The sequence below is a fragment of the Arthrobacter arnarulunnguaqae genome, from assembly GCF_051262515.1.
Classification (GTDB): Bacteria; Actinomycetota; Actinomycetes; order Actinomycetales; family Micrococcaceae; genus Arthrobacter_N.
In genome coordinates this window covers 1-57,033 of record NZ_JBIMER010000015.1, presented here as the reverse complement: position 1 = coordinate 57,033, position 57,033 = coordinate 1, and the positions used below count along the sequence as shown (strand labels likewise).

General features: G+C 70.2%; 50 protein-coding genes, 1 pseudogene and 1 riboswitch (1 of these 52 only partly in view). Of the genes and pseudogenes, 30 read left to right on the top strand and 21 right to left on the bottom strand.

What is annotated here, in order from left to right:
* The 5 genes and pseudogenes from ACHAAJ_RS12630 to ACHAAJ_RS12610 all read left to right on the top strand — a co-directional run.
* On the top strand, positions 1-989 hold the end of the coding sequence (locus ACHAAJ_RS12630; protein WP_435728548.1) for a glycoside hydrolase family 2 TIM barrel-domain containing protein. It extends 2,236 nt beyond the left edge of the window; 989 of the gene's 3,225 nt are visible here — the last part of the coding sequence; its start codon lies beyond the left edge, outside the window; it ends in the stop codon at positions 987-989.
* A complete protein-coding gene (locus ACHAAJ_RS12625) occupies positions 986-3,121 on the top strand; it encodes an alpha-galactosidase (RefSeq protein ID WP_435728547.1) in 2,136 nt (711 codons plus the stop codon). The genes ACHAAJ_RS12630 and ACHAAJ_RS12625 overlap by 4 nt, the downstream gene beginning before the upstream one ends.
* 59 nt (positions 3,122-3,180) lie before the next feature.
* On the top strand, positions 3,181-4,299 hold the full coding sequence (galT, locus tag ACHAAJ_RS12620) for a galactose-1-phosphate uridylyltransferase (RefSeq protein WP_435728555.1): 1,119 nt from the start codon (positions 3,181-3,183) through the stop codon (positions 4,297-4,299).
* Positions 4,296-5,537 (top strand): galactokinase, encoded by a 1,242-nt coding sequence (galK, locus tag ACHAAJ_RS12615; RefSeq protein WP_435728546.1) that lies wholly within the window; start codon positions 4,296-4,298, stop codon positions 5,535-5,537. Before galT ends, galK begins: the two co-directional genes overlap by 4 nt.
* Positions 5,538-5,626: 89 nt before the next feature.
* Positions 5,627-6,413 (top strand): annotated as a pseudogene (locus tag ACHAAJ_RS12610) (TIGR00366 family protein); the annotation flags it as partial.
* 67 nt (positions 6,414-6,480) lie between these two features.
* Here ACHAAJ_RS12610 and ACHAAJ_RS12605 read toward each other — a convergent pair.
* A complete protein-coding gene (locus ACHAAJ_RS12605) occupies positions 6,481-7,434 on the bottom strand; it encodes an aldo/keto reductase (protein WP_435728545.1) in 954 nt (317 codons plus the stop codon).
* Positions 7,435-7,653: 219 nt separating this feature from the next.
* Between ACHAAJ_RS12605 and ACHAAJ_RS12600 the strand changes: the two genes are divergently transcribed.
* Both ACHAAJ_RS12600 and ykgO read left to right on the top strand, forming a co-directional pair.
* Positions 7,654-8,727: a GTP-binding protein gene (locus ACHAAJ_RS12600; RefSeq protein ID WP_435728544.1), complete on the top strand. Its 1,074-nt coding sequence runs from the start codon at positions 7,654-7,656 to the stop codon at positions 8,725-8,727.
* A complete protein-coding gene (gene ykgO / locus ACHAAJ_RS12595; protein ID WP_133409460.1) occupies positions 8,724-8,846 on the top strand; it encodes a type B 50S ribosomal protein L36 in 123 nt (40 codons plus the stop codon). The genes ACHAAJ_RS12600 and ykgO overlap by 4 nt, the downstream gene beginning before the upstream one ends.
* A gap of 45 nt (positions 8,847-8,891) precedes the next feature.
* On the opposite strand, the gene ACHAAJ_RS12590 is transcribed toward ykgO, so the two are convergent.
* Positions 8,892-10,193 carry a cation:proton antiporter gene (locus ACHAAJ_RS12590; RefSeq protein ID WP_435728543.1) on the bottom strand — a complete coding sequence of 434 codons (1,302 nt, stop codon included), beginning with the start codon at positions 10,191-10,193 and terminating at the stop codon, positions 8,892-8,894.
* Positions 10,194-10,484: 291 nt separating this feature from the next.
* On the opposite strand from ACHAAJ_RS12590, the gene ACHAAJ_RS12585 reads away from it, so the two are divergent.
* The gene (locus ACHAAJ_RS12585) at positions 10,485-11,252 is read left to right on the top strand and encodes a SurA N-terminal domain-containing protein (RefSeq protein ID WP_435728542.1); all 768 of its coding nucleotides are present in this window, start codon (positions 10,485-10,487) and stop codon (positions 11,250-11,252) included.
* 15 nt (positions 11,253-11,267) lie between these two features.
* On the opposite strand, the gene ACHAAJ_RS12580 is transcribed toward ACHAAJ_RS12585, so the two are convergent.
* Positions 11,268-12,260 carry a 2-hydroxyacid dehydrogenase gene (locus ACHAAJ_RS12580; RefSeq protein WP_435728541.1) on the bottom strand — a complete coding sequence of 331 codons (993 nt, stop codon included), beginning with the start codon at positions 12,258-12,260 and terminating at the stop codon, positions 11,268-11,270.
* Positions 12,257-13,369, bottom strand: a complete 1,113-nt coding sequence (locus tag ACHAAJ_RS12575) for an AI-2E family transporter (protein WP_435728540.1) — start codon at positions 13,367-13,369, stop codon at positions 12,257-12,259. The genes ACHAAJ_RS12580 and ACHAAJ_RS12575 overlap by 4 nt, the downstream gene beginning before the upstream one ends.
* A 75-nt stretch (positions 13,370-13,444) precedes the next feature.
* Between ACHAAJ_RS12575 and ACHAAJ_RS12570 the strand changes: the two genes are divergently transcribed.
* The gene (locus tag ACHAAJ_RS12570; protein ID WP_435728539.1) at positions 13,445-13,609 is read left to right on the top strand and encodes a hypothetical protein; all 165 of its coding nucleotides are present in this window, start codon (positions 13,445-13,447) and stop codon (positions 13,607-13,609) included.
* 38 nt (positions 13,610-13,647) lie between these two features.
* Positions 13,648-13,968 carry an META domain-containing protein gene (locus ACHAAJ_RS12565; RefSeq protein ID WP_435728538.1) on the top strand — a complete coding sequence of 107 codons (321 nt, stop codon included), beginning with the start codon at positions 13,648-13,650 and terminating at the stop codon, positions 13,966-13,968.
* Between the two features lie 68 nt (positions 13,969-14,036).
* Here ACHAAJ_RS12565 and ACHAAJ_RS12560 read toward each other — a convergent pair whose 3' ends face one another.
* The 5 genes from ACHAAJ_RS12560 to ACHAAJ_RS12540 form a co-directional block, all read right to left on the bottom strand.
* Complete coding sequence (locus ACHAAJ_RS12560) at positions 14,037-15,440, bottom strand: NAD-dependent succinate-semialdehyde dehydrogenase (RefSeq protein WP_435728537.1); 1,404 nt, start codon at positions 15,438-15,440, stop codon at positions 14,037-14,039.
* A 230-nt stretch (positions 15,441-15,670) separates the two neighbouring features.
* Positions 15,671-16,732, bottom strand: coding sequence for an aldo/keto reductase (locus tag ACHAAJ_RS12555; protein WP_435728536.1), 1,062 nt, complete (start codon positions 16,730-16,732; stop codon positions 15,671-15,673).
* A gap of 68 nt (positions 16,733-16,800) precedes the next feature.
* The gene (locus ACHAAJ_RS12550; RefSeq protein WP_435728535.1) at positions 16,801-18,000 is read right to left on the bottom strand and encodes a thermonuclease family protein; all 1,200 of its coding nucleotides are present in this window, start codon (positions 17,998-18,000) and stop codon (positions 16,801-16,803) included.
* A 270-nt stretch (positions 18,001-18,270) separates the two neighbouring features.
* Complete coding sequence (locus ACHAAJ_RS12545; RefSeq protein ID WP_435728534.1) at positions 18,271-18,480, bottom strand: hypothetical protein; 210 nt, start codon at positions 18,478-18,480, stop codon at positions 18,271-18,273.
* A gap of 312 nt (positions 18,481-18,792) precedes the next feature.
* On the bottom strand, positions 18,793-19,977 hold the full coding sequence (locus tag ACHAAJ_RS12540) for an acetyl-CoA C-acyltransferase (RefSeq protein WP_435728533.1): 1,185 nt from the start codon (positions 19,975-19,977) through the stop codon (positions 18,793-18,795).
* An 80-nt stretch (positions 19,978-20,057) separates the two neighbouring features.
* Between ACHAAJ_RS12540 and ACHAAJ_RS12535 the strand changes: the two genes are divergently transcribed.
* On the top strand, positions 20,058-20,843 hold the full coding sequence (locus tag ACHAAJ_RS12535; RefSeq protein WP_435728532.1) for an alpha/beta fold hydrolase: 786 nt from the start codon (positions 20,058-20,060) through the stop codon (positions 20,841-20,843).
* Positions 20,844-20,997: 154 nt separating this feature from the next.
* Here ACHAAJ_RS12535 and ACHAAJ_RS12530 read toward each other — a convergent pair whose 3' ends face one another.
* The 6 genes from ACHAAJ_RS12530 to ACHAAJ_RS12505 form a co-directional block, all read right to left on the bottom strand.
* Complete coding sequence (locus ACHAAJ_RS12530) at positions 20,998-22,293, bottom strand: acyl-CoA dehydrogenase family protein (RefSeq protein WP_435728531.1); 1,296 nt, start codon at positions 22,291-22,293, stop codon at positions 20,998-21,000.
* Positions 22,294-22,382: 89 nt separating this feature from the next.
* Positions 22,383-23,186: a TetR/AcrR family transcriptional regulator gene (locus tag ACHAAJ_RS12525; RefSeq protein WP_435728530.1), complete on the bottom strand. Its 804-nt coding sequence runs from the start codon at positions 23,184-23,186 to the stop codon at positions 22,383-22,385.
* Entirely contained in the window at positions 23,183-24,004 is an 822-nt protein-coding gene (locus ACHAAJ_RS12520; protein WP_435728529.1) for an ACT domain-containing protein, read from the bottom strand. The genes ACHAAJ_RS12525 and ACHAAJ_RS12520 overlap by 4 nt, the downstream gene beginning before the upstream one ends.
* Positions 24,005-24,178: 174 nt before the next feature.
* Positions 24,179-25,738 carry a DHA2 family efflux MFS transporter permease subunit gene (locus ACHAAJ_RS12515; RefSeq protein WP_435728528.1) on the bottom strand — a complete coding sequence of 520 codons (1,560 nt, stop codon included), beginning with the start codon at positions 25,736-25,738 and terminating at the stop codon, positions 24,179-24,181.
* Positions 25,739-25,783: 45 nt separating this feature from the next.
* On the bottom strand, positions 25,784-26,767 hold the full coding sequence (locus tag ACHAAJ_RS12510) for a PhzF family phenazine biosynthesis protein (RefSeq protein WP_435728527.1): 984 nt from the start codon (positions 26,765-26,767) through the stop codon (positions 25,784-25,786).
* Positions 26,768-26,887: 120 nt separating this feature from the next.
* Positions 26,888-27,433: an AMIN-like domain-containing (lipo)protein gene (locus ACHAAJ_RS12505; protein WP_435728526.1), complete on the bottom strand. Its 546-nt coding sequence runs from the start codon at positions 27,431-27,433 to the stop codon at positions 26,888-26,890.
* 320 nt (positions 27,434-27,753) lie between these two features.
* Between ACHAAJ_RS12505 and ACHAAJ_RS12500 the strand changes: the two genes are divergently transcribed.
* Positions 27,754-28,860 (top strand): mechanosensitive ion channel family protein, encoded by a 1,107-nt coding sequence (locus ACHAAJ_RS12500; RefSeq protein ID WP_435728525.1) that lies wholly within the window; start codon positions 27,754-27,756, stop codon positions 28,858-28,860.
* A gap of 186 nt (positions 28,861-29,046) precedes the next feature.
* Here ACHAAJ_RS12500 and ACHAAJ_RS12495 read toward each other — a convergent pair whose 3' ends face one another.
* The gene (locus ACHAAJ_RS12495; protein WP_435728524.1) at positions 29,047-29,850 is read right to left on the bottom strand and encodes an SDR family NAD(P)-dependent oxidoreductase; all 804 of its coding nucleotides are present in this window, start codon (positions 29,848-29,850) and stop codon (positions 29,047-29,049) included.
* A 198-nt stretch (positions 29,851-30,048) separates the two neighbouring features.
* Between ACHAAJ_RS12495 and ACHAAJ_RS12490 the strand changes: the two genes are divergently transcribed.
* Positions 30,049-31,101 carry an iron-siderophore ABC transporter substrate-binding protein gene (locus tag ACHAAJ_RS12490; RefSeq protein WP_435728523.1) on the top strand — a complete coding sequence of 351 codons (1,053 nt, stop codon included), beginning with the start codon at positions 30,049-30,051 and terminating at the stop codon, positions 31,099-31,101.
* A gap of 32 nt (positions 31,102-31,133) precedes the next feature.
* Here the strand turns inward: ACHAAJ_RS12490 and ACHAAJ_RS12485 are convergent, their stop codons facing one another.
* Positions 31,134-31,979, bottom strand: a complete 846-nt coding sequence (locus tag ACHAAJ_RS12485) for an MBL fold metallo-hydrolase (RefSeq protein WP_435728522.1) — start codon at positions 31,977-31,979, stop codon at positions 31,134-31,136.
* 56 nt (positions 31,980-32,035) lie between these two features.
* Here ACHAAJ_RS12485 and ACHAAJ_RS12480 point away from each other — a divergent pair, with 56 nt between their 5' ends.
* The 7 genes from ACHAAJ_RS12480 to ACHAAJ_RS12450 all read left to right on the top strand — a co-directional run bounded on the left by ACHAAJ_RS12480 (position 32,036) and on the right by ACHAAJ_RS12450 (position 40,085).
* The gene (locus ACHAAJ_RS12480) at positions 32,036-33,100 is read left to right on the top strand and encodes a FecCD family ABC transporter permease (RefSeq protein ID WP_435728521.1); all 1,065 of its coding nucleotides are present in this window, start codon (positions 32,036-32,038) and stop codon (positions 33,098-33,100) included.
* Positions 33,097-34,125 (top strand): FecCD family ABC transporter permease, encoded by a 1,029-nt coding sequence (locus ACHAAJ_RS12475; protein ID WP_435728520.1) that lies wholly within the window; start codon positions 33,097-33,099, stop codon positions 34,123-34,125. The genes ACHAAJ_RS12480 and ACHAAJ_RS12475 overlap by 4 nt, the downstream gene beginning before the upstream one ends.
* Before the next feature lies 1 nt (position 34,126).
* Entirely contained in the window at positions 34,127-36,118 is a 1,992-nt protein-coding gene (locus tag ACHAAJ_RS12470) for an SIP domain-containing protein (RefSeq protein WP_435728519.1), read from the top strand.
* 79 nt (positions 36,119-36,197) lie between these two features.
* Positions 36,198-37,157, top strand: coding sequence for an Lrp/AsnC family transcriptional regulator (locus ACHAAJ_RS12465; RefSeq protein ID WP_435728518.1), 960 nt, complete (start codon positions 36,198-36,200; stop codon positions 37,155-37,157).
* Between the two features lie 189 nt (positions 37,158-37,346).
* The gene (locus tag ACHAAJ_RS12460; protein ID WP_435728517.1) at positions 37,347-38,093 is read left to right on the top strand and encodes a DUF5058 family protein; all 747 of its coding nucleotides are present in this window, start codon (positions 37,347-37,349) and stop codon (positions 38,091-38,093) included.
* Between the two features lie 25 nt (positions 38,094-38,118).
* Positions 38,119-38,853 carry a hypothetical protein gene (locus tag ACHAAJ_RS12455; protein WP_435728516.1) on the top strand — a complete coding sequence of 245 codons (735 nt, stop codon included), beginning with the start codon at positions 38,119-38,121 and terminating at the stop codon, positions 38,851-38,853.
* 14 nt (positions 38,854-38,867) lie between these two features.
* On the top strand, positions 38,868-40,085 hold the full coding sequence (locus ACHAAJ_RS12450; protein WP_435728515.1) for an amidohydrolase: 1,218 nt from the start codon (positions 38,868-38,870) through the stop codon (positions 40,083-40,085).
* A 19-nt stretch (positions 40,086-40,104) separates the two neighbouring features.
* On the opposite strand, the gene ACHAAJ_RS12445 is transcribed toward ACHAAJ_RS12450, so the two are convergent.
* Together ACHAAJ_RS12445 and ACHAAJ_RS12440 are read right to left on the bottom strand one after the other, a co-directional pair.
* Positions 40,105-40,569 (bottom strand): universal stress protein, encoded by a 465-nt coding sequence (locus ACHAAJ_RS12445; RefSeq protein ID WP_435728514.1) that lies wholly within the window; start codon positions 40,567-40,569, stop codon positions 40,105-40,107.
* Between the two features lie 97 nt (positions 40,570-40,666).
* Positions 40,667-41,839 carry an MFS transporter gene (locus tag ACHAAJ_RS12440; protein WP_435728513.1) on the bottom strand — a complete coding sequence of 391 codons (1,173 nt, stop codon included), beginning with the start codon at positions 41,837-41,839 and terminating at the stop codon, positions 40,667-40,669.
* A 124-nt stretch (positions 41,840-41,963) separates the two neighbouring features.
* On the opposite strand from ACHAAJ_RS12440, the gene ACHAAJ_RS12435 reads away from it, so the two are divergent.
* A complete protein-coding gene (locus tag ACHAAJ_RS12435) occupies positions 41,964-42,731 on the top strand; it encodes a phosphatase PAP2 family protein (RefSeq protein ID WP_435728512.1) in 768 nt (255 codons plus the stop codon).
* On the opposite strand, the gene ACHAAJ_RS12430 is transcribed toward ACHAAJ_RS12435, so the two are convergent.
* On the bottom strand, positions 42,728-43,273 hold the full coding sequence (locus ACHAAJ_RS12430) for a MarR family winged helix-turn-helix transcriptional regulator (protein WP_435728511.1): 546 nt from the start codon (positions 43,271-43,273) through the stop codon (positions 42,728-42,730). The genes ACHAAJ_RS12435 and ACHAAJ_RS12430 overlap by 4 nt on opposite strands.
* Positions 43,274-43,367: 94 nt before the next feature.
* Between ACHAAJ_RS12430 and ACHAAJ_RS12425 the strand changes: the two genes are divergently transcribed.
* The gene (locus tag ACHAAJ_RS12425) at positions 43,368-45,245 is read left to right on the top strand and encodes an ABC transporter ATP-binding protein (RefSeq protein WP_435728510.1); all 1,878 of its coding nucleotides are present in this window, start codon (positions 43,368-43,370) and stop codon (positions 45,243-45,245) included.
* A gap of 113 nt (positions 45,246-45,358) precedes the next feature.
* Positions 45,359-46,471 (top strand): glutathione S-transferase family protein, encoded by a 1,113-nt coding sequence (locus tag ACHAAJ_RS12420; protein ID WP_435728509.1) that lies wholly within the window; start codon positions 45,359-45,361, stop codon positions 46,469-46,471.
* Between the two features lie 109 nt (positions 46,472-46,580).
* Here ACHAAJ_RS12420 and ACHAAJ_RS12415 read toward each other — a convergent pair whose 3' ends face one another.
* Positions 46,581-48,122, bottom strand: a complete 1,542-nt coding sequence (locus ACHAAJ_RS12415; RefSeq protein ID WP_435728508.1) for an alanine/glycine:cation symporter family protein — start codon at positions 48,120-48,122, stop codon at positions 46,581-46,583.
* Positions 48,123-48,342: 220 nt separating this feature from the next.
* Here ACHAAJ_RS12415 and ACHAAJ_RS12410 point away from each other — a divergent pair, with 220 nt between their 5' ends.
* The 7 genes from ACHAAJ_RS12410 to gcvH all read left to right on the top strand — a co-directional run bounded on the left by ACHAAJ_RS12410 (position 48,343) and on the right by gcvH (position 57,019).
* Positions 48,343-49,311 (top strand): RNase H family protein, encoded by a 969-nt coding sequence (locus tag ACHAAJ_RS12410; protein ID WP_435728507.1) that lies wholly within the window; start codon positions 48,343-48,345, stop codon positions 49,309-49,311.
* Between the two features lie 44 nt (positions 49,312-49,355).
* Entirely contained in the window at positions 49,356-50,528 is a 1,173-nt protein-coding gene (locus ACHAAJ_RS12405; RefSeq protein ID WP_435728506.1) for a serine hydrolase domain-containing protein, read from the top strand.
* A 161-nt stretch (positions 50,529-50,689) separates the two neighbouring features.
* Complete coding sequence (locus ACHAAJ_RS12400) at positions 50,690-51,460, top strand: SGNH/GDSL hydrolase family protein (protein ID WP_435728505.1); 771 nt, start codon at positions 50,690-50,692, stop codon at positions 51,458-51,460.
* Positions 51,457-52,185, top strand: coding sequence for a VIT1/CCC1 transporter family protein (locus ACHAAJ_RS12395; RefSeq protein WP_435728504.1), 729 nt, complete (start codon positions 51,457-51,459; stop codon positions 52,183-52,185). The genes ACHAAJ_RS12400 and ACHAAJ_RS12395 overlap by 4 nt, the downstream gene beginning before the upstream one ends.
* 68 nt (positions 52,186-52,253) lie before the next feature.
* Positions 52,254-52,352, top strand: a riboswitch (glycine riboswitch).
* A 188-nt stretch (positions 52,353-52,540) separates the two neighbouring features.
* Complete coding sequence (gcvP, locus tag ACHAAJ_RS12390; RefSeq protein WP_435728503.1) at positions 52,541-55,429, top strand: aminomethyl-transferring glycine dehydrogenase; 2,889 nt, start codon at positions 52,541-52,543, stop codon at positions 55,427-55,429.
* Between the two features lie 34 nt (positions 55,430-55,463).
* Positions 55,464-56,600 (top strand): glycine cleavage system aminomethyltransferase GcvT, encoded by a 1,137-nt coding sequence (gene gcvT, locus ACHAAJ_RS12385; protein WP_435728502.1) that lies wholly within the window; start codon positions 55,464-55,466, stop codon positions 56,598-56,600.
* Positions 56,601-56,638: 38 nt separating this feature from the next.
* Positions 56,639-57,019: a glycine cleavage system protein GcvH gene (gene gcvH / locus ACHAAJ_RS12380; protein WP_435728501.1), complete on the top strand. Its 381-nt coding sequence runs from the start codon at positions 56,639-56,641 to the stop codon at positions 57,017-57,019.
* Positions 57,020-57,033 lie beyond the last annotated feature (14 nt).

The window sequence follows — 57,033 nt, the reverse complement described above, 5'->3', positions numbered from 1 at the left end:
CCGGTGCCCCGTCACCCGGCGTACTGCCGCCCGGTGCCGATATCGGACCCGACGGGCTGCTTCGCTCGTTCGACGGAATCGCCCTTGGGGGCCCGGCTTTCGGCGCCTTCCGCGCCCCCACGGACAACGACGCCGGGACCATCGAACCCACGAGGGACATGCGCCACGTGTCCGCCACCGATCCGTCCGTTCACGCCGATTTCGACTGGGACGCCCACGCCGGGACCGAACCGGGGCCGGTCGTGGCCATCGCCCAGCGGTGGAGGGACGCCGGCCTGCACGTGCTGCAGCGGCGTACCGTGGCCCTGGAGCGAGGGCGGGGCATCGTCCGGGCGGAGCACCGCTACGCGCCTCCCGCACGCGCCACCGGCTTCCGGGTCATGACGAGCTGGACCGCGGCGGCCGGCCCCTCCGCGACCTCCGGACCCGCCGGCACCCTCAGGCTGAGCGCCCGCATGGACGCGCTGCAGGAATACGGGTTCCCGCTGGCCCGGCTGGGCCTCGATTTCGTCGTGCCCCTTGACGCGCTCGCGGAGGGGCCGGACACCGTGCGCTGGTTGGGGCTCGGCCCCGGCGAGGGCTACGCCGACTCGCTCCGGGCACAACGGTTCGGCCGGCACGCGGCGGCGCCCGCGGAACTCCACATGGCGTACCCGATGCCGCAGGCCAACGGTCGGAGGGCCGGACTGCGCCGCCTGGAGCTGGGGCTCTCCGACGGCCGGCGGCTGCGCATCGACGTCGTTTCCGGCCCCGAGGACACCGGCTTCACCCTGAGTCCCTGGAGCCAGAGCGAGCTGGACGCGGCCGGGCACCCGTGCGAGCTGCCGCCGCCGACCGCGTGGCACCTGGGCATCGACGCCGGACAACACGGTCTGGGCAGCAGGTCCTGCGGCGTCGACGTTCCGGCCCGCGATGCACTCCTCGCCACCGGGGCCGAACTGGTCCTGGACATTTCCATCACCGCCACCTCGAGTTTGGAAACCACGTGAGTCTCGTCAGTCTGGCCGGAAGCGGCGTCGCACTGGTCCTGGAAACGTCCGGGGCACCCGCCGTCGTGCATTTCGGCGCCGATCCGGGACCGCTCCCGGACTCCCTCGTGACAGGCCCGGCCGTCCACTCGGGCTACGACGTCCCGGTTGCGCCGCCGCTGTGGCCGCTACCGGCCGGCGGCTTCGCCGGCACCCCACTGCTCACCGGGCACCGCAACGGTCGGGACACGTCGCCGCGCTTCACCGACCCGACGGTTGCCCTGGACTCCAACATGCTGACGCTGCGGTCCGCCGATGCGGAGACCGGCCTGTCGCTGACCACCAGGTTCGAGCTGCTCGACGGCGGGCTGCTGCGCATGGCCCACACGCTAGCGAACGACGGTGGCGCGCCCTACGAGGTGCAGTCACTGACTATGGCCCTCCCCGTGGGACAGCAGGCCGGCGAGCTGCTCGACGTCGCCGGGCGCTGGACCCGGGAACGCCACCCGCAGCGCGCACCCTTCAACGTCGGGACCTGGTCGCGGACCGGGAGGCGTGGACGCACCGGACACGACGCCCCGCTCTTGCTCGCGGCCGGGACCGAAGGCTTCGGCAACCGGAGCGGCGAAGTCTGGGCCGCGCACTTCGGATGGAGCGGCAACTCCACCGTCTTCGCCGAACGCGACGCGGCGCCGTCGCGCGTGATCGGCGCCGGCGAACTGTTCGGGACGCGCGAATTGGTGCTGGATCCGGGCACGAGGCACACGACGCCGTGGCTTTACCTTGCGTACTCGGACACCGGACTCGACGGGGTGGCGGAGCGTTTCCACCGCCACTTGCGCTCCCGGCCGAGCCATCCGGCACGCCCCCGCCCCGTGGTGCTGAACACGTGGGAGGCCGTCTACTTCGACCACGACCTCGGCGAGTTGAAGGAACTGGCCGGCTCTGCGGCGGAACTGGGTGTGGAGCGGTTCGTGCTCGACGACGGGTGGTTCGGATCGCGCCGCGACGACACCTCCGGACTCGGCGACTGGCGGGTGTCCCCGGACGCATGGCCCGGGGGGCTGCTTCCGCTGGTCTCCCACGTGCGTTCGCTGGGCATGGAGTTCGGCCTCTGGGTGGAACCGGAGATGGCCAACCCGGATTCGGACCTGGTACGCAGCCATCCGGACTGGCTGTGCCGCGCGCGGAACGACTCCCTCGCGCCGACGTGGCGGCGGCAACACGTCGTCGACCTGGCCAACCCGGCGGCCTTCGCCCACATCCTCGACGCGATCGATGCCGTCCTAGCCGAATGCCGCGACGCCGGGGAACCCATCGCGTTCCTCAAATGGGACCAGAACCGCGACCTCACGGACATGGCCTCCGCCGGCCGCCCATCGCAGCACCGCCAGACCCTGGCCGCATACCGGCTGATGGACGAGTTGCGCGCGCGGCACCCGGGACTGGAGATCGAGTCCTGCTCCTCCGGCGGGGCCCGGGTGGACCTGGGAGTCCTGGAGCACACCGACCGCGTGTGGGCGTCCGACTCCAACGACGCGCTGGCGCGGCAAACCATCCAGGAATGGACGCAGCGCGTACTGCCACCGGAACTGGTGGGACAGCACATCGGCCCGGGCACCGCGCACACGTCCGGGCGCACGCACGCCCTAGCGTTCCGCGGCATCACCGCGCTCTTCGGCCACTTCGGCATGGAGTGGGACATCCGGGATGCCGTGGGGCCCGACCGGGAGACGCTCCGCGAACTGGTGGCCCTCTACAAGGAGCACCGGGCGCTGCTGCACACGGGCACGGCCGTCCGAGCCGACCTCGTGGAGCGGGCGTACTCCCTGTACGGGACGGTGGCGTCCGACCGCGCGGATGCGTTGTTCGCCTTCGTGGCGCTGGCCGCATCGGACAACGAGGCCCCCGGCCGCATCGCCGTTCCGGGCTTGGACCCTGGGAGGACCTACAGCGTCCGGGGCTTCGTCCCCGGCAACGAACCGGGGACCTTCGGGCACCGCGGGGCGCCGGCGTGGTGGGACGGCGGCATCGTCGCGACCGGTCGCCACCTGGCCACCATCGGAATCCCGATGCCCGTGCTCAATCCCGAACGGGCCGTGCTGCTCCGTTTTCAGGAATCTCCCCGCAACCAGGAAGCGGTGGCCCAGTGATCCCCGCGCAACGCCGCAACACCACTCCCGAACACGGATCCGGAGCGGCCGTGCCGACCATCGACGACGCCCCGCACCGGCCCGTGAGGTCGCTCCTGGCGGATGGCCGGGAACTGCTGTACTTCTTCGACGGCGACAGCGGCGCCGCCTTCGCGCCGCCGGCGGATCTCCGGGAGCTTCCGCCGCGCCCGGACGCGTCCGAGCTGCGCTGGGACCCGCTGACGGGGGAATGGGTGTCGTTCGCGGCGCACCGGCAGGCCCGCACGCACCTCCCGCCCGCGGACGAATGCCCGCTGTGCCCCACGGACGGGGGGCACCCCACGGAGATCCCGGCGCCGGACTACGACGTCGTCGTGTTCGAAAACCGCTTCCCCTCCTTCGGTCCGAGGCAGCTCGACACCGTGCCGGAACCGGACCTCGGAACGGCCGCACCGGCGCACGGGCGCTGCGAGGTCATCGCATTCGGGGCCGGCCACACGGACTCCTTCGGGGACCTGGGCCCGGTCCGGGCGCGGACCGTCGTCGAGGCGTGGGCGCAGCGCACCGCCGACCTGTCGGCGATGCCCGGCGTCGAGCAGGTTTTCGCGTTCGAGAACCGGGGCGCGGACATCGGCGTCACCCTGCACCACCCGCACGGCCAGATCTACGCCTACCCGTACGTGCCCGCCCGCACACTGACGCACCTGGCACAGGCCAAGGCCCACCGCGCACGGACCGGGCGGAACCTGATGGGCGACATCCTGGAATTCGAGGTGGACTCCGGGGAACGCGTCGTCGAACGTGGCGAGCACTGGACGGTCCTGGTTCCGTTCGCGGCCAGGATGCCGGTCGAGGCCCACATCGTCCCGCACCGCCACGTGGGGAGCCTCGCCGAGCTGACCCCTGCCGAGCGCGGCGAGCTCGCCGACGTCTACCTGCGCCTGGTGCGCACAGTCGACGCCTTGTACGAAACGCCCACGCCCTACATCTCGGCGTGGTTCCAGGCGCCCACCCGCCACCCGGACCGGGCCGAGGCGCGCCTGCACCTCCAGCTCACCTCGCCCCGCCGGGCGGAGAGCAAGCTGAAATACCTTGCGGGTTCCGAGGCCGCCATGGGAGCGTTCATCGGGGACGTGACTCCCGAATCGACAGCGGAACGCCTGCGGGACGCCGCGGCAGGCCTGGGAGGACGTATATGAGCACGGAGCGGGTTCCGACCAGCACACGGAACGACGGCGCAGCCCTCGCCAGCGCGTTCGTCGACCTTTACGCCGCCGAGCCCGACGGCGTGTGGGCGGCGCCGGGCCGCGTTAACCTCATCGGCGAGCACACCGACTACAACGAGGGATACGTCCTCCCGTTCGCGATCGACCGGTGCGCGCGCGTCGCCGTGCGGCTGCGGCCGGATCCCCCGGCGCCCGCAGCGGCGGACCGCACGCTACGCATGGCGACCCTCCAGGATGTCGACGACGCCGGGGCCCGCCCCGCCGTCGTCGGGGTGTCGCTCGCAGGGTTGTCCCGGGACGCCGTCGAGCCGTGGGCGCGCTACATCGCCGGAGTCGCCTGGGCCTTCCAGCAGCGCGGGGTCGATGTCCCGGCGCTCGACGTCCTGTTGGACTCGGACGTGCCGATCGGGGCGGGACTCTCCTCCTCCGCCGCGATCGAATGCGCCGTCGCCCTGGCCATCGACGAACTGACCGGCGCGCGCCTCGGCCGAAGCGAACTGGTGCTGCTGTGCCGGCAGGCGGAGAACGATTTCGTCGGCGCGCCCACCGGCATACTGGACCAGTCGGCGGCACTGCTCGGCACCGCGGACCACGCGTTGTTCCTCGATTGCCGAAGCCGCGCGGACCGGCAGGTGCCGTTGCCGCTCGCCGCGCACGGGTTGGCCATCCTCGTCGTGGACACGCGGATCAGCCACGCGCACGACACCGGCGGGTACAAGGAACTCGTCGCCGCCTGTGCCCGTGGGGCGGAGACACTGGGCGTTTGCTCGCTGCGGGACGTCACGGGGACGCGCCTGGACGAGTCGGGGGACGCGCTGGACTACGTGACCTTCCACCGCGTGCGCCACATCGTCACGGAAAACGAGCGGGTGCTGGAAACGGTCCGGCTGCTGGAAAGCGCCACGGACGACGCCGGCACGGTCGGCCCGGCGGCGATCGGCGACCTGCTGACGGCGAGCCACGCCTCGATGCGCGACGACTTCGAGATTTCCTGCGTGGAGCTCGACCTCGCGGTGGATACCGCGCTGGAAGCCGGCGCGTTGGGCGCGCGCATGACCGGCGGGGGCTTCGGCGGCTCGGCGATCGCGCTGGTCGGGGCGGCCGACGCCGAGTCGGTCGCCGACCGGATTCGCTCGGCTTTCTCCGAGGCGGGCTACGCGACGCCGGACATCTTCACGGTGGCGCCGGGACCCGGGGCGCGCAGGCTCTAACGGCGCGCGGACTCCCGCGGTGCGGTGTCGACACGGTTTTCGCCGCGGCCTTCGATACGAAGGTGGGGATCACATCACCATGCCGTCGGCGGCCGGTCCGCAAGCTGCTGCGGGCACTGGGCGGGGTGCCCCGCACGGCCATCCAGGCCTACCTCTTCGTCTTCCTCGTGGCCGCCGTCGCCTCGCTGATCACGTGGGGTCTGGGGCTCGTCGTCGGCGCCCTGCTGGCCAAGGAAGTCGCCGCGCAGGGACGCGAACGCGGTCTCAGGCTGCATTTCCCGATGCTCGTCGCGTGCGGTTTCGCCGGATTCGTGGTCTGGCACATGGGCTACTCCGGCTCCGGTCCGCTGACCGCGGCAACGCCCGACTCGTTCATCGCCGTCGAGCTTGGCCGCGTGCTGCCCATCTCCGAGACCACGTTCTCCGTCTGGAACATGGTCGCCACCGTCGCGACGATCGTCGTCGCACTCGCCCTGTTCCTGGTGGCGCCCGCTCCGGGGACAAGATCATCGAGCTGGCCCGCAACGCTGACCCTGGACATCGTCAACTGGACGTTCCTGGCGCTGATCCTGCTGCTGGTGCGCGGAACCCGTTCGAACTCGTCGCGCTCACCAAACACGCCGCGTCCAACGTCGGCGAGATCCTCCTGCGGTTTCGCTCTGCGCGGGGATCCTCGGCATCATGACCGGAGCCGGTCTGATCGAGGTCTTCTCCGATGCGTTTGTCGCCGTCTCGACCCCGCAGACCTTCGGGATCCTCGCGTTCCTGAGCGCCGGATTGGTCAACTTCTTCGTGCCCTCCGGCGGCGGACAGTTCGCCGTGGAGGCGCCCATCATGCTCGGCACGGCGGCGGAGCTCGGCGTCGGGGCTGGTGTTCGCCGCCACTCTCCTCATCGTGTCGCTGTAGTCCCGCGCCGAGGAAAGCGGGGGCGCGGCCGGTCCGTCAGTTCAGGTAGGCCGCCGGGGACGATGCCTCGTCCAGCGCCCGGACATCTTCGGCGGAAAGGTCCAGCCGGGCGGCCGCCAACAACGACCCCAACTGCTCGACGACCCGCGCGCTGGCGATGGGGGCGGCGATCTCCGGCTTGGCGCGGAGCCACGCCAGGGCGATGGTGGCCGGTTCCTCACCGTGGCGGGAGCCGATCCGGTGCAGCTCGTCGATCACTCCGAGGCCGGCGTCGGAGAAGTGCCGTTCGACGCCCTTGCGGCGGGCGACGTCCGCGAAATCCTCGGGCGTCCGGTACTTGCCCGTCAGGAAGCCGGACGCGAGGGCCGAGTACGGCAGGACGGACAGCTGGTGCTCGGCGGCCAGTGACACGTATTGCGTCTCGTACGGCTCGCGCGCCACGAGGTTGTAGCGGGGCTGCAGCGCGACCGGGCGCGGTACGCCGAGCTCGTCGGAGAGCCGGATCCACTCGCGGACCCGCTCGGGGGAGTAGTTGGACAGGCCGATGTGCCGGATCTTGCCGGCCTGCACGAGTCGGCCGAAGGCCTCGATCGTGTCCGCCAGCGGGATGTCCTGATCGTCGTAGTGCGCGTAGTAGAGGTCGATGGCTTCGGTGCGGAGCCGCGCCAGCGAGGCGTCGGCGGCCGCGGCCACGTTCGCCGGGGCGAGACCGGCGAAGTCCGGGTGCGTGCCGACCTTGCTGGCGATGACGACGTCGTCGCCGGCACCGCGCGTCGCCAGCCAGGAACCGATGATGGATTCCGATTCGCCGCCCCTGTTGCCGGGAAGCCAGGCCGAGTAGCCGTCGGCAGTGTCGATGAGGTTGCCGCCATCCGCCGTGAAGGCATCGAGCACCTCGTGGGATTCGTCCACGTCGGCGGTCCAGCCGAAGGTGTTCGCCCCGAGGGCCAGCGGGAAGATTTCCAGGTCCGAGGTTCCGATAAGTGGCACGTGCGTTCCTTTCGACCACGGCGGGGGTGGAGGCGCCGCTATTGCTGGGGAAGTAGGCCGCCGCCGCAGAGTCCGGAGGAGTCCGTACACCATTCAAACTACCGTGTGGCGCGAATCATGCCAGTGGCCGGGCCGAATCGTTGTATTCGGATGGGGCCGGGACCAGAGGACGCGAAACCGCTTTGCAAATGAGAACCTTTCTCATATAGGCTCGTGGGCATGCATGTGACAGTCGTGAGTTCCCTGGACGTTTTCAGTCGGCAGGAGGCGTGCGCCGCGCTGGCCGCCGAGGCGCCGGGCGCCGTCGTCGTCTTCCACGACCTGCTCGAAGACGGGGTGGCGGTTCGCCGGATGTTCAGGGACGGCCAGCGCGTTGACCGGCGGGCCTCGACGCTGGAACACGGATGCCTGAGTTGCACGGTCCGCCTCGATATCGTCCCCACCATCGCGAGCCTGATGGATGCGGAACATATTGTTCTCGGCCTACCGCCGGCCGTCGCTTCCGCCACCGCCGTGCACGCGCTCCTGCGGGGCCTGGGCGACGCCATCTTGATCGATTCGGTGGTTCTGGCCTGCGCACCGGACGCCTTGGAGGACCAACTCTGGGACCACCACACATTGTTTGAATCCGGCTTCACCCCGGTGGAGGACGACGACCGCACCCCGGGCGAGTTCCTGGTGGGGGAGCTTTCCTTCAGCGACACGGTGATCCTCGCCGATCCGGCGCTCCTCCCCGTCGATCCGGCCGAGCGCGCCCGCGGCGCGAGTCTGGTGCGGGAACTCGCTCCGCATGCCGAGGTGACAGAAAGGGACGGAGACTTGCGGATCGGCGTCCACCATCTCGCGGAGGCGACCGCCCGTGCGGTCCCCGGATCCGTGAGCGCCCCGCGGGAGTCGTCATCCCCGTTCACCACCGTTGTGCACAGGATCGAACGTCCACTCCATCCCGAGCGCTTCCGCCACGCACTCGCCACGCTGGCCGAAGGCTGCTGCTGGCTGCGCGGACGGCTCTGGGTGGCCTCGGCCCCCGGCTGCCGGATCGCGCTGCAGGGGATCGGGCCACGCGTGTGGCTCGAGAACACCGGGCCGTGGATGCCCGGTGGGCATCCCGCCTTCGGTGACCGCGGAACCGTTCTGGCACTCACCGGCGAGGATATCGACGCCGCCGAGGTCGCGATGCTGATGTCGTCCTGCGAACTGACGGAAGCGGAGATGCGCGACGAAGCCACCTCGTTCCCCGATCCCTTCCAACTGGAAGAACCGACCCACACACAACAGAGGAGCAACCCATGAAGGTACGCAATTCGCTGCGCGCGCTGAAGAAGATCCCGGGGGCGCAGGTCGTCCGACGCCGCGGCCGCACGTTCGTCATCAACAAGAAGAACCCCAGGATGAAGGCCCGCCAGGGCTGACGATCCCTCCCCTGCGCGATCGGGGGGCGGGTTCCCGGGTCCGGCCTAGACGGCGGTCTTGGGAGCCTGCCCTTCGTCGCCGAACTTCCTGCGCGCCTGGCGCTGCCGGTGCCTGTCGATCGCGTTCATCGCCGGCGCCGTGGTGATCCCGTGTAGCACAATCGACATGGCTACGACGAGGCCGACGAAGGCCCACAGGCGGTCCGTTTCCTGGCCGAAGGAACCCTGGTCGAGCGCGTAGGCGACGTAGTACAGCGAGCCGATGCCGCGGATGCCGAAGAAAGCGAGGGCAAGCCGTTCCCGGGGGCCGGTGCCGCCCCGGGCCAGCGCGATCCAGCCGGCCGCCGGCCGCAGCACGACCAGGAAAAGCAACGCGGCAAGCACCTCCGGCCAGCCGACGCCGGCCAAGAGTCCACGCGAAATCGCACCGCCCAGCAGCACCAGGATGATGACCGTCAACAGGCGCTCAAGTTGTTCGACGTAGCTGTGCAGCACCCGGTGGTACCCGTGGGTGTGTTCGGCGCCGCGGATCGTCACTGCGCAGACGAACACCGCGATGAAGCCGTAGCCCTCCACCATTTCGGCCGCCCCGTAGGCCAGGAAGGTGGCGGCCAGGGCAACGAACCCCTCGGAGTGTTCCGCGAGCCGGATGCGCCGGAACCGCCGCGAGAAGAACACCGCCGCCAAAACCTTGCCCGTGCCAAAGCCGGCCAGGAGGCCCACGCCGATTCGCCAGAGGACGTCCACGGCGATCCACTCGGGGAACCAGCCCTCGGGCGAGGCCCCCGCCAGGCTGACCGCGACGGCGACGTAGACGAAGGGGAACGCGAGGCCGTCGTTGAGTCCGGCCTCCGAGGTGAGACCGAAACGGATCTCGTCCTCCTGGTCCGCTTCGTCGTCGTCCGCGGGTTCGCCGACCTGGACCTCGGACGCGAGCACGGGATCGGTTGGCGCCAGGGCGGCCGCGACCAGAATCGCCGAGGCAACGCCGAGGCCCAACACCCACAGCCCCACGAGGGCCAGCCCGAGGATGCACAGGGGCATGGCGATGGCCAGCATGCGCCACGTGGTGGCCCAGCGGTGCCATCCGATCGGACGGTCGAGGGCGAGCCCGGCCCCCATGAGCGAGATGATGACACACACCTCGGTGAGATGGGTCGTGAAGGCACCGTATTGCGTCGGGTCGGGATTCGGTAGATCGTCAACGAGGCCGAACACCAGGGCGCCGGCGCCGAGGAAGACCATCGGCAAGGAGACTGGGGCCCGGTTCAGGAGGTGCGGCAGGATTGCCGCCGCGAAGACGGCAGCGCCCGCGGCCGCGAAAACGATGCTGGGGATCTCGAACACCGGGGCGGCCGGGTCAGCCCTGGGCTGGTTCGACGGTGGAAACGACCGCCCCGACGCGCACGGTGGCGAGGGCCACGGCTACACAGGCATCCACCATTACCCTGCTCCTTACTTAGGTGTCGAGCGCAACGCTAGGCGCCGCGGGGGCGTGGCGCAACGGCTAGGGGTGCGACGTTGAAGCAACGGCCCGCCCAGACGGCGTCACCGAGAGGAGGGTCAGGGTCTGACCAGTTCCCGTTCAGGAGCAATTGCTAGCCTCGCTGGGATTCGTCGTCTTCAGGAGGTAGGAACGTGAACAGGAAAAAGATGCTGGCCGCGCTGGCGCTCGTGGGGTCCCTATCCGTGGTCACCGCATGTGGCGGGGAGAGCGAGCCGGCTCCGGAATCGTCGGCAGCGCAGGAGTCCTCCGAGCAGGGCGGACAGAACCAGGCCGCGCCGTCGCCGGATCTGAGCGGTGTTCCCGATGTGGTTGCCACGGTCAACGGTAAGGACATCGGCAAGGACGAGTTCAGCCGTGTCTACGAGAGCCAGTTCCAGCAGTCGGCCATGCAGTCGCAGATGAGTGGGCAGGAGGTGGACCAGGACGAGTTGAAGAAGAACGCGGCCGAGTCGATGGTCGGCACCGAACTGCTCGTGCAGCAGGCACACAAGGAAAACATCAAGGCTACGGACGCGCAGGTATCAGAGGCCCTGTCCGCCGCCGCGAAGTCCAACCAGATGAGCGGCAAGGAGTTCTTGGCCGCGCTTGAGAAGCAGGGCATGGACCGGGAACTGATCGATTCCCAACTGAAGCAGCAGGTTGAGGTGGAGGCCGTGACCAAGAAGGAGCTCGGCACGTTCACCGCCAGCGAAAAGGAACTCAAGGCGGCCTACGACGAGGCGAAGGCGCAGCAGGAACAGCAGCCGACCGCGGAGTCGGGAGAGGCCGCCAAGATGCCCGCGTACGAGGAAGTGAAGCCGCAGCTTAAGCAGCAGGTGGTGCAGCAGAAGGAAGGCGAAGCGACGCAGAAGCTCGTGGAGAAGCTGCGCGCCGATGGGGATGTCAAGGTGAACATCTGATTCGCGGGGGACATGTCAGTCGATCGGCGTGACCAGGCTGCCGTCGCGCAGGTAGGAGCGCAGGTTCTCCAATGTCAGCTCGGCGATGTCCCGCCGGGTCTCGTGGGTGCCGCTTCCCAGGTGTGGCAGCAGGACCACGTTGTCGAGGGCCATCAGCGCCGGCGGAACGCGGGGTTCGTCGGCGAAGACGTCGAGGCCGGCCCCCGCGATGCGGCCCTCGACCAAGGCGTCGACCAGGGCGCCCTCGTCGATGACGGAGCCACGGGCGACGTTGACGACGTAGCCGTCGGGGCCGAGCGCGGAGAGCGCGTCGGCACCGACCAGACCGGCCGAGTCCGGGCCTCCGGCGGCGGCCACGATGAGGACGTCGACGGCGGCGGCCAGGCCGGCGACCGAGTCCGCGTAGGCGTAGGGCGAGCCCGCTACGGAACGGCGATTGTGGTAGTGGATCTCGCAGCCGAAGCCGTCGAGACGTCGGGCGATGGCAGACCCGATGCGGCCGAGGCCGAGGACGCCGACCCGCTTGCGGGAGGCGCGCACGGCCAGCGGGAAGCTGCCCGTGCCCTCCCAATCGCCGCGCCGCACGAAGCGGTCTGCGGCGGAGACGCGGCGCAAGACATCGAGGTAGAGGACCAGCGCCGTGTCGGCGACACAGTCCGTCAGGACGTCCGGGGTGTTGCTGACCCGTATGCCGCGCTCCCGGGCCTGCGCGACGTCCGTGGCGTCGTACCCGACACCGAAGTTTACGATCGCCTTGAGGCCGGTCAGTCGACGCATCAGCTCCGTGTCCACGCCGAAGCGTCCGGAACATACGACGACGTCGATCCCCTCCGCATAGCGGTCGAGGAACTCGCCGCGTTCGGTGGTTCCGTCCGGCAGCCGCAGGGCATCGAACTCCTCCGACAAGACCGCGGAAACCAACGGGTTCACCGACCCGACTTCGAGGATGTGTCCGCCAGCGGCCCCGTTGGAGGGGTTCGCGGCCCTGTGCCCGGCGTGGGTGGTCATGCTTCGCCGCGTTCCCGCTCCTCGCGCTCCCGCTCTTCCTGCTGCTCCGCGTCGCGGCCGGTCCAGATCTTGACGACGGCCCATCCGACGGCGGTCAGCGGCACGGCGAGCACCGCGCCGACCAGCCCCCCGAGGACGGTGCCGACGGTCAGGGCAAGTAGGACGACGAGCGCGTGCAGGTTCAGTGCCTGTGCCATGACCACCGGCTGGAGGAAGTTGCCCTCGAGCTGGTTCACCAGCACCACCACGCCCAGGACGATGAGTGCGACGACGGGGCCGTTTGCCACGAGCGCCACCAGGGTCGCCAGGATTCCGGCGAACGTCGCGCCCACCATCGGAATGAAGGACGTGATGAAGACGATCACGGCCAACGGGAGGGCCAGCGGAACCTGCAGGATCCACAGCGCGACGCCGATGCCGGCTGCGTCCACGAGGGCGATGGTCGCGGTTCCGCGGATGTACCCGCCCAGTGTCTCGACGGTCCGCGTGCCGGAACGCTTCCAGTTCTCCTGGTGGCGGTCGGGGATCCAGCTGAGGAAGAACGCCCAGATCCTGTCGCCGTCTTTGAGGAAGAAGAACATGATGACTAGGAGCAGGACCAACCCGGCGAGGAAGCTTCCGGCGGCGGAGAGCCCGGACAGCGCGCCGGCCCCGAACTGACTGGAGGTCAGGAAGTCGGTCGCCCCGGCGATTCCCTCGTCGATCTGCTCTTGCGAGATGTTGATGGGCAGGTTCTCGACCATGCCCTGAAGCTGGTGGAAGCCTTCCACAGCCTGCTCCACCAGGGTGGGCCATTCGGCACGGACGGCGAAGACGATCCCGGTGCCGATGCCGCCCAGGACCACCAGGGATCCCAGGAAGACCGACCACGCGGCGAGCATGGGGGACATCACCCTGCGGGCGAGCGCCACCACCGGCCAGAGCGCGCTGACCAGAATCAGGGCGATCAGCAGCGGCAGGACGGCCAGGCTGAGCTGTAGCAACGCGTAGATCGTGGCGCCCGCGAGCACCAACACCACCAACACCTGCGTGGAGCGTGTGGCACTGCGGCCCAGGCTGTCGCTCCACAACGCTGCGGCGCGGTCGCGCGGACCGAACCTTGCGGGCAAGGGGGCGGCAGGCGCTGTCGACGGGGCGGCATTCCTGGCCCCACGGCGTCGGCTACTGAAAGGACGGAACGTCATGTGACTCCTCATTCTGCGGCGTATTCCCACTCTAGCCAGCGTCGCGGCCGGCCAGGACCACGCACGCGGCGTGGCGGCGCGCCGCGGGGCATCGACGTCGACCTCGCGTACCGGACGCTGGACACGCAAAAGTACCTCTACGCGGAGGCGTGGCACTTCGAGTAGGAGGGGCGCTAGCCGCGTCCGCGCCGTACTGTGGCCCCATGGAAGACACGGCAGGCGATCCCACCGGAACATGGGGCCAACGGGAGCGGGGACGGCCGTGGCTGTCCTTCGACGACGCCCGGTGCACCGGGTCCGACGGCTGCAACAAGATGGCCGGCCCCTGGCGCCAGTCCGGCGGCGGGAGGATCGAGGTGGGACCGATGATGGTCACGCGAATGTTCTGCGAGGGCGTCGACACGTGGTTGTCCAACGTCGAGGCGGTGGCCATCGACGGAGACCGGATGCTCGTCTTCGGCACGGACGGAAAGCGGCTGGGATCCTTGCGGCGCACCGCCGGCATCCCGGGGGGTGGTGGCTAGGGGGGCGGCCGGGGGACGGCCCCCAAGGAAGCCGTCCCCCGCCGCCGGCGTGCGGGCCCGCAGGGGGCCTAGTCCGCGATGTAGAGCAGTCGCTTGTTGACGAATTCGTCCATGCCCAGCGGGCCGAGTTCGCGGCCGAAGCCCGAGCGCTTGACGCCGCCGAACGGCATTTCGGCGCCCTCCGCGGCCGGGAGGTTGACGTTGCTCATGCCCACGTCCAGGCGTTCGGCGACCTTGCGGGCGCGCTCCGGGTCGGTGCTGAAGACGGCGCCGCCGAGACCGAAGGGCGTGTCGTTGGCGAGCCGGAGCGCCTCTTCGTCGCTGGAAACCTTGTAGACGACGGCGACGGGTCCGAAGAGCTCCTCCGAATACGCCTGCATCTCCTTCGTGACGCCCGTCAGCACGGCCGGGGCGAGGTAGGCGTCGGGCCCGTCGGACAGCGCGCCTCCCGCGTGGAGCACTGCGCCCTGCTCGACGGCGGTTCCCACCTGCCGGGACAAGCCCTCCGCGGCGGACCGGGAGGACAGCGGCCCGTAGGTGCCCGCCTCGTCGTCGGCCGGGTTGCCGGGGCGCAGGCCGGAGGCCAGGGACGTCAGCTCGGCGACGAACTCGTCGTAGATGTCCTCCATGACGATCATGCGCTTGTTGGAGTTGCAGGCCTGGCCGGTGTTTTCCATGCGCGTCTCCCACGCCATCGCGGCCGCGGCCTTGACGTCGTCGGCGTCGAGCACCACGTAGGGATCGGATCCGCCGAGTTCCAGCACGGCCTTCTTCAGATTCTTGCCGGCCAGCGACCCGATGATCGCGCCGGCGCGCTCCGAGCCCGTCAGCGAGACGCCCTGGATGCGCGGGTCGGCGATGATGTCCGCGATCTGCGCGTGGGACGCGAAGACGTTGACGTACGCGCCGGCGGGCAGGCCGGCGTCGTCCATGACCTTCTGGATCGCCAGAGCGGAGCGCGGGCACGTTTCGGCGTGCTTGAGGATGATCGTGTTGCCCAGCATCAGGTTCGGGGCGACGAAGCGGGCCACCTGGTAGTAGGGGTAGTTCCACGGCATGATGCCGAGCAGCGGGCCGACCGGGAGCCTTTGCACGACGGCACGGCCGCCGGCGAACGTCTTGATCGGCTGGTCCGCCGCGAGGGTGGGGCCCTCCGTGGCGAAGTAGTTGAAGATATCTGTGCAGAACTCGGCCTCGCCCTTGGACTGGGAGAGCGGCTTGCCCATTTCCTCGGTGATGATCGCGGCCAGCTCGTCCGCGCGCTCCGTGAAGAGTTCGGCGATGCGGGAGACCACCTTGGCCCGGTCCGTCATCGGCACGTCCCGCCAATCGCGGTAGGCCCGGTCGGCCGATTCGAGGGCCCGGCCGATCTCGCCGTCGGTTGCGGTGGGGAACGATTCGACGACCTCGCCGGTGGCGGGGTTCAGGACGCGGTAGCCGGGTTCGGCGGGCGTATTGGCGGTGGTGGACACAGCCGGACTCCTATCAGTTGCTGCTCGCGGCGGAGGGATGGCCGACCGCGGGATACTCACATCATGTCCCGAATGGCTGCAATTGTGAATTCGGTCACGGGGCGGCGGGCTCGCGAGCCTGAGGTGGAACCAACCCGCCTGGGTCGCCAAGCCCCAGCCCCGCCACCGGAAGTGGACATTACCGCCGGTTTAATACCCGTGGAAATGTCCACTTCCGGTGGTGGGGTGGGCTACTGCTCCGACTGGCCCCGCCACAGGTCGACCTCGGCGACGTCCGTGGTGATGCCGTCGATCCGGCGCAGCTCCTCGTCCGTGAAGCTGGTGTTCGCCAGCGCACCGAGGTTTTCGTCCAGCTGGGCGGTGGAGGAGGCGCCGAGCAGCACCGAGGTCACGCCACCGTCGCGCAGCAGCCAGGAGATGGCGAGCTGCGCCAGGGACTGACCCCGCTCGGCGGCGAGTGCGGCGAGCTCGCGGGCCTTTTGCAGGTTTTCGTCGTTGAGGCCGGACAGGGAGTTGCGGCCGCCGGCGGGAACGGCGTCGTTGTTGTCCAGGTACTTGTTGGTCAGGAGGCCCTGGGCCAGCGGCGTGAACGCGATCGACCCCATCTCGTGGGCGGCGAGCGTTTCCAGCAGGCCGTCCTCGACCCAGCGGTTGAGCAGGGAATAGGAGGGCTGGTGGATGACCAGCGGCGTGCCGAGCTCTCGGGCCACGCGGACCGCCTCGACGGTGCGCTCGGGGGAGTAGGAGGAGATGCCGACGTAGTTGGCCTTGCCCTGGCGCACGAGCCGGTCCAGGGCGTCCACCGTTTCCTCGATGGGCGTCTCCGGGTCGGGGCGGTGGGAATAGAAGATGTCGACGTAGTCCAGCCCCATGCGCCGCAGGGAGGCATCGGCCGAGGCGGTGATGTACTTCCGCGAGCCGTTGTTCCCGTAGGGACCCGGCCACATGTCCCAGCCGGCCTTGGAGGAAATGATGAGCTCGTCCCGGTATGGCTTGAAGTCGGTGCGCATCATGCGCCCGAAGTTCTCCTCCGCCGAGCCGTACGGCGGGCCGTAGTTGTTAGCCAGATCGAAGTGGGTGATGCCGCGGTCGAACGCGTGGCGCAGCACCTCACGCTGGGTGTCGAACGGCCGGTTGTCACCGAAGTTCCACCACAGGCCGAGGCTGACGGGCGGCAACAGGAGGCCGGAGTTGCCGACCCGGCGGTAGCCGAAGTGGTCGTAGCGGTTTTCCGCGGCGACGTAGGGGCGGTGGGATTCGGGAACGCGGGGGAAATGGGCGTCGTCAGCCATGGGGGCCTCCTGAAGGGTGGATGGCGGGTTCCCAGCCATGCTACGTCGATCCCCGTCGGAGTTTGCGGCTACCCGCAGGGCTTCCACGACTTTCCGCCGGGGGCGTAGCAGCGCGGGCCCGTATAGCCGGCATACGGGTTCGACGCCGGAGGCGGGGTGTACGCAGGCTTCCTCGCCGGAGCGGGGACGCTGCGTTGGGCGTCCTGGCGCGCGGCCTCGGCGGCGGCGCGACGGGCGGCCTCCCGCGATGCCTCGGCCTCGGCCCGGCGGGCGGCGTCTGCCCTCGCGGCGGCCGCCTTCGCCTGCCGGTCCGCTTCCTTGGCGGCGGCTGCCTTGGCCGCCTTCTCGGCCGCCGCGGCTTTCTCGGCTGCCGCTTTCTTGGCCGCCGCCTTCTTCTTGGCGATTTCTTCCTTGCGCTTCGCCTCGGCCGCGGCGCGTGCCTCGGCGGCCTCGAGCCGGGAAACGACGCCCTCCAGGCGCCTCAGCTCGCCCGCTCCGGCGGTGATGGCCCCGGCCAGCACGGCGGAATGCGCCGCGACCTGAGCCGGTGCGTAAGCGGACCGCATGGCGGTCCCTCCGAGGTTGGCGGCCGACCGTGCCGATTTCAAAGCCGCATCCGCGGCGGCGAGGGCAGCGACGCCAGTCGCAACGCTGGCCGCCGCCTCGGCGATGGAGACCGGGGACTCCGCCGCGAGGGCCTCAAGCGGTGCGACGGCGCTCGCGACCTGTCCGGGCAACGTACAGGGAACCGCGGGGTCGTTGAAGCCCACGGGCCGCGCTGTGGCGGTCTGTTGCGCCTCCAGGACATCGTCGAAGAACCGGCGGTTCGGCTCGAAGAGCACGGCAACGCCCAATCCCTCGGCTGCGATGTCGGCATTGACCAAAGAGTTCGATTCGAACACCCCGGCGAGGGTCCGGCCATAACGGTCCAGCCGCTCCCGATCGTATTCCAAGGTGACGGAGGTCCCGACAGGGAGCCGCTTCTGGAGGTATGCGGTGGCCTCCGGACCCAAGCATTCCACCGGTTTGTTGGGATGTTTGGTTTCGGGGGTGTCCACGTTGAGCAGCCTGACGGTCTGCTCCGTGCCGTCCACCGACGCCACGAGGGTATCTCCGTCGATGACGCGCACCACGGTGGCCCGGTCCTGGTCCCGCGACGACGCCAAAGCGACACCGCCGGCTGCGGCGCCGAGCACCAGGGCGGCGACGGCGACGCCGGCCACCTTGCTGCCGACCGCCGCGCCCGAAACGGCACTGAAGATTCCCATGGCGTTGCCCCCAACGATAAGGTCCAATGATCACCGGACAATACCGGTCACTGGGGACATTTTAGGCGGACCGGTGACAATGTGACCTCTGGCGTCTGGGGTTTAACGAAAGAAGCACCGGCCGTAGCGGACAAGGAGGCTGGAAAGCCGCTACAACCGGTGCTTCTGATCACTTGCATCACTCGCACCTTGAGAAGGTGGTTTCAGCCTAGGGACTGTTTCTTGGAGTCCGCTGTGCGCCGGGTCGGAGCCTCATGTGAGGCGAGGAAGTCAGTAGTTCGACGGCGGATCGGAGGCCGGGAACGATTCGTCTTCCCACTCCTCCACCAACACCTCGTCATGGTCGTGCTTCATCGTCGCCGTTTCGCCGGCGAGCTTCTCCGCGTCCGTCTTCGCCGCATCGGGTTTTCCCTCACCGGGCTTGATCTGCGGGGGCGTCGGAAGATCCTCTGCCGGGGTTTCCTCGATTGATGGGTTCACGGTGGCTCCTTCTGGATTGGACGAATCTACTGGGACCAGTCTCCCGCCGGTGGGCGTGCCTGTCGAGGGCTAGGGCAAGCGGAGTGCCATGGGCCATTAAGAAGGGCGAGCACCGACCGGACGGCAGTTGGGGGGATAGCCGTTGCTCCGGTCGGTGCTCTTCATCACTCGCACCTTCATGAGGTGACTTCAACTATAGGAAGCCAAGCTTGGCATTGCCTGAGAAATGGGTCTGAACGCCGTGTGAATCCGGCTGCCACAAGGGATGACACGAGTCACACGGCCTGCCAACAGCCCAACTGGCGCGTCCTTTTAGGCCCTGAGAACCAGCGCGTCGCCCTGCCCGCCGCCGCCGCACAACGCCACGACGCCGACGCCGGACCCGAGCCGCTTAAGCGCCAGCGCCTGGTGAAGCGCCAACCGCGCTCCGGACGCACCCACGGGGTGGCCCAGCGCGATCGCCCCGCCCTCGCGGTTGAAAACCACCGGATTCAAACCCAGGTCCTTGGCCGATTGCAGCACGACGGAAGCGAAGGCCTCGTTGATCTCCAGCAGATCCACGTCGCCAGGCGCCAGACCCTCCTTGGCCAGGGCGGCCAGGATGGCGTCGCTGGGTTGGGAGTGCAGCTGGCCGTCCGGTCCCGCGGTCTGTCCGTGTGCGCCGATCTCGCAGAGCCAGTCCAGGCCGGCCTCGATGGCGGCGGCCTTGCTGGAGACCACGACGGCGGCCGCGCCGTCGGAGAGCGGGGAACTCGAACCCGCCGTGATCGTCGCGTTCGGGTCCCGCGAGAACGCCGGTCGCAGCGCCGCGAGCCCCTCCGGCGTCGTGCCCTCCCGGATGCCTTCGTCGCTGCCGAGCAACACCGGTGCGCCGCGGCCCTGCGGCACCTCGATGGGGGCGATCTCCTGCGCGAGCAGGTCCCGCGCCGCGGTGGCGCGCTGGTGCGATCGCGCGGCCACCTCGTCCTGCTCCGCCCGCCCGATCCCACGATCGATGTTGCCGCGGTCGGTCGCCCCGCCCATCAGCTCGCCGGAGACGGGATCCTGCAGGCCGTCGTGGTTCAGCGAATCGACCAAAGCGGAGTCTCCGAGCGCCAGCCCCGCCCGGACACCCTTGACCAGGTGCGGCGCGTTGGTCATCGATTCCTGTCCGGCGGCGACGATGAAATCGGCCTCCCCTGCACGGATCATGCGCGCGGCATCGATGACGGCCGTGAGGCCCGAAAGGCACAACTTGTTGATCGTCACGGTCGGCACGTCCCACCCGATGCCGGCCCCGAGGGCCGCCTGCCGGGCCGGGCCCTGTCCCGAACCCGCGAGGACCACCTGGCCCACGATCACATGGCCGATCCGCTCCGGGGGGACGCCGGCCCGCTCCAAGGCGTGCCGGATCGCATGGCTGCCCAGTTCGGTCGCGGACAACGGGGAGAGTCCCCCGCGGAACTTGCCGAACGGGGTGCGCGCGCCCGCAAGGATCACGGGGGTGGTGTCGGTCATGGTGTTTCCTCCGGTGGTGATGGCTGCAGGGATTCTCCGCGGTGCCCGGCGGTCGCCGGCGCGGTCGGTAGTCTGGGCGGATGGCAGATGCGCTGAACGCGGTCGACGGAACCCGGATCGCCTACGACGTCTCCGGCGAGGGCCCCGCCGTCGTGCTGTTGCATGGTTCGGCTCTCTCGCGCGCCATCTGGCGCGGGTTGGGGTACGTCGCCGCGCTGTCCGGCGAGCATACGGTGGTGCGCATCGATGCGCGCGGGCACGGCCGCAGCGGCAAACCGCACGACGCCGGCTCGTACGCGATGCCGCTCGTCGCGGGGGACGTGCTCGCCGTGTTGGACGCCGAGGGGATCGGACGCGCGGGCATCGTCGGCTATTCGTTCGGCGCGCGGGTGGCGTTCGCCCTGGCCGTCTCCGCCCCCGACCGCGTGGAACGGCTGGCCACGCTGGGCGGCACGCACCGCCCGCAGGCCGGACAGCTGGCCAAGGTGTTTTTCGACGGCTATGCCGAGGCGTTGCGCGAGGACGGCATGCCGGGATTCGTCGACGGGATGGAAGCCGCCGGGCGGGTGATCGATCCGGCAACGCGGGCGGCGTTCCTGGCCAACGATCCCCTCGCGCTGGCCGCCTATTTCGAGGCGACGGAGGCCGCGCCCGGATTGTCCGATTCGCTGCTCCACCAGCTGGCCCTCCCCGCCCTGCTCCTGGCCGGCACGCGCGACCCCGAGCGGCTTGCCGATTCCCGGTACGCCTCGTCCGTGATGCCCAACGCGCGCTTCGTGGAGCTTCCGGGCCGCACGCACGCCGCGACGCTCCACCCTGCCCATGAGGTTCTCGAACACCTGGTTCCCTTTCTGCGTTCGCGCTAGTCGGTGCCGGTTCCGCTCTGTTGCCGGCCTGAACACTTTTGGGTTCAACTGCCTGCCTAGTCCCTAGTGGGAGCCCGCGAACCGCGCCAAAACCGCTCACGGAGGTTCGAAACCGCTCACTAAGGTACGGCGGCTGCGGGCGGACGGGTGGGAGTCAGCCGGCGAAGGCGGACAACCCCGTGATCGAGCGGCCGATGATGAGCGCCTGGACGGTTTCGGTTCCCTCGTACGTGTGGACGGCCTCGATGTCCGCGATGTGCCGGGCGACACGGTTCCGCAGCAGGATGCCGTTCCCGCCCAGCAGGTCTCGGGCGTTGGACGCGATCTGCCGGGCGGTGCGCGTGCAGGTGTACTTCGCCAGGGAAGCCTGCACCGGGCTGAGCTCGCCGCGCTCCTCGAGGGCGGTCATCTGCATGACCATCAGCTGCATGGTGGCGAGTTCCGAATGCATCCGGGCGAGCCGTTCCTGCACGATCTGCGATGCGGCCAGCGGGCGCCCGAACTGGATGCGCTGGGCGGCGTACTGCACGGCGGTCTCGTAGCAGGCGGTGGCATGCCCGACGGCGGACCATGCGACCCCCAGCCGGGTCGCGAAAAGCACCTTCGCGGTGTCCTTGAACGAGTTGGCGCCCGGCATGACGCGGGAATCCGGTACGAAGACGTTCTCCAGCCGGATGTGGGCCTGCCAAATCGCGCGCAGGCTCAGCTTCCCCTCGATGGTGGTGCCCGTGTAGCCCTCGGACTCCTGCGGCACGATGAATCCGCGCACGGCGCCGGCGTCGTCGCGCGCCCACACGATCGTGACGCCGCCCGTGGAGCCGTTGCCGATCCACTTCTTCTCGCCGTTGATCACGTAGCCGCCGTCGACCCGGGTGGCGCGCGTTTCCAGTGAAACCGAGTCCGAGCCGTGCGTCGGTTCGGTCAGCGCGAACGCGCCGAGAACCTCCGCGGTGGCCAGTTTCGGCACCCACTCGGCAACCTGTTCGGCGGAGCCGAGCATCGCCACCGAGCGCAGCGCCAACCCCGCCTGGACGGCCCCGATCGTGGAGACGGATCCGTCGCCGCGGGAGAGTTCCATGTTCACCAGCCCGGAGGCCAGCGCACTCATGGCGGGGTAGCCGTCGACGTCCATCCCGTCGCGCAGCAGATCGAGCTCCCCGAGCCGCGTGGCGAGTTCGAACGGATAGTCGGCGGCGTTCCAGTAGGCGTCGATGACGGGGCGCACCTCGTCGAGCGAGAACCGGCGGGCCCGGTCCCAGTAGGCCCGGTCGGCGTCGGGGATGTCGCGGAAGAGGCCGGCGGGGTCGGCGTCGACCTCGCCCCACAGTTCGTAGTCGGGCTCGACGACGCCCGCCGGGAATTCGGCGGAGGTGTCGCCGGGTCGGACGCCGGACGCGGCCTCACGCGCGAGGTCGTCGAGGTCGGTTGCGGTGGGGTTGAGCGGAGCCATGGGGATTCCTTTGTCGTGCGGCTGTTTCCCCATAGCATCCTTGAAACTCCGGTTCACGTCAAGGAACTAAGTCCCATTCTCGGGTTCGTTCAGTCGCGGGGCAGCGCCTCGCGCACGGCGGCGATGATGTCTTCCGTGGCCGCGCCGGGGTCCAATACGGTCACGACGACGGCGCCCCGCACCCCGCCGACCGTGCCACCTTGATCTGCGCCGCCTGCCTTTGCACCCGCCCCGAAGGCGGGGAGGCGGGAGGCTGCGAGGCTGGATCCGCGGTCGGCGAGCCGCGGCTCGAACAAGTCGGCCAGGCCGCGGAGCTCCCGAGCCAGATCGCGGCGCACTGCGTCGCCCGGTCCGCGCAACCATCGCCGCAGGAAGGCGTTGTGGACGGCCACCACGGCCGCGGCGAAGGCCACGGATGCGCTGCCGCCCTCCGCGCCCTCGCGGCCGGCGTGCCCGGCGTCGTCGTTCGCGTCGCCGACGTCGCCGCGGTGCGTGGAGTAGGCGGCGTCGAGGCCGCGGCGGAACGTCCGTTCGTAGCGGTGGGTGCTGACCAGTTCGCGGTCGCGCAGCGCGGGGACCTCCTGCAGCAACCGATGCCGCAGGAGGGACGCGTCCGGGCGCGAGGTGTGATGGTCGAAAACCGCCAGGGCCGCGTCGACGACGGCGGCCGCGGGCCGGTCGCGCCCAGCCGCGAGGACCGTCTCGACGACGTTGATCACGGCCTCCATGTCCGCGAACACCATGTCCTCCTTGGTGCCGAAGCGGCGGAAGAACGTGCTGCGGCTGATGCCGGCGGCGGCGGCCAACTGGTCCACGCTGGTGGCGTCGAATCCCTGCTCCAGCAGGAGCCGCAGGGCGGCGTCGGGGATCGCGGACGGCGGCGTGGGACTCATGCCGGTGAATCTAGCACGGCGGGTCGGCCTCGCCGCGCCCGGTCGACCTCCACCGCCTCGGCCAGTTCGGCGAGGCGGTGCGCGCGGGCGGACTCGGCCGGGGTGAACGGTTCGCCGGGACGGTGGGCGACAAGTGGTGTCCCGGACGGCGTCGGCAGCCGCAGGACGGTACCGGAGGCGCCGTCGCCGTCCGACGGCGGTGCGGCCCGGGTGCCGCCGGGTCCGCCGGTGCGGGAGACGTTGACGGCGCCGGCGGGGGAGTGGATGGTCGCGCCCAGCAGCTCGGACAGCGCCTCCGCCAGGGACTCGGGCTCGGCGGCCACCCGCGCGGCCAGCCCCAGGCTACGGGTCTGGGCGTCCGCCAACGCCATCGGCGTGGTGGGCCAGACCGCGCGGCTGCGCGCGCCGGCCGTGCGCAACGCCCCCAGCAGTTGCGCTTCCCCGAGCGACGCCGGCGCGGAGACCACGAGTTCGTCGAGCACCGCGGCGCTGGCGTCCCCGAGCGGGTGCACGTGGATCGCGAGGATATTCGCGTCCACGACGGCGAGTTCGTGGGTGACCCGCTCGAGCGCGCCGGCGCGGTCCGACAACGAGAACCGCAGCCGCCACAGCGCCTGCGCCTCGTTCAACTCCCGGTGCCGGCGCAGTTGCGGCGCGTGGAGGAACCCCCGGAGGAGGCGGGCGGCCGAGGGCTCGGCGACCCAAATCGCCAGCGCCGTGGCGGCAAGTGTCAACAGCACGACCTTGAGAAGCAACGGGAGCTCCAACTGGATCACCGCCGCATGCACGATGAGCTCCACCGGCAGGATCGCGAGCACCAAACCAAGCGTCCGCCGCAGGTGGGCGGGTTCCGGAGGTTGCCCGCAGTCCGGGCATGCCAGCGGATGGGCGGGTGGGGCGTGTTTATCGCGACGGGTCCGGACGGACCCCGTGAGCCTCTTCATGCGGCAAGCATGGCCCGCCGGTGTGTCGGCGGTGTTGCGCCGGCGTCACTATCGTGTGAGATCGTCGGTCGCGTCGGTCGCGTCGGTCGCGTCTGTCCGCGGCCGCTCGGCATCCGTGGCCGTCCGCTGCGATCGGAAGAACAGCGCCACGACGCCGCCCGCGACCGCCACCAGGCCGGGGAGCAGCAACGACTGCCCCAGGGCGGCGCTGAACGCGGCGTGGAGGAACTCGGGGACGGGTTCGCCCATGCTGCCCTCGCCGCCACCGGGAACCGCGGATCCCCGCCCGGCGGCCGCTGCCGCGGTTTCCGCGGCGATGCGCCCCTCCATCAACGCCGCGATCAGCGCAGACCCGAGGACCGCGCCGACCTGCCGGGTGGTGTTGTAGACGCCGGACCCGGCGCCGGCCTCCGCCTGCCCCAGGTCGCGGGTGGCGGTCAGGGACACGGAAGGCCAGATGAGCGCGCTGCCCAGCCCCATGAAAATGGGCGGCACCAGAAGCAGCCAATAGGGGGTCTGAGGGCCCATGACGAACCCGTAGGCCACCATGGAACACCCGAAGATCAGGAACCCCGGCACGGCCAGCCGCTTGGGGTCGATCCGGTTGACGAAGCGGCCCGCCACCGGGGCCAGCACGCCGGCGCAGACGGCCATCGGAGCGATCATCAGGGCGGAGAGCGTGGGGGACAGCCCGCGGACGGACTGGAGGTAGAGCATCAGCGGGAAGCTCTGTGCCGTGATCGCCAGGCCCATGGCCATGATGGCCACGTTGGCCAGCGAGAAGTTGGCGTTGCGGAACAGCCCCAGCGGCAGCAGGGGATCGTTCCGGTTGAACCGCTGCCAGAGCAGGAACAGCGCCAGCACGCCGATACCGGCCCAGATCACGTGCCAGATACCGATTCCCCCGGCGACCTCGCCCCAGCCATACGTGTTGCCCTCCTGGATGCCGAACACGATGAGGAACATCGCGACGGCAGACAGCGCAACTCCCGGCAGGTCCAAGCGCTGGCTGTGTGCCTCGAGCTGCGGGACCCGGGTCCACACCCGCCAGAAGGCGACGACGCCGACCGGGACGTTGACGAAGAAGATCCACTCCCAGCCGAGCGTGTCCACCAGCACTCCGCCGAGCAACGGCCCGGTGAGCGTCGCGATCCCCGCCACGGCGCCCCAGATGCCCATGGCGGCGCCGCGGCGGCTCGCAGGGAACATGCGGGTGATGAACGTCATCGTCTGCGGGCTCATGAGTGCGGCACCCAGACCCTGGAGCACCCTGGCGGCGATCAGGGTTCCGATGTCCGGCGCCAGTCCGCACCACAGCGAGGCGAGGGTAAAGACCGACAGCCCCACCAGGTACATGTTCTTCGGCCCGAAGCGGTCGCCGAGACGACCGGTGATGAGCAGCGGGACGGCGAACGCGAGGAGATAGGAGCTGTTGACCCAGACGACGCCGTTGATGTCCGTGCCCAGCCCGCGCATGATGGCGGGCATGGCCGTGGACACGATGGTCGAGTCGACCAGAATCATGAAGAACCCGATCACCAACGCCCAGAGGGCCGCCCAGGATTCCCGGTCCTGGACGTCGTCGGCGGGTGGCTGTTCGGTGTTCACCGCTCGAGCCTACTCCGCGAGCCCGCGCACCCGGACGGACGGCGGCTAGCGGGTGCGCATGGTCCCGTCGATGCAGGTGACGGCCTGCCCTGCAATCCAGACGCCGCCGTCGTCCGTGAAGACCTGGACGTGGCCATCGCGGCCCAGCCGCGTGCCCTGGCGGACGGTGTAGCTTTCCGGGACCAGCCCGGCGGGGATCAGCCACTGCGCCAGCCCCGCGTTGAGGCTGCCGGTCACCGGATCCTCGGGGAGGCCCTCGCCGGGGCAGAAGGCGCGGACCTCGTAATCGGCGGGGGCCGTGGCGACGACGGCCTGGAAGACGCCGGCGTCGTCCCGACCGGGGCGCCCCGGCAGCGGCTCCAGTTCGGCGCGGGCGCCCTTGGGGCGTTCAGCACGCTCGTCTCCGTATCCCGCGGCGGAGCTCCCGGCGGAGGTGTGCGGGCCGATCACCCCGACCTCCAGGCCCTCCAGCGCGGCGAAGTCGGGTTCCAGCGCCAGCACCGCGTCGGCGTCGCGCAGCAGCAGGCCGGCCCACAGCGGTCCGTTGGCCACCCACTGGTGGCCGAGGACGTCCCCGGCCACCAGGCCCAGGCCGGACAGCGCCCATTCGAGCACGTCGTCCTCGAGCGGCCCCGTGCGCACCAGTGGCGGCGCCTTCAGCGCCAGCCGGCGTCCGTCGTCGTCCGGGTCCGCCTCGGTGCGGATCTCGATCAGGCCCGCCGCGCACTCCTGGACCACGACGCCGGGGCGCGAACTCCGGCCTCCGGCCTCCAGCCACGCGTGCGCCGTCCCGAGGGTGGGGTGGCCGGCGAAGGGGAGCTCCGTCGTCGTCGTGAAGATCCGGACCCGGTAGTCGGCGCCGGCCCGCGTCGGCGGCAGGATGAACGTCGTTTCGGCGAGGTTGGTCCAGTTCGCGAAGCGCAGCATGTCCGCCTCGGAGAGGCCCGCGCCATCCAGAACCACGGCCAGCGCGTTGCCGCGGTACGGCACGGAGGTGAAGACATCGACCTGTTTATAGGGACGTTCCATCTCAGCATCGTGGCACAGGCGCCCGGACGGGTGGCGGCCTGCCCCGGTTCGTGACGCCACTGTTGCGCCGGAACACACGGGAGGGGCCGCCGCGTCGCGGCGGCCCCGGCCCTGTCGTCCTTACCAGCGGTGGGCGACGTCGATGACCAGCCGGGAGTTGTTGCCCGGGCCGTCGAGGACGAAGGTGCGGAAGGGGAGCCGCGCGCGGACCCCGAGCCCGAACGAGGTCTGGCCCTCGAAACTCCCCAGGAAGGCGACCTGGCGGAATGTGCGGTACCCGGCGACGTTGACGACCTTGGCGCGGTTCGCCGGCGCGTACGTGGCGCGGCCCGTGGACGTGTAGGCCGGCGCGCGGACCACTACCTGGAGGTCGGCGGCCCCGGCGAGCGGAACCACTCGACCCTCGCCTTCGGTGTGTACGTGGGCAACGTAGCGGACATCGTAGCCCTTGGCGTCGCCGCGGAGGTCCACCACCATGCGGTCGAAGCAGGTGTGGCGTCCGGTACGGACATTGGTGACCTGGGCGGTCGACATTGCGGAGCGGTGCTCCGCGAGGGAGCCCCATGTGATTCCGCAATAGGGGGCGGCGGCGGCGGGTCCGGCGGGGGCCAGACCGAGGCCGGCGACCAGCAGCGCCGTGGCGATGCCGGCTTTGAGTGCTTTCATGGTGATCGTCTCCCAAGGACGGGGGGTGGCTGTGACGGATTCATGATGCGCCGGGGCGACCGCCGCGGATAGTCGTTTTCCCAAGTGCGGCGCAAGCGTTATGGCCGGTAACGGGAGGCGGTCGGGCGATTCGGCGGCCCGGCGCCGGGGGGAGGCCGCGAACATCACCGCCGGGGGGCACCGTGGGTGTCTATTGCGTCACCGTGCCCGCTCGCCCGGCGCCGCGCGGTCACGTTCTGACGTGGCCGGTCACAATTCCGCCCCGCCGGGGCTGGAGGTTCGCGTCGCGCCAACCCCGCCACCTGTGGAACATTGGAGCAATGCTTGCCTTTCCGACCTCATCCCCGCCCGAGCTGGCCGACACCATCGGCGGCCTCGCGGATGCCACGGGCGCCGGTGCCCTGCCCGAGGCCGCCCGGCCGCTCGTGGCCGTCGCGATCGCCGTCGCGGCGGCCACGGCCATCACGCTGGTGCTCGCCGTCGTGATCGGCCGCATCCTGCGCGACCACCCGGCCCTGCGGACGGACATCAACCGGGCCCGGCTGCCCTTCCTGTTGGTGCTCGCGCTCGCCGGATCGACCACGGCCCTGCAGGCCACCGCGCAGGACACCGGATGGCACGACGTCGTCAATTTCCTGCTCTTGTGCGCGCTGATCGGCTCGTTTGCGTGGCTGATCACGGTCCTGTTGCACCTGCTGGAGTCGGCGCTGCTGGCCAAGTACCGGAAGGACCTGCCCAACCAACGCCGGATGGCCAAGCTGCGCACCCAGGTGACGCTCCTGCGCCGCGTGGCGATCGCCGTGGTCATCACGCTCGCCGTCGCGGGCATCCTGTTGCTGATACCCCAGGTGCGGGCGCTCGGGGCCGGTATCCTGGCGTCCGCGGGTCTGATCTCCGTGGTCGCAGGCCTCGCGGTGCAGGGCACGCTCTCCAACGTCTTCGCCGGACTGCAGATCGCGTTCACGGACGCGATCCGGGTGGACGACACGGTCTTCGTGGAAGGGCAACAGGGAAATATCGAAGAGATCACGCTGACCTACGTCGTGGTCACCATGCCGGACGAACGGCGCATGATCCTGCCCTCGACGCACTTCACCACCCAACCCTTCGAAAACTGGTCGCGCGGGACGTCGGACATCAGCGGGACCGTCGTCCTGGACCTCAATTGGACCGCCCCGGTGGAGCGGCTGCGCACGCGGCTCCAGCAGGTTCTGGACGCCACGGACCTCTGGGACGGCCGCTCCGGCGTGCTGAACGTGGTCAACGCGGTGGGCGGCATCCTCCAGGTCAGCATCTTCGTCAGCGCGCGGAACCCCGGCGACCTCTGGTCGCTGAAGAACCACGTCCGCGAACGACTGGTCCACGAGATCCAGGAGAAGTACCCGGACGCGCTGCCCGCGCCCGTGGGCCAGCGCCCGCTCGCCTGATAGGCGCCCGCGGCGCCATGGCCCCTCGGCGAGGCAGGTGCCGATCGGCTTGATTAGCACACGCTCGCCTGGCCCAAGTCGGAGGGATGAGCCGAATTCGACATAAGGCATGCCTAAGAACTCCCGGCGCGGGCGGTTCGCCGTAGGGCCGTCATGTGACGCCGGCGGCGTGGCCGACCCTGCGCGCTAGTCGCGCCCGCGGCCGATGCGCTCCACCAGCGCGTCGGGCGCGAACCGCGCCAAGGTCACGGCGACGCGGTAGCGCGCCGAGGGGATGGAGACCGACTTGCCCGCGCTGGCATCCGTCAGCGCCACTTCCACCACGCGGTCCGGGTTCAGCCAGGCCCAGCGTGGAATCCCCTTTTTGTCCATGCCCATGCGCTCGTGGAATTCGGTATGCACCAGGCCGGGGCAGACGGCGGTGACACTGATCCCGCGGTCGCGGTAGAAGACGTTGGCCCACCGGCTGAAGTTGACCAGCAGGGCCTTGGAGGCCGAGTAGGTGCCGCGGGGCGTGAACGCGGCCACGGAGGCGACGTTGATGATCCGGCCGCCGCCCTGGGCGGACATCGCGCGCAGGGCGGCGTGGGCCAGCGACAACGGGGTTTCCGTGTGGATGCGGAGCTGTTCTAGCTCCGCCTCGAGGCTGTTGTCCGCGAAATTGCCCTTCAGCCCGTGGCCCGCGTTGTTGATGAGCATGGTGACCGGGCGGTCGACGTCGAGGAGCCGTTCGGACACGGCCGCGATTCCCTCGTCCGTCACCAGGTCGGCCGGGATCGTCTCGACCGGGACGGCGTAGCGCGCCGTGAGGTCCGCGGCCAGATCCGACAGGCGCCCGGCGTTGCGGGCCACCAGGCACAGGCCGTACCCGCGGGATGCGAGCTGGCGCGCGAATTCCGCCCCCAGGCCGGCCGAGGCGCCGGTGATCAGCGCCGTGTATGGGGGGTGTGCCGTGAAGCGGACTTCGGACTGGGGTGTGGCGCTGGACATGCCCCGACTGTAGCGAAGCTAGGCGTGCCGCCCAAGAGCGACCCGGATCCGTTCCCGCCCGGGGGAGCGAAACCGCGGCGGTATTGCCCGAGACGTTTTACGTCAGAATTTCTTTGCGTAATTAGCAACACGAAGGCTAGCCTTACTGAGCAATCCACTCCGGGTCCCCGGAGCCGTTCACTCCCTCAAAGGAATCCCATGGAATTCTCCCGCCGGGCCGGCCTGCTGGCCGCCGCCGCCGCCGTCGTCCTCTCAGCCTCCGCCTGCGGCGCGGGTGCCGCCTCCTCGGAGGCCGCGGCCTCCTCGCCCGACGTCTCCGGGGCCTTCCCGGTAACGGTGGAGCACGTCTACGGCGAGACCACGATCGAGTCCCAGCCGGAGCGCGTCGCGACCCTCTCCTGGGTGAACGCCGACGTCTCGCTGGCACTCGGGGTCGTCCCCGTCGGCATGGCCTTGGACACCTGGGGCAACAACGACAACGGCTCCACCGACTGGAAGGACGCCAAGCTGGAGGAGATGGGCGCGGCCATTGGTACGGCCAAGGCGCCCGCGCAGTACGACGAGACCGACGGCGTGAACTTCGAGGAGATCGCGAAGCTGAGCCCGGACGTCATCGTGGCCGCCTACTCGGGCCTGACTCAGGAGGACTACGACAAGCTCTCCAAGATCGCCCCCGTCGTCGGTCCCGTCTCGGCGAACTACACGACGTCGTGGCAGGACGCCACGTCCACGATCGGCAAGGCGCTCGGAAAGACCGCGGAGGCCGACGCCGTCATCAAGGACGTCGACGAGCAGGTCGCAGCCGTCACCGAGGCCAACCCGGTCCTGAAGGACACCACCTTCATCGCCGGCAACCTCGAGCCCGAGGCCGGCGGCATCAACATCTACGCCGGCGGCGACAACCGCCCCCGCTTCCTGACGGCGCTGGGCATGACCGAGGCGCCCGTCGTGGCAGAGAATGCCAAGGACGGCGAGTTCTACTACAACTGGTCCGCAGAGCGCGCCAACGAGCTCGAGTCCGACGTCTTCTTCACCTGGCTACCGGCCGGAACCACGAACGAGTCGATCCAGAAGCACGCCCTGTTCGGCCAGATCCCGGCCGTGAAGAACGACGGACTCGTGGCCACCAGCGACGACCAGCTCACGCTGGCGATCTCCGCCTCCAGTCCGCTGAGCCTGCCGTGGGCCCTCGACGAGTTCACGCCGATGGTCGTCGAGGCCGCAGAGGCCGCCGAGGCCGCGAAGAAGTAGCGTCCCCGACGCGTATCGGTGCCCCCGTGGCACTAGCCTCCGGCCGTGCCGCCCAGCAGATAGTGCAGCTGGGCGGCGACGGAGTGCTCGGCCGCGCCGCGCACCGAAGGGTCTACGTCCGAATACACGACGTCGGCCACTTCGGCGACGCTGGGGGCGGGGCCCTCGCCCGTGTGGCCCAGCGCCGCGAGGGCGTCCCGTACCTGGTCCAGACGCTCCAGGCGATGGGCGCGGTACCGCGCGACCACGTCGTCCAGCGCTGCTCCGACGGGCCCGTGCGCGGGCAACAGGGCCGCCGGCCCGAACCCCGCGAGCGTGTCCAGCGAGTCGAGGTAATCCCCGAGCGTTCCGTCGGGGAAGTCGAGGATCGTGGTGCCCCGGCCCAGGATCGTATCCCCGGTGGCCATCGCGCCGTGGGGCCCGTCGTTGGGCAGGAAGAAGGACACCGAATCGGAGGTGTGGCCCGGCGTCGCCAGCGCCCAGAACTCGAGGCCCGCGGCCCGGACGACCTCCCGGCCGCCCGTCCCTCCCGCCAGCAGGGGTTCGGCCCCGCGGCAGAACTCCGGGAGCGCCGCGCGGACCGGGGCGCCGGTCAGCCGATGCAACGTGTCGATGCCGCCAGTGTGGTCCGGGTGCCGGTGCGTCACCAGGACGAGTTCCACGCGGCCCTGGCCCGCCAGCGCGGCCAGGTGGCCGGCGTCGTCCGGCCCGGGGTCTACCACCACCACCGAGTCCGAACCGGGGAAGGAGAAAACGTAGGAGTTCGTTCCGTCCAGCGTCATCGGGCCCGGATTCGGAGCGGTCAGCACCGAGCCGAAGGCCGAGACGGGCTCCGGGGCCGGCCCGGAATAGGGTCCCTGCGGGAGCGTATGTACCATTCCCACAGTCTAGGGACAGCCCCCGGGCGGGCCATCCAACCATGAGGGAACCATCGATGACCACCACCACCGCGAGCGGCGCCGTACGCGCTTCCGCGCCGGCATCCGTGCGTAGGGCGCCGTTGCGCCTGCGCGGAACCGTGCTGCTCGGAGCCGTCCTGTTGGCGCTCCTGATCGCGGCGGCCGTGCTGTCCCTGACGGTCGGCGCGCGGGCCACCTCGCTGGGCACGGTCTGGGACGCGCTGGCCGCGCCCGAGGCCGGCAACGGCGACCACGCAGTCGTCGGCTCCCGGATCCCGCGGACGATCGCCGGGCTGCTGGTCGGCGCGGCGCTGGGTCTGGCTGGCGCCGCCATGCAGGGTATTGCCCGCAACCCGCTCGCGGATCCCGGCATCCTCGGGGTGAACGCCGGCGCCGCGCTGGCCGTCGTCCTGGGCATCTACCTCCTCGGTGTCGCGAGCATTTCCGGCTACATCTGGTTCGCGTTCGCCGGCGCGGCGGCCGCTTCCGTGCTGGTGTACCTCGTGGCGAGCCTCGGCCGGGAGGGTGCGACCCCGCTCAAACTGGCGCTGGCCGGCGCGGCGCTGGCGGCGGGCCTGGCAAGCGTCATGAACGCCGTGCTGATGATGAGCGACCAGGCCCTGGACAGCTTCCGCTTCTGGCAGGTCGGCACCCTCGGCGTGCGGACCATCGCGGAAACCGGCCAGGTGTTCCCGTTCCTCCTGGTGGGCGCGACAGTGACGCTGTTTTCCGCCCGGCTACTGAACGGGCTGGCGCTCGGTGACGACGCCGCCCGGGGCCTCGGCATCCGCGTCGGCTGGGCGCGTGCCGCCGCAGCCGTGGGCGTGGTGCTGCTGTGCGGCGGCGCCACGGCCCTGGCCGGGCCCATCGGGTTTGTCGGGTTGGTCGTGCCGCACGCCGTGCGCACTCTCGTCGGTGGCGACTACCGCAAGATCCTTCCGCTCGCGGCGTTGGCGGGGCCGGTTCTGCTCCTGCTCGCTGATGTCGCGGGACGCGTGGTCCTGCCGCCCTCGGAGGTCCAGGTCGGCGTGATGACCGCCCTCATCGGGGCCCCCGTCTTCATCTGGCTCATCCGCCGCGGAAAGCGGGTGGCCCTGTGACCATCGCCCCCGAGATCGTGCCGCAGCGGCGCCGGCTGCGCGGCCGGGCCTTCGTGGTCTGCGCGGCATTGGGCGCCGCCGCCGTCGTGCTGTTCCTGACCAACGTCCTGCTGGGCGGCTATTCCGTCTCCGTCCCCGATTTCCTCGCGATCCTGGGCGGCGAGACGATCCCCGGCGCAACCTTCATCGTGATGGAGGACCGGCTCCCCGCCGCGGTCGTGGGCGCGCTCGCGGGCGCCTGCTACGGGATCTCCGGCACCGTGTTCCAGACCCTCCTGCGCAACCCGCTAGCCAGCCCGGACGTCATCGGCATCGGCTACGGTGCGGCCACGGCCGCCGTCGTCGGCATGCTGGTCTTCGGGCTGCAAGGCCCCGCGCTGGCGCTCGTCGCCTTCGCGGGGGCGCTGGTGGTCGCGCTGGCCGTGTACTGGCTCGCGGACGCCGGGCGGCACACCGGGGCGCGGATGGTGCTCACGGGCATCGCGTTCGCGGCCATGCTCCAGGCGGTGATCAGCTACCTGCTGACGCGGACCGACATCCGCACGGCCGGGGACGCCCTGCACTGGCTGGTCGGCTCGCTGACCTCCAGCAACTGGGAACGGGCAGGAACGCTGGCCGTGGCCATGGCGCTGCTGCTGCCATTCGCCGCACTGGCCGGCGGCAGGCTGCGCATCCTGGAATTGGGCGACGACGCCGCCGCGGGACTGGGCTTGAACGTGCCCGGCACCCGGCTGGGCCTGGTGCTGCTCGGCGTCGCCTTCACCGCCGTCGCGACGGCGGTCACCGGCCCGCTGGCCTTCGTGGCCTTCCTCGCCGGACCGCTGGCGCGCATGATGGCCGGCGGACGGCACAACCTGGCCTGCTCCGCGCTCACGGGCACCGTCTTGGTGCTCGGGGCGGATTTCGTGGCGGGCAACGCATTCGGCGACACCAACCTTCCCGTGGGGGTGGTGACGGGCGCCCTCGGCGCGCCGTTCCTCCTGTGGCTGCTGGTGCGCTCCAACAAAACCGGAACCGGAGGCTGAGATGGCGACCCTCGAGGCGCGCTCCCTGACCCTGTCCTACGACGCCACGACCGTCGTGGACGATCTGACGCTGCTGCTCCCCGCCGGAGAGGTCACGATGATCGTCGGCGCCAACGGCTGCGGGAAGTCAACCCTGCTGCGCGGGCTGTCCCGGCTGCTGAAGCCCGCCGACGGATCCGTGCTGCTCGACGGCGCGGACATCCACGGGCGTCCGGCGAGGGAGGTCGCCAAGGTCCTGGGCCTGCTGCCGCAGTCTCCCATCGCGCCCGACGGCATCTCCGTGCGCGAACTGGTGGGCCGCGGCCGCTACCCCCACCAGGGCTGGTTCCGCCGCTGGACCGGCGAGGACGATTCCGCGGTAGACCGCGCGCTGTCCTCCACGGGGACCACGGAGCTGGCCGAGCGCCCGGTCGACGAACTGTCCGGCGGGCAGCGCCAGCGCGTATGGATCGCCATGGCGCTGGCGCAGGAGACCGACCTGTTGCTGCTCGATGAACCGACGACGTTCCTGGACGTCGCGCACCAGCTGGAGGTCCTCGACGTGGTGGCGGACCTGAACCGCCGCCGCGGGACCACCGTGGCGATCGTGCTGCACGACCTCAACCTCGCGGCCCGCTACGCGGACCACCTCGTTGCGCTCAAGGACGGGCGGATCGTGGCGCAGGGCCGCCCCGCCGACGTCGTCACCGAAACCATGGTCCAGAGCGTCTTCGGCATGCCGTGCCGGGTGATCCCGGACCCCGTGGCCGGAACGCCGCTGGTCCTGCCGATCGGCCGGAACCGCGTGGTCCGGCGCGCGGCGGCACCGGCCGCCGGGGCCGGCGGCGCCCGCACCCCGGAACGGTCCGCCGTGGAGTCCGAAGCTCCCGCGGCGGTGGGCGGCGTGGCGCGGCCCGCGCAGGACGACGCCGTTGTCGGGTCCGCGGCGCCGGGCGCGGCGGTTCCCACGGCGCTGGTCGTGGACGACCGCCGACCGTCCCTCGAGGTGTGTTCCACGCTGGCGTTCGCGATGACCGCCGTGGAGGTGCAGACCCTCGGGCCGAGCTTCCGCCGCATCACCTTTGCCGGCGCCGATCTGGCGCACTTCGGCACCGGGGGTTCGCCGCTGGACCTGCGCGTCAAGGTGATCGTGCCGCCCGCGGGGGAAACCGGTGGGGAACCGTCCGCGCCGCGGCCCGGAGCCGGCGGGAACGGCGACCTGCTGGCCCACCTGCGGCCCGGCGGTTCGGTTTCCGAGGAGGAGGCCTCCGGCTGGTACCGCGCATGGCTGGCGCACGAACCCTCGGTGCGCGGAAGCATGCGCACCTATTCGATCCGTTCCTTCCGGCCGGCGGGCCACCCGGGCAACGTCGGGCCGACCCCGGAACTGGACATCGACTTCGTCCTGCACATCCGCCGCGAGAACGGGCGGCTCGTGGGCGGACCGGCCTCCGTCTGGGCCGCCGAGGCGGAGGCCGGCGCCGAGGTGACCCTGCTGGGACCCAACAAGAACGTGTGCGGTCCGGACTACGGCGGGATCGAGTTCCGTCCCGGCCCCGCCCGCCGCATCCTGCTCGCCGGGGACGAGACCGCCGCGCCGGCCATCTGCTCCATCCTGGAGTCGCTGCCGCCCGGCATCACCGGAAACGCCTTCATCGAGGTGCCGGCCGTCGACGACATCCAGGGTTCGTTCACCCGGTCCGGCGTCACCGTGGAGTGGCTCCCGCGGGGGTCCCGTCCGCACGGGGAGCTGCTCGCTTCCGCAGTGCGACAGACCGTAGCGATCCCCGGGGCGGGGGCCGTGGACACCGGTGTGGACCCGGAGGACGTGGACATCGACGCCACGATCCTCTGGGAAACCACCCAGGGAGCCACGCAACCGTTCTACGCGTGGCTGGCGGGGGAGGCCGGGACCATCAAGGAACTGCGGCGCTACCTCGTGCGCGACGCCGGAATGGACCGCAAGCAGGTCTCCTTCATGGGGTACTGGCGGCGCGGCAAGGCCGAGGCGTAGCGGGACGGGTCGCACGACGTTCCTGTCGCCGGCCTGCCGTTAGGCTTCTCGGTGACCCTCTGGAGGAAAGGTGGCGCCCGTGGACCGGGTTCTCGACGACTTGGAAATGCGCATCGTGGCCGCGCTCCAGGTGGACCCCCGCGCGCCGTGGCGGAAGATCGCCGCGGTGCTGCAGGAGCCCGAACGCACGATCGGCCGGCGTGGCAACGAGCTGATCGAGGCGGAGCTCGTCAACATCGTGGGCATTCGCCTGCGCGCGGAGTCGGCGCTGTTGCGGCTCCAGTGCGCGCCCGGAACCGCGCGGGTAACAGCCGAATCCGTGGCGCAGCGGCAGGACTCCACGTTCTCCTACATCATGACCGGGGGCGCCGACTGCGTCGCGGAGCTTCTGTTCGACCACGGCGCAATGCGTAATGTGCTGACCACGGAGGTCCCGGCGACGGTGGGGTTGGTGCGCGCGCTGAGCTATCCGATCCTCCGCTATTTCCGCACCATCAGGCGGTGGACGTCCGAGGCCATCACGCCCGAACAAATCGCGGCGCTGACCAACGATTTCACGCCGGAGACCGCCGGCATGATCCCCGACGACACCCTGTCCGGCGTCGATCTGCGCATCGCCAACGCCCTGGCGGAGGACGGCAGGGCCAGCCTCGAAACCATCGCCCGGCGGGCTTCGACGTCGGAAACGACGGCCGGCCGCAGGCTGGACTGGATGCTGGCGAACAGCCGCGTGCAGATCCGGGCGCTCGTGGAGCCGGGGACCCTGGGGCTTCCCGTGGAGGCGATGCTCTGGATCAGCGCGGCTCCGCAGAAGGTCGAACACCTGGGCCGCCTACTGGCGACCCATCGGCAGGTCCGCTACGCGGTGGCCGTCGCGGGCGCCTGCCACGTCGTTGCCAACGTCACGTTCGCGACCAACGCGGAGCTCTACGACTTCATTACGACGTCGGACTGGGCCCAGGAGGCGGAATCGATCGAGTCCACCATCCTGTTGCACGCGCGCAAGCGCGGGGGACGGTTGAACCACCTGGCCTTTTGAGTCGTCCGCGCCGCCGCGCGTGACGATTACCGACGAAAAAGACACGTGGGAGGCCCAGTGTGGGGGATGTGGCCAAACATCTGTCTATTTCCGGCAGCTCTTGTCATGACGCGGATCACACTGGATCGTGGTGTTCACCCCAAGGAAGCTTTGGGTGTCCCCGATCACATGAACAGGAGCCGCGCAGGCATGAGTTCCCTGAACATCCCGCTGCAGGTCAACCCCGGATCCACGGATATTCTCGCCGCGGCCAACTCGCCCATCGTCTGGTTCTGCGCGCTCGGCGTCTTCGCCGTCATCGTTCTCCAGTCGGTCCTCTACGTGAAGGCCGCCCGCAAGGCCGCCCCGGAGATCGGCATGGAAGCCACGGACGTCAAGGACGCGTTCCGCGCCGGCGCCGTCGCCTCCATCGGCCCGTCGCTCGCCGTCGTGCTGGTGGCCGTCGCATTGTTGGCCCTCTTCGGGACGCCCGCGGTGCTCGTACGTATCGGCCTCATCGGCTCGGCGGCGGCGGAGGTCGCGTCCGCCGGCATCGCGGCCGGCACCGCGGGGGTTACCCTCGGCGGTCCGGACTACACGCAGCAGATCTTCGCGCTGGCGTTCATTGCCATGAGCCTCAGCGGGGCCATGTGGATGCTCTCCACGCTGATCCTCACCCCGGTTCTCAAGCGCGGCAGCAAGAGCCTGGCCAAATTGAACCCCGCCGCCATGGCCATCATTCCGAGCGCCGCCCTGCTGGGCGCCTTCAGCATGCTGACGCTCAGCGAGCTTCCGAAGTCCGGTGTCCACGTGCTGGCGGTCGTCGCCTCCGCGGCTGCCATGGGCGTGTGCCTGTTCATCGCCAAGCACTTCGGCGTTCGCTGGCTGCGCGAATGGGCGCTGGGAATCTCCATCGTCATCGCCCTCATCGTCGCGTACTCCGCCCACTCCGCCTAGCCCGCATTTTTCGAAGGGAAACACCATGAGCATGCAACTCGACAGCCGCGCCGCCGCGGGCATGACGGAATTTGAAAACACCACGTCCCGCTGGGGCAGCATCACGATGACCGCGGGCCTGGTGCTATCGCTCATCGGTCCGGTCTACCTGGCCTTCTTCTCCGGCATGGAACTCACCGGTGGCCAGATCTGGGTCGCGTTCCTCGCCGTCGCCGCGGTGTTCGGCGTGCTGTGGATCCTAGAGCCCGTGACGTACTTCCCGATCCTCGGCTCCTCCGCGATGTACCAGGCGTTCATGATCGGCAACATCTCCAACAAGCTCCTGCCCGCGGCGCTCGTCGCCCAGTCCAGCATCGGAGCCAAGCCCGGAACGCGGCGCGGAGACATCGCCGCCGTCATGGCGATCTGCGGGGCCGCCGCCGTCCACCTGACGTCGCTGCTGATCTTCGTCGGCATCCTCGGCACGTGGCTGATCAGCGTCATTCCGACGGAGGTCATCGACGTGGCCCGGCTGTACATCCTGCCGTCGGTCCTCGGCGCGGTTCTCGTGCAGAGCATCGTATCGATGCGTCAGGTGCGCGCCACGATCATCGCCGTCGTCCTGTCCCTGATCATGCTGTTCGTGGTGATCCGGTCCGTGCCGCAGATGGCCTTCTACGGAACCGCCATCGTCGTGGTGTCCACCATTTTCCTGGCGTGGTTCCTGCGGGACCGCAAGACGGTCCACGCGCCGGTCGCCGAAGAACCGCACGAATCCTAGGAGTCCCCCGAATCATGGCAACGACACACAACGGACTGGAACTCACCGCGGCAGAGCGCGAGGAGATGCACGGCCTTTACCGCCACCTCCACGCCAACCCCGAACTGTCCATGCAGGAGTCCGCGACCGCCGCGTACATCGAATCCGCGCTGGACGCGCTGGGCGTCGAGAACTTCCGCTGCGGCGGAACCGGCGTCGTCGGCGTCATCCGCAACGGCGACGGCCCCGTGGTCGCGTTCAGGGCGGACACCGATGGGCTGCCGATCGCCGAGGACACGGGACTCGACTACGCCAGCACGGCCCGCGGGACGCTCGAGGACGGAACCGAGGTCCCCGTGATGCACGGCTGCGGCCACGACACCCATGTCACGGCGTCGCTCACCATGGCGAAGGTGCTCCTGCGCGAGCGCGGGACCTGGTCCGGCACGCTGGTGCTGGTGTTTCAGCCCGGCGAGGAGACCGGGGCCGGCGCCCGCGCCATGCTCGAGGACGGGTTGTGGGACCGCGCGCCGCGGCCCGAAGTGGTCCTCGGCCAGCACGTCATGCCGCTGCGGGCGGGGCACGTCAACTACAGCCGCGGCACGGCCATGGCCATGGCCGACTCGCTCAGGGTGACCGTCCGGGGCAAGCAATCGCACGGCTCGCAGCCACAGAGCGGCATCGATCCGATCGTCATCGGGGCGCACATGATCACGCGGCTGCAGACCATCGTCTCCCGCGAACTCGGACCGATGAAGCCCGCGGTCGTCACGGCGGGAACCTTCCACGCGGGGCTGAAGGAAAACATCATCCCGGACCGCGCGGAGTTCACGCTGAACATCCGCACGTTCGAGGAACCGGTCCGCGCCCAGGTCATCGCGGCCGTGAAACGCATCGTCAGCGCCGAGGCCGCCGCCGGCGCGGCGCCCGAGCCGGAGGTCGAGGAGCTCTACTCCTTCCCCCGCTGCTACAACGACCCGGACGCCACCGACCGCGTCGCCGCCGCGCTGCGGAGCGTCATCGGCGAGGACAACGTGCACGAACAGCCGGCGCTGATGGGCAGCGAGGACGTCGGGCACCTGGCCGATTCGATCGGCGTTCCGCAGGTGTACTGGATGTTCGGGGGCTTCGAGGGGCCGGCGGAGGAGATGCCGGTGAACCACTCGCCGTTCTTCGGGCCGGTCATGGAACCGACCCTCAGCACCGGTACGACGGCGGCGATCACCGCGGTCCGGGCCTACCTCGCGCCCTAGCGGGGCGGCGCCGCGCCCGTCAGCCCAGTGCGGTGTCCGTCGTGTGGACCACCAGCACGGGGCAGTGGGCGCGTGCCACGCAGGCCGAACTCACGGATCCCAGATGGAGGCCGTGGAACCCCCCGTGGCCTCGCCGGCCTAGAACCAGCATGTCGGCATCCTGGCTGGCCTCGATCAGGAGGGGTCGTGCGCTTCCGTACCGCACCACCGCCTCGAGGTCCTTCGGCCGGTCGTCACCGAAGGCCTTCCCCAGGGTCCGTTCCAGATCCTCCTTGGCGCGATCCTCGAATTCATTCCGGCCAATTTGCGAGTAGCCGTCGGGAATCGCCGGAATATCCCAACAGGCGAGGGCCACGATGCGTTGGCCCAGCGAGCCCGCGATCCGCTGTGCGGTCCGCAGGGCGGCGACCGAACCCTCGGATCCGTCGATACCGACGACTATCCGGCCGGCCTGGGTGCTCTGGTCGTTGTTGCTCTCTTCCACGGCTTCCTCCTGTTGGCCACCCGACCGCGTTCCGTGGCCGGGAACTTGTGCTGACATGCCCATCATGCGCCGCCCGACCGGCGCTGTATAGGACGGGTCACCGCGCGTTTGCGGCCACCGTTGCGATCGATGCCGCGCAGAGGACGGCGACGAACGCCAGGATCGCGACCGGGTCCGCCCATCGACCGGCGAAGGCCAGGACGGTGGGGGTCAGGAAGCCCAGGTAGGCCAGCGTGTAGTAGCGGCCTGTGAGCGCGCCCATCTGGTGCGGCCCGGCCGCGCGGTGGGTCTCGAGGAGCCCGGACACCATCAGGAGTCCGTACCCGGCGCCCAACACGGCGGAGGCCGCCAGTCCCGTCCACGGATCCTGCACCACGACGGCTGAGACAGCCACCAGAAGGCCCGCCAGGACGGTCCCCAGCGACGCGAGCAGGGCACGCGCGGACCGGTCCGAGTCGAGACGGCGGGCCAACGGCTGGACCGCCACGCCGCAACCCAGGGTCAGGGCGACGGCCGCCGTCGCATAGAGCACCCGCGAGCCCCCGACGTCGTCGATCATGCCGGGGACGACGGCGAAACCGATCGTCCCGGAGCCGAAGACCCAGGGCGCGGCCGGGGCGACGACGCGGCGGAACCTCGGGACCGGCGTCGTGGTCAGAAGGTGGAGGATCCCCGGCGGACGGTTGGTGCGGGGGCGCGTCTCCGGGAGCCGCGCTGTGAACGCCAGCAACGGTACGCACAGGACCATGTGCAGGACACAGGGAAGGATCCCCGGGTGCGGCGCCCAGTTCGCCACCAGACCGCTGACCACCGGGCCCAGCCAGAATCCGGCCGTCGCCAGCAGGGAAGCCCGTCGCGCTCCGGCGCCGGCTGCCGGAGTCTCGGCCCACGGACGTTGCGAGAGTTCCTTGATCCAGCTGGTCGCGGCAGCCATGGCGATCCCGGTGGCCACACCGGCCACGAACCTTCCCACGAAAAGCGGTGCCGCGCCCAGGCCGCCACAAGCCATGATGGCGCTGGCGAGGATGGACAGCAGGATGGCGCCAAGCGTCAGCCGGCGGCGCCCCGCGAAGTCGGAGACGGGTCCGGTGACCAGCAGGGCGGGAATCAGCCCCAGCACGTAGATGCCGAGCATCGCGGTCACGGCCAGCTCGGAAAACCCGTGCTCCTGCCGATAGAACGCGAGCAGCGAGGCGAACTGGTTGGCTCCCCAGCCGACCATCATCAGGGAGAGTCCGGCGGGAAGCCAGAGGCGCGGGGCAGTGGTCACCGCCCCATCCTGTCCTGTCCGCGGCGGGTCGGCACAATCCGGGTTCCGCCCCCGCGCCGCGCCCGGTCCGGGGATCCGAGCCGATGTCCTGCGCGGCCGTCCCCGGAGGGCTACGCTTTTGGGCATGGCAGATGCGCGCGCCGTGGTGCGGCGCTACTTCGACGAACAACGGCCCATGCCGGAGCAGGGGCGGCTGGGTCTGCTGCGGACGGCGGCCACCTTGGCCGTCGTTGGCCTCTCCGGCTTTGCTTACATCCTGTGGAGCATCCTGAACGACGCCGGGGCGGCCGCCCTGGACGAGCCTTTGCGCGACTGGTTCGTGGAGCTGCGCGGTCCGCGATGGGACGGGGTGATGTGGTTCCTCTCCATGGTCACCGGCCCCGTCTTCCTGCCGGTGCTGATGTTGGTGCTGACCGTGGGGTGGATCTGGCTCGGCAAGCACGCCTGGCGTCCCACGATGCTCGCCGGAGGGATGCTGCTGGGCGTCGGAATCGCCATTGTCATCCGCGACACCGTGGACAGGCCGCGCCCACCGCCGGACCTGATGGTGCTGTTCGAGGCCGACCATACGTTTTCCTTCATTTCCGGGCACACGCTGGGCGCGACCAACTTCGCGCTGCTGGGCTTCTACGTGCTCTATTCCAGGCACACCAACCCGAGGCCGTGGATGTTCTGGGGCGGCCTCGCGGCGGCGGTGCTGTGGATCCTGTCGTCGGCCTCGAGCCGCCTCTACACGGGGTTCCATTGGTTCACCGATGTTGTCGGGTCCATGTGCATCGCGATGGCCATTCTCGGCCTGGCAATCGCCGTGGACACCTGGCACACGGCGGAACCCGCCGGCACTCCGGCGGGTCCCGACACGGAGCCGGCGGGACCTCCGGCGGCCCGCTAGGGCATTCGCCGGGGGGCGACCGGATCCGTGTCCTCGGCGAGGACGGTGAGCAAGCGGGCAAGTTCCGCCTGCTCATCCGTTTCCAGCCGCCCGAAGAAGCGGCCTGACTCGCGACGCCGAACGGCCATGACACGTTGCTGGAGCGCCGTGCCCTGCGCGGTCAACACCACCTGCGTCGCCCGGCGGTCGCGCGGATCGGCCCGCCGTGACACGAGTTGCTTCGCCTCGAGTTGGTCGACCACCTCCGTGGCCGAACGCGGAGCGATGCGCAGCCGGTCCGCGAGCTCGTTCAACCTCAGCGCCTGGGGCTCGGCCTCGACATCGTCCCCGGCAGCCGGTCGCCGCCGGTGCGGGGCTTCGGGATACGTATGTGGGTGGACGTGGCCGCCGCCGGCCAGGACGTGGAGGGCGCGCCACTGGTGCGGGGTCAGTTCGAACGGCGCCAACTGAGCAGCCCAAGTCCGTCGCAGCCCGCGGAACGCCGCATGGAAGAGGTCGCCGAGAGCGGCCGAGTCGGGGAGCGAGGGATGGTCGAGGGGCATGCCACCAGTCTACAGATTGCCGGGCAACCACATAGTGAGGTAACCTCTGTATTGAGTGCGCGACGGGCGCACCGCTTCACAGGAGGTGGCGTCCTTGGCGAAACCACAGAGTCCCCCCGCGGATGCGGTCGGCACGGTGCCCGTCGGCGGCAGCGGAGGATCCCACCGGGTCGGGCGCGTCGACCCGGCCGACCGGAACCAGCTGAGCGCCCATCCCGTCAGTCTCCGTCGCATCGCGGTCCTCTTCGCTCCGCACAAGGCCCGCATCGCCGTCGTCGTCCTGCTCATCAGCATCTCCTCGGTGGTCGGGCTCGCCCAACCGTTCCTCATCCGGGCCATCATCGACAGCGCACTCCCGGACGGTAACGTCCCCCTGCTCACGTCGCTCGCCGGAGGCCTCGTTGCCGTTGCCGCGGCCACCGCGGTCATCGGCGTCGTCCAAACGTGGATGGCGACCGACATGGGCCAGCAGGTCATGCACGGGCTGCGGACCAGCCTCTTCACCCACCTGCAGCGCCAATCGCTCGGCTTCTTCACCCGAACCCACGGAGGCGACGTCCAATCCCGCCTGACGCACGACATCTCCGGCATGCAATCCGTGGTCACCACCTCGGCCACCTCCGTCGCATCCAGCCTCACGACGGCGGTGGCCACGGCCGTTGCCATGGTGGCCCTTTCGCCCCAGCTCAGCCTGTTGTCCCTGATCGTGATCCCTCCGGCCATCTGGATCAGCCGGAGGGTGGCCCTGCTCCGCCGCGACATCACGGCCGAGCGCCAGAAGGAGTTGGCCAAACTGCACACCCAGGTGGAGGAGGGACTGTCCGTCTCCGGGGTGCGGCTCGCGAAAACGCTCGGAACCACCGGACGCGACGCCGGACGGTTCGCCGAGTCCTCGGAGCGGCTGATCGGCCTGGAGATGCGCTCGCAGTTGGCCGGCCGCTGGCGTATGGCGACCATGGGAATCGTCTTCGCCGCCATCCCCGCCGCGATCTATCTGGCCGCGGGCTTCCCGGCCGCCACCGGCGGAATGACGATCGGCACGCTGGTGGCGTTCACCGCGCTGCAGGGGACCATCTTCCGGCCCATCATGGGACTGCTCAACGTCGGCGTCCAGTGGGTCACTGCACTGGCCTTGTTCAGCAGGATCTTCGAATACCTGGATCTCGAGCCGGACATCGCGCCGCCCCTCCGGCCGGTGGCCATCGAACCCACCGCCATCCGCGGCGACGTGCGGTTCGAGAACGTGGAATTCGCCTACGATCGCGGAGCGCCCGTCCTGCGCGGAGTGAACCTGAGCGTGCCGGCCGGCACCACGACGGCGGTGGTCGGACCAACCGGCTCCGGGAAGACGACGCTGGGCGCTCTGGTTCCCCGCCTGCACGACGCAGGCAGCGGGCGCGTCACCATCGACGGCATCGACGTGCGCGGCTTTTCGGCCGTCGACCTGGCGAGGGTCGTCGGCGTCGTGTCCCAGGAGTCCTACCTGATCCACGCGTCGATCCGGGACAACCTCCTGCTGGCAGCGCCTGGCGCAGACGACGCCGCGCTGTGGAGCGCGCTGGCCTCGGCACACATCGCTGACTTGGTCGCCGGGCTGCCCGCGGGGCTGGACACGCTGGTCGGCGCCCGCGGCCACCGCTTCTCCGGCGGCGAACAACAGCGCCTGGCGATCGCCCGCACCATGCTGCGCAACCCCCGGGTCCTGGTGCTCGACGAGGCCACGTCCGCGCTGGACAACACCACCGAGGCACAGGTCCAGGCGGCGCTGGACAGGTTGGCCGAAGGCAGGACCACGATCACCATCGCGCACCGGCTCTCCACTGTCGAGCGCGCGGACCAGCTGGTGCTGCTGGACGGCGGTCGGATCGCCGAGCGTGGCGCGCCCGCCGAGCTGCTGGCCGCGGGCGGCGCCTTCGCCCGCCTGGCGGGCACTGCAGAGGCTGGCCGCCTCGAACGGCAACCGGCCTTGTGACCCGCGGGGCCCTGGCTGCGCGGCGCGGCCCAGGCCGGACAACGGGAATCATCCACCGCCCGCGGGCGGTGATGGCGCGTGCGGGGAACGCGCGGCGAACGTAGGGTATGGGGATGGCAGACAACGACTTCTCGACCCGAGGTTCCTACGTCACCGGTGGCGCCGAATTCAGCCGCGACACGAACTACATCGACGACAGGATCGTCGCGGATCCGGAGGCTGTCCGGGCGTCCGGTGGGGCCTTCGGCAGCAGCATCGGCGATGCGCGCGGCGGATTGCCCGAGGGTGCGCAGGCGTGGCCGGTCGAGCCTGGCCGGTACCGTCTGATCGCCGCCAGGGCCTGTCCGTGGGCCAACCGCGCCATCATCGTCCGGCGCCTCCTGGGCCTTGAGGACGCCCTTTCGCTGGGCACTCCGGGACCGACGCACGACGCGCGGTCGTGGACGTTCGATCTCGATCCGGACGGCCGCGACTCCGTGCTGGGCACCGAACGGCTCCAGGAGAACTTCTTCAAGCGGTTCCCCGACTACCCTCGCGGGATCACGGTGCCGGCGATCGTCGACATCCCAACGGGCGGGGTCGTCACCAACAACTACCCGCAGATGACACTGGACTTCTCCACCGAGTGGACCCGGTTCCACCGCGAGGGCGCCCCGGACCTGCTTCCGGCGGACTTGCTCGAGGACATGCAACCCGTCATCAAGCGCATTTTCACGGAGGTCAACAACGGCGTCTACCGCTGCGGCTTCGCCGGGTCGCAGGAGGCCTACAACGACGCGTACGACCGGTTGTGGGCTGCCATGGACTGGCTCGAGGAGCGCCTGTCCGGCCAGCGGTACCTGATGGGGGACACCATCACGGAGGCCGACGTGCGGCTGTTCACCACGCTGGTGCGGTTCGACCCGGTGTACCACGGGCACTTCAAGTGCAACCGGAACAAGCTCACCGAGATGCCCGCCCTGTGGGGCTACGCACGGGACCTGTTCCAGACCCCGGGCTTCGGCGACACCGTGGACTTCGAACAGATCAAGGCGCACTACTACGTGGTCCACGAGGACATCAACCCCACCGGGATCGTTCCGGTGGGACCGGACCTCGCGAACTGGCTGGACCCGCATGGCCGCGAGGCGCTCGGGGGTTCCCCGTTCGGCGCCGGCACGGCGCCGGGTCCGGTGCGGGCGGGCGAGGAAGTCGCCGCCGGCGCCAACCCGCTCTACCCCGCGTAGCCTCCACGCCCGGCCCCGGGCGAAGCGCACAAGCCGGCTGCCGCCGTCGTACCAAACAGTACGACGGCGGCAGCCGGCTTTTTGTGCGTGAGCGGTCGGGCGTCCGGAGCTAGAGCCGGGCCGCTTCCTTCTCGAGAGGTGCCCGCTTGTAGGACTCCCAGAAGGTGGCGCCCACGATGCCGAGCGGGCGCGGATCGAAGACCGGGTCCAAGCCCAGCTTCTTCTGCGCCTCGAAGTCCTTGAGCGCCTTGAAGGCAGGCTTCTGCAGGATCAGGATGCCGATGATGTTCAGCCACGCCATCAGGCCGACGCCGATGTCGCCCATCGTCCAGGCATCCGCGGCGGTGTTGACGCAGCCGTAGGCGACGGCGATGAGGATGAGCACCTGCAGCCCCATGGTGGTGACCCGGCCGATGCTGACCTTGAGGCCCGGGATGAGCCTGTTGGACGAGTTGCCCACCAGGAACCGCAGGTTGGTTTCCGCCATGTAGTAGTAGGCGAAAACGGTGGTCAGGCAGAAGAAGATCAGCGTGATGGCGATGAACGCCGCGCCGAAGCCCGGGAAGACGCTGTCGAAGCCGGTCTGCACGAACTGCGGTCCCACCGTGGCCGAGGCCGAGAGCAATCCGCCCTCGAGGAGGACGTCGGTGTCCTCGGTGCCGCCGGAGAAGACGCGGTAGGCGCCGGTCGAAAGGATCAGGAAGCCGGTGGCCGAGCAAACGAACAGGGTGTCGATGTAGACGGCGAAGGCCTGCACGAGGCCCTGCTTGGCGGGGTGCGAGACCTCGGCGGCGGCCGCCGCGTGGGGTCCCGTGCCCTGGCCGGCCTCGTTCGAGTAGACACCGCGCTTGACGCCCCACATCACGGCCAGGCCGATGACGGCGCCCAGCGCCGAGTCCATGCCGAGCGCGCTACGGAACACCAGGGAGATGATTTCCGGCAGCTGCGCGGCGTTCACGAAGACCACGACCAGCGCGAGGAGGATGTAGGCGACGGCCATGAACGGAACGACGAATGCCGCGACGCTGGCGATGCGCTTGACGCCGCCGATGATGACGAAGGCAAGAACAATGACGGATCCGACTGCGACGATCCACGACGGGATCGTCCAGGCGCCGTCGATCGCGGTGGCCATCGAGTTGGCCTGGACGCCCGGCATGAGGACGCCGCAGGCGAGAACGGTGACGGCGGCGAAGACGTAGCCGTAGACCTTGAAGAACGGCGCGCCCTTGGTGTGCGCCATTGCACGGGACAGGTAGTACGCGGGTCCGCCGCGGTACTCGCCGGTCAGCGGGTCGCGGGTCTTGTAGATCTGGCCGAGGGTCGATTCGATGAACGACGTCGAGGCGCCCAGGAAGGCGACCATCCACATCCAGAACAGCGCGCCCGGTCCGCCGAAGGCGATCGCGGTCGCGACGCCGGCGATGTTGCCGGTGCCGACGCGCCCGGAGAGGGACATGGCCAGCGCCTGGAACGACGAGACGCCGGACGCCGACTTCTCACCGCGCAGGAGCTGCTGGACCATGCCCTTGACATGCCGCACCTGCAGGAAGCGCGAACGGACGGAGAAATAGACGCCGGTGGCGAGGCAGAGATAGACGAGCCAGTCGCTCCAGATGACGTCGTTGATGGCTGATAGGGCATCGCTCATAAGTGTGGGGTCCCTCCATGAAGAGCGTGGGTGTTGCGTGTGGGGTGGCATTAGCGGTGCGCAGACCGGCTAGGCAGTGGCGCGTCGCACAAATGCCTGTGAAGTTTCTCACAACCCATCGCCTCCCGTCCATTTGGCGGCCTCCGCGCCAGCCCCGGGTGCTGGTGGGGCGGTGGTGCGGCAGGCCCAAATGGAGGCCCCACATGGCAGGATTGAATTCATGACAATCACTGCCGCCGCGGACGGCTCCGCCCTCGGAAACCCCGGTCCGGCCGGGTGGGCCTGGTACGTCGACGACGAATGCTGGAGGGCCGGCGGCTGGCCCCACGGCACGAACAACATGGGCGAGCTCATGGCGGTCCTGGACCTGTTCCGGTCCACGTCGCACCTTCAGGCCGAGCACCTGCACATCCTGTGCGACTCCCAGTACGTCATCAATTGCGTCACCAAGTGGATGCCGGGGTGGAAGCGGAAGGGCTGGAAGAAGTCGGACGGCAAGCCGGTGCTCAACGTCGACCTCCTGAAGCAGATCGACGACGTCATCAAGGGCCGCGACTACAGCTTCGAATGGGTTCGTGGCCACGCCGGCCACGAACTCAACGAGGCCGCGGACGTGCGCGCCCGGGCGGCCGCCACCGCGTTCCAGGGCAGGCGTCCCGCCGACGAGGGGCCGGGCTTCGCGGGCGCGGCCACCCGCGCGCCGGCGACCCCCGCGGACCAGGGGGCGCAGCGCGTCGTCGTTGAGACGGACCGCGAGGCGCCGCGCGCGGGAGCCGAGCAGGACGACCTGTTCAGCGAGTTGGAGGACGTCCGCGAGACGGGCACGGGCAGCGCGGACATCGACGCGGTGGTGACCCTGGAACGCGAGCTGTTGGAGCCCGCTGTCCGCTCCGAGGTGGGCCAGCTGAACTATCTCCTCCATCCCGGCTACCGCGAAATCGCCGCGGACGGCACGCTGCGGGACAAGGACTCGAGCATCGCGGTGCTCGCCTCGCTCGAAGCGGGCGGCGGGCCGTCCGGGACCGCTGGCCGATTCGAACTGCTCGCCTCGGAGGTCGTCGGCACCGACGTCGTGCAACTGGCGTACCGCCTGTCCGGCGCGCGGGGGACCGCCGTGGTCGGATCCGCGTGGCAGCGCGACGCCGGCCGTTGGCGCCTCCGCTTCCGCCAGGAGACCCCCGAGTCCTGACCGCCGGCCCCGGCCGGTCCAGGGGCGCCCCCTACACTGGGCGCATGAGCGAGACCACCGAGAACCACACCGTGACGGGGGACCTCACCGATCCGCGCTTCGCGCCGGTTGCCGAGCTGCTGGGCGAGTTCGCCGCGGAGGACGCCGACTATTCGGCGCAGCTTGCCGTTTACCACGAGGGCCTGCCCGTCATGGACCTCGCGGTGGGGCCGCACAGCACGCGCGAGTCGCTGACGGGCGTCTTTTCCTGCTCGAAGGGCGCCTCCGCCATGGTGGTCGGCATCCTCCTGCAGGAGGGCGTGTTGGAACTCGACGCGCCCGTCGCCGCCTACTGGCCCGAATTCGCCGACAACGGCAAGGAACTCGTCACCGTCCGCCAGCTGCTCAGCCACCAGGCGGGCCTGCCGGGCGTCGACGGCGGCATGACGCTGGAGGAGTACGAGGACTCACGGCTCGCCGCCCGCATCCTGGGCGCCGCGGCGCCGTCGTGGCGGCCGGGGGCGGCGCATTGCTACCACGCGTTGAGCATCGGCGTGTTCATGGAGGAACTGGCCCGCCGGACGGCCGGCGAACGCCTGCAGGACATCTACGAGCGCCGGATCAGGGCGCCGTTCGGCATCGACTTCCATCTGGGACTGCCGGAAACCGAGGAGCCGCGCTACCGCGACGTGCTCAAACCAGCACGGGAAGCCGAGCTTCCGTTCGTCGACCCGTTCGGCGTCTTCGGCCTGTCCGTCAACTCGACCGCCGGCCTCGAGGGCCCGGACGGTCCCAGCCGGGACATCCTGGACCTGCCGAACGTCCGCTCGGTCCGGGCCGCCGGGCTGGCAGCGGCCGGCGGGGTGGCGAACGCCCGTGGCATCGCGCGCCTGTACGCGGCCGCCAGCACCGGCGTGGTCGGGGCGGACGGAAAGCTGGGCGAGCCGTTCCTCTCCGACGCGACGCGCGCCGCCATGTCCCAGGAGCAGGTCTTCGGCCCCGACCGCGGGCACGGGCTCCTCGGCGCGTTCGGGATCGTCTTCATGAAGTCCCAGCCACGCAACGACTTCGGTTCGGCCCGTGCCTTCGGGCACGACGGCGCCAACGCCTCCCTGGGTTTCGCCGACCCCGCCTACGGGATCGGTTTCGGCTACGTCCCCGCCCGCGCCGAGCTGTCCGGGACCGGATCGCGCGCCGGCCGCCTGACGGTGGCCGTGCGGCAGGCGCTCCTGGGCTAGCCGCGGGTCTCGCGCTACCGGGGCCAGCCGATGGAGGCGAGGACCCCCGGATCCATGGGTGCGCTGACCGCAACGACGGTTCCGGCCGCGACGAACGTGCGCTGTGCACGGCGTTGGCCTTTTCGGTGCCGCTCGGCACCGAACGTGGCTAGGCTGGCTGCGTGGACTTTGAAAAGCGATACGTGGCCCTGGGGGATTCGTTCACGGAGGGCGTGGGCGACGGCGATCCCCGGCGCCCCCACGGCGTCCGCGGATGGGCGGACCGGGTCGCCGAACAGCTCTGCGCCGCGGACCCGGAGTGGGGCTACGCGAACCTCGCCGTCCGCGGCAAGAAGATCCGCCAGATCCTCACGGAACAGTTGCCCGCGGCCCTGGCGCTCAAGCCGACCCTGGTGACGCTGTACGCGGGCGGCAACGACATCCTGCGCCCGAGCGTCGACATCGACAACCTCATGCGCGGCTACGAGGAGGCCGTGGCCGCGCTGTCCGGAACCGGCGCCGCCGTCGTGCTGTTCACGGGGTTCGACTCGTCGGGGTCGGCGGTGTTCGGCAAGACGCGCGGACGCACCGCGATCTACAACGAGTGGGTCCGCGAGATCGCCGAGAGGCACGACGCCTCGATCGCCGACTACTGGCGCTGGCGCGAGTTCCAGGACTGGCGCTACTGGGCGCAGGACCGCCTGCACATGGGCGTCCCCGGCCACACCCTGATGGCGAAGAAGGTACTCGAGGTGCTGCGGGCCTCGGATGAGATCGCGACGCCGGAGCTCGAGACGGCCCCCGCGCTCGGGCGCCTGCGGCAAATCCAGGCGGACGCGCAATGGGCGCGCGAACACGTGGTCCCCTGGGTGAGGCGGCGGCTGACCGGCACGTCTTCCGGAGACGCCCTCACCGCCCGCCATCCCGACTACGTGCGGCTGGGGCAGCCGTGACCGGCCCGGAGCCCGCGCACGGCGAAGAGCCCCACGATTCCTCGGGCGTCGCGCAACGGCTCAATTGGCTGCGCGCCGGGGTGCTCGGCGCAAACGACGGGATCGTCTCCGTGGCGGCCGTCGTCGTGGGCGTGGCCGGAGCCACGTCGGCGACGGGACCGATCCTCGCGGCCGGCGCCGCGGCCCTCATCGGCGGGGCCATCTCCATGGCCCTGGGGGAATACGTCTCCGTCTCCAGCGCCGCCGATTCCCAGCGCGCGCTCATCGAGAAGGAAAAGCGGGAGCTCGAGGAAACCCCGGACGCGGAACTCGCGGAGCTGGCGGGCATCTACGCGGCCAAGGGACTCTCCACGGAGACGGCGCGGCGGGTCGCCGAGGAACTGACGCGACACGACGCGCTCGGGGCGCATCTGGAGGCCGAGCTCCACATCAACGAGACGGAGGTCGCCAGCCCGTGGCACGCCGCGTTCGCCTCGGCCATCGCCTTCACGGTGGGTGCTCTCCTCCCGTTCCTGACCGCCGTGCTGTTGCCGCCGGACATCCGCGTGCCGGTCACCTTCGCCGCGGTCCTCGTGGCGCTCGCCGGCACCGGGGCGCTCGGCGCGCGCCTCGGCGGCGCCCGGCCGCTGGTGCCGACCGTCCGCGTCCTGGTGGGCGGCGCCGCCGCGCTTGGGGTGACCTTCGCGATCGGGACCTGGCTCGGCGCAACCGGGGCCGTCGGTTAGCGACTTCCAGTTGTTTGTGGCGCGCGTCTCGAACTAGACTGTGGGCTGTGCCCCCGTGGCACGGCCAATGACATGCGGCGGGAGAGATCCGCCAGATCCACTGGCGGGCGCCGTAGGAGCAATTTCCTCCCCGGGAATCTCTCAGGCCCCCGTACCGTCGCGCATAGGCAACTCTGGAAAGCAGTTCCGTTCCACCGGGTCAAACCGGCGGGGTTCTCGGGACTCACCGACGGTGCAAGAGGCGCCGGGCACACCGCCCGGGGCCCCGGAAACTCTCAGGTCCAATACAGAGTCGGGGAGGAACCAAAGCTCATTCGGCGTGCACGCACCTCGACCAACCTTGGAGTTCCCCCTTATGACCGCGACAACGGCCCGCCCCACCACAGCCCGCGACAGCGGCGACCTCGTGTTCGCCGACCGCCACATCGGCCCGCGCGGAGACGCCACCGAAACGATGCTCCGCCACCTGGGCTACGCAACCCTCGACGAACTCGTCGACACGGCCGTCCCCGCGGACATCCGCCAGTCGGCCCCGCTGGATCTCCCGGCGCCGCGAACCGAGGCGGAGGTGCTCGCGGACCTGCGGAACATCGCGTCGAAGAACACCATGAAGACCCAGATGATCGGACAGGGCTTCTACGACACGTTCACGCCTCCGGTCATCCTGCGCAACGTCCTCGAGGACCCGGCCTGGTACACGGCCTACACGCCGTACCAGCCGGAGATCTCCCAGGGCCGCCTCGAGGCACTCCTGAACTTCCAGACGATGGTGGGGGACCTGACCGGCCTTCCCATCGCCAACGCGTCGCTGCTCGACGAGGCGTCCGCCGTCGCCGAGGCCGTCCTGCTGATGCGCCGCTCGAACAAGGCCAAGGGCGACGCCAAGACCGTCCTGGACGCCGACCTGTTCCCGCAGACCATCTCCGTGGTCCGCGGCCGCGCCGAGGCCCTCGGCTTCGAGCTCGAGATCGCCGACCTCTCCCAGGGCCTGCCCGACGGCGACATCTCCGGAATCGTGCTCCAGCAGCCCGGCAACTCCGGCCGCGTGGCCGACCACGCCGCGGTCATCGCCGCCGCCAAGGAGCGCGGGGCCATGGTCACGGTCGCCGCCGACATCCTCTCCCTGACTCTGATCGTCCCGCCGGGCGAGCAGGGTGCCGACATCGCGGTCGGCAACACCCAGCGCCTCGGCGTGCCGCTGTTCTTCGGCGGACCGCACGCCGCCTACATGGCCGTGCGCCAGGGCCTCGAACGCTCGCTCCCGGGCCGCCTCGTGGGCGTCTCCAAGGACGACGCCGGCGTGCCCGCCTACCGCCTCGCGCTCCAGACCCGCGAGCAGCACATCCGCCGCGAGAAGGCCACGTCCAACATCTGCACCGCGCAGGCGCTGTTGGCCATCACGGCCTCCATGTACGCCGTCTACCACGGCCCCGAGGGCCTGAAGGCGATCGCCCGCCGCGCCAACCTGCGCGCCCGCACGCTCGCCACGGTGCTCTCCGGCGCCGGGATCGAGCTGGTCGCCGACACGTTCTTCGACACCGTCCAGGCCCGGGTTCCCGGGCGCGCCGCCCACGTGATCGCGTCGGCCGAGACCCACGGCGTGAACCTGCGCCTCGTGGACCCGGAGACGGTCGGGGCGTCCGCGGACGAGACCACGACGCCGGAGCACATCATCGCCATCGCGTCCGCGTTCGGCATCGAGGACGCGGCGGCGAAGGTCGCGGCGGCCGAGCGGTCCGCCGGGAACGAGCTGCCGGACGCGATCGTGCGCACCAGCGACTTCATGTCCCACCCGATCTTCCACTCCATCCGTTCGGAGACCCAGATGCTGCGCTACCTGCGCAAGCTCTCCGACCGCGACCTCGCGCTCGACCGCACCATGATCCCGCTGGGCTCGTGCACCATGAAGCTGAACGCCACCGCCGAGATGGAGTCCATGTCCTGGCCGGAGTTCGCCTCCATCCACCCCTACGCCCCGGCGCACCAGACCGCCGGCTGGCGCGAACTGATCGCCGACCTCGAGGCACGGCTGAGCACCATCACCGGCTACGCCGGCGTGTCCATCCAGCCCAACGCCGGATCCCAGGGCGAATACGCGGGCCTGCTCGCCATCCGCCAGTACCACTTGGCCCACGGCGACGACGTGCGCACGGTCTGCCTGATCCCCGCCTCCGCCCACGGCACCAACGCCGCTTCCGCGGTCCTCGCCGGCCTGAAGGTGGTGGTCGTCAAGACCGCCGAGAACGGCACCATCGACGCCGCGGACCTCGACGCCAAGATCGAGGCCAACAAGGACACCCTCGCGGCCATCATGATCACCTACCCGTCCACCCACGGCGTGTACGACGCCGATGTGCGCGAGGTCTGCGACAAGGTCCACGCGGCAGGGGGCCAGGTGTACATCGACGGCGCCAACATGAACGCGCTCGTCGGCCTCGGGCAGCCGGGCAAGTTCGGCGGCGACGTCTCCCACCTGAACCTGCACAAGACCTTCTGCATCCCGCACGGCGGCGGCGGACCCGGCGTCGGCCCGGTGGCCGTGGCCGAGCACCTGATTCCGTTCCTCCCGGGGGCGCCCGCCGGCGCATCCAACGGCAACGCGGGCACCCCGGTGACCTCCACGCCGTACGGCTCCGCCGGAGTCCTTCCCATCTCCTGGGCCTACGTGGCCATGATGGGCGGGAAGGGGCTGACCGACGCGACGAAGAACGCGCTGCTCGCCGCCAACTACGTCGCCTCGCGCCTGAACGAGCACTTCCCGGTGCTCTACACGGGCAACAAGGGCCTGGTCGCCCACGAGTGCATCCTGGACCTGCGCGACGCCACGGCGAAGTCCGGCGTCACCGCGGAGGACGTGGCCAAGCGACTCATCGACTACGGGTTCCACGCACCGACCCTCGCGTTCCCGGTCGCGGGCACGCTGATGGTGGAGCCGACCGAGTCCGAGGACCTCCCGGAGATCGAGCGCTTCATCGAGGCCATGATCTCCATCCGCAAGGAGATGGACCAGGTCGCCGCCGGGGACTTCGCGCTGGAGGAGTCGCCCCTGCGCCTCGCGCCGCACACCGCGGCCGCCGTCGTGAATTCCGAGTGGGACCGCAAGTACACCCGCGAACAGGCGGCGTTCCCGGTCCCGGGACTGCTGCAGGACAAGTACTTCACGCCCGTCGGGCGCATCGACGGTGCGGGCGGGGACCGGAACCTCATCTGCTCCTGCCCGCCGCCCGAGGCGTTCGAGAACTAGTCCGGCCCCGGCCCCAGATTCGAAAGGCACAACCATGACTGAACAGACCACGACGCCGCGGCGCACGGCGCTGCACGACGAGCACGCCCGCCTGGGCGCGTCCTTCACCGACTTCGGCGGCTGGGACATGCCCCTGAAGTACGGCTCCGAGCTCGGCGAGCACAAGGCCGTCCGTGAGACCGCAGGCCTCTTCGACCTCTCCCACATGGGCGAGGTCTGGGTCGAGGGCCCGCAGGCCGCGGCGTTCCTGAACACCGCGCTCGTCGGCAACCTCGCCGTCATCGCCGTCGGCAAGGCAAAGTACTCGCTGATCTGCAACGCCGACGGCGGCATCATCGATGACCTGATCACCTACCGCCGCGCCGAGGACCGCTTCCTGGTGGTCCCCAACGCCGGCAACGCGCCCCGGGTCGCGGCCGCGCTGGGCGAACGCGCCGAGGGCTTCGACGTCACGGTCACGGACGCCTCCGCCGAGACCTCGCTGCTGGCGGTCCAGGGACCGAAGGCGCTGGAGATCCTGCTGCCGCTGGTTCCGGCCGCGCAGCACGCGACGGTCACCGACATGAAGTACTACGCGGCGGACGACGTCGAGTTCACGGTCGCGGGGGCGCCGGTCAAGGTGCTCCTCGCGCGCACCGGCTACACCGGCGAGGACGGCTTCGAGCTGTACGTCCCCAACGTCCAGGCCGCCTCCCTGTGGCAGGCGCTGATCGAGGCCGGCCACGACCATGGGCTGGTCCCGGCCGGCCTGGCCTGCCGCGACTCCCTGCGGCTCGAGGCGGGCATGCCGCTGTACGGCAACGAGCTCTCCGAGGACGTCACCCCGTTCGAGGCGGGCCTGGGCGGCGTCGTCTCCTTCAAGAAGGAGGAGGACTTCATCGGGCGGACCGCGTTGGAGGCCAGGAAGGCCGCCGGGGCGGACCGCGTGCTGGTCGGGCTCAAGGGCCTCGGGCGCCGTGCCGGCCGTTCGCACTACCCTGTCCTTAAGGACGGCGCGCCGGTCGGCGAGGTCACCTCGGGCCAGCCCAGCCCCACGCTGGGCTATCCCGTGGCCCTCGCCTACGTCGACGCCGGACTCGCCGAGCCGGGCACCCGGCTCGACGTCGACCTGCGCGGCAAGGCGGAGCCCTTCGAGGTCGTCGCCCTGCCGTTCTACAAGCGCCAAAAGTAACCAACCGCAGCCCACCGGCTTCCCGAAAGGAACACACCATGAGCAAGGTTCTCTCTTCCCTCCGCTACTCCGCCGAACACGAATGGGTCGACTCGGCCAGCCCGGCCAAGATCGGCATCTCGCAGATCGCCGCCGACGCACTCGGCGACGTCGTCTACGTCGACCTGCCCGAGGTCGGCGCGACCGTCACCTCCGGCGAGTCCTGCGGCGAGGTCGAATCCACCAAATCGGTGTCCGACCTCTACGCGCCCGTCACCGGCACCGTCGTCGAGATCAACCAGGAGGCCGTGGACAACCCCGCCCTGCTGAACGAGGACCCCTACGGCGCCGGCTGGCTGTTCACGGTCGAGGTCTCCGAAGAGGGCCCGCTGCTCTCCGCGGAGGACTACGCCTCCGCCAATGGCGGGGACGTCGCGTGAGCGCAGTATACGAA

What these genes read in the sequence shown, in the direction of transcription:
- galK (WP_435728546.1), top strand. Translation starts at nt 4,296, where the DNA reads ATGAGCACGGAGCGGGTTCCGACCAGCACACGGAACGACGGCGCAGCC.
- ACHAAJ_RS12600 (WP_435728544.1), top strand. Translation starts at nt 7,654, where the DNA reads ATGCATGTGACAGTCGTGAGTTCCCTGGACGTTTTCAGTCGGCAGGAG.
- ykgO (WP_133409460.1), top strand. Translation starts at nt 8,724, where the DNA reads ATGAAGGTACGCAATTCGCTGCGCGCGCTGAAGAAGATCCCGGGGGCG.
- ACHAAJ_RS12580 (WP_435728541.1), bottom strand. Translation starts at nt 12,260, where the DNA reads ATGACCACCCACGCCGGGCACAGGGCCGCGAACCCCTCCAACGGGGCC.
- ACHAAJ_RS12565 (WP_435728538.1), top strand. Translation starts at nt 13,648, where the DNA reads ATGGAAGACACGGCAGGCGATCCCACCGGAACATGGGGCCAACGGGAG.
- ACHAAJ_RS12555 (WP_435728536.1), bottom strand. Translation starts at nt 16,732, where the DNA reads ATGGCTGACGACGCCCATTTCCCCCGCGTTCCCGAATCCCACCGCCCC.
- ACHAAJ_RS12550 (WP_435728535.1), bottom strand. Translation starts at nt 18,000, where the DNA reads ATGGGAATCTTCAGTGCCGTTTCGGGCGCGGCGGTCGGCAGCAAGGTG.
- ACHAAJ_RS12540 (WP_435728533.1), bottom strand. Translation starts at nt 19,977, where the DNA reads ATGACCGACACCACCCCCGTGATCCTTGCGGGCGCGCGCACCCCGTTC.
- ACHAAJ_RS12535 (WP_435728532.1), top strand. Translation starts at nt 20,058, where the DNA reads ATGGCAGATGCGCTGAACGCGGTCGACGGAACCCGGATCGCCTACGAC.
- ACHAAJ_RS12530 (WP_435728531.1), bottom strand. Translation starts at nt 22,293, where the DNA reads ATGGCTCCGCTCAACCCCACCGCAACCGACCTCGACGACCTCGCGCGT.
- ACHAAJ_RS12525 (WP_435728530.1), bottom strand. Translation starts at nt 23,186, where the DNA reads ATGAGTCCCACGCCGCCGTCCGCGATCCCCGACGCCGCCCTGCGGCTC.
- ACHAAJ_RS12510 (WP_435728527.1), bottom strand. Translation starts at nt 26,767, where the DNA reads ATGGAACGTCCCTATAAACAGGTCGATGTCTTCACCTCCGTGCCGTAC.
- ACHAAJ_RS12505 (WP_435728526.1), bottom strand. Translation starts at nt 27,433, where the DNA reads ATGAAAGCACTCAAAGCCGGCATCGCCACGGCGCTGCTGGTCGCCGGC.
- ACHAAJ_RS12500 (WP_435728525.1), top strand. Translation starts at nt 27,754, where the DNA reads ATGCTTGCCTTTCCGACCTCATCCCCGCCCGAGCTGGCCGACACCATC.
- ACHAAJ_RS12495 (WP_435728524.1), bottom strand. Translation starts at nt 29,850, where the DNA reads ATGTCCAGCGCCACACCCCAGTCCGAAGTCCGCTTCACGGCACACCCC.
- ACHAAJ_RS12490 (WP_435728523.1), top strand. Translation starts at nt 30,049, where the DNA reads ATGGAATTCTCCCGCCGGGCCGGCCTGCTGGCCGCCGCCGCCGCCGTC.
- ACHAAJ_RS12485 (WP_435728522.1), bottom strand. Translation starts at nt 31,979, where the DNA reads ATGGTACATACGCTCCCGCAGGGACCCTATTCCGGGCCGGCCCCGGAG.
- ACHAAJ_RS12480 (WP_435728521.1), top strand. Translation starts at nt 32,036, where the DNA reads ATGACCACCACCACCGCGAGCGGCGCCGTACGCGCTTCCGCGCCGGCA.
- ACHAAJ_RS12470 (WP_435728519.1), top strand. Translation starts at nt 34,127, where the DNA reads ATGGCGACCCTCGAGGCGCGCTCCCTGACCCTGTCCTACGACGCCACG.
- ACHAAJ_RS12460 (WP_435728517.1), top strand. Translation starts at nt 37,347, where the DNA reads ATGAGTTCCCTGAACATCCCGCTGCAGGTCAACCCCGGATCCACGGAT.
- ACHAAJ_RS12455 (WP_435728516.1), top strand. Translation starts at nt 38,119, where the DNA reads ATGAGCATGCAACTCGACAGCCGCGCCGCCGCGGGCATGACGGAATTT.
- ACHAAJ_RS12450 (WP_435728515.1), top strand. Translation starts at nt 38,868, where the DNA reads ATGGCAACGACACACAACGGACTGGAACTCACCGCGGCAGAGCGCGAG.
- ACHAAJ_RS12435 (WP_435728512.1), top strand. Translation starts at nt 41,964, where the DNA reads ATGGCAGATGCGCGCGCCGTGGTGCGGCGCTACTTCGACGAACAACGG.
- ACHAAJ_RS12430 (WP_435728511.1), bottom strand. Translation starts at nt 43,273, where the DNA reads ATGCCCCTCGACCATCCCTCGCTCCCCGACTCGGCCGCTCTCGGCGAC.
- ACHAAJ_RS12420 (WP_435728509.1), top strand. Translation starts at nt 45,359, where the DNA reads ATGGCAGACAACGACTTCTCGACCCGAGGTTCCTACGTCACCGGTGGC.
- ACHAAJ_RS12415 (WP_435728508.1), bottom strand. Translation starts at nt 48,122, where the DNA reads ATGAGCGATGCCCTATCAGCCATCAACGACGTCATCTGGAGCGACTGG.
- ACHAAJ_RS12410 (WP_435728507.1), top strand. Translation starts at nt 48,343, where the DNA reads ATGACAATCACTGCCGCCGCGGACGGCTCCGCCCTCGGAAACCCCGGT.
- ACHAAJ_RS12405 (WP_435728506.1), top strand. Translation starts at nt 49,356, where the DNA reads ATGAGCGAGACCACCGAGAACCACACCGTGACGGGGGACCTCACCGAT.
- gcvP (WP_435728503.1), top strand. Translation starts at nt 52,541, where the DNA reads ATGACCGCGACAACGGCCCGCCCCACCACAGCCCGCGACAGCGGCGAC.
- gcvT (WP_435728502.1), top strand. Translation starts at nt 55,464, where the DNA reads ATGACTGAACAGACCACGACGCCGCGGCGCACGGCGCTGCACGACGAG.
- gcvH (WP_435728501.1), top strand. Translation starts at nt 56,639, where the DNA reads ATGAGCAAGGTTCTCTCTTCCCTCCGCTACTCCGCCGAACACGAATGG.